39 protein-coding genes, 1 tRNA gene and 2 pseudogenes (1 of these 42 running past the window's edge) are annotated in these 57,671 nt (G+C 51.5%); 15 read left to right on the plus strand and 27 right to left on the minus strand.

Going from position 1 to position 57,671, the window contains the following annotated elements; genetic code table 11:
* Positions 1-474: 474 nt before the first annotated feature.
* The 8 genes from CHL74_RS00005 to CHL74_RS00040 all read right to left on the minus strand — a co-directional run bounded on the left by CHL74_RS00005 (position 475) and on the right by CHL74_RS00040 (position 16,175).
* Positions 475-972, minus strand: a complete 498-nt coding sequence (locus CHL74_RS00005) for a pyruvate ferredoxin oxidoreductase (protein WP_094879075.1) — start codon at positions 970-972, stop codon at positions 475-477.
* A complete protein-coding gene (locus CHL74_RS00010; RefSeq protein WP_094879076.1) occupies positions 962-1,477 on the minus strand; it encodes an RNA polymerase sigma factor in 516 nt (171 codons plus the stop codon). The genes CHL74_RS00005 and CHL74_RS00010 overlap by 11 nt, the downstream gene beginning before the upstream one ends.
* Before the next feature lie 369 nt (positions 1,478-1,846).
* Complete coding sequence (locus CHL74_RS00015) at positions 1,847-5,062, minus strand: calycin-like domain-containing protein (RefSeq protein ID WP_094879077.1); 3,216 nt, start codon at positions 5,060-5,062, stop codon at positions 1,847-1,849.
* Positions 5,063-6,687: 1,625 nt separating this feature from the next.
* Complete coding sequence (gene pckA / locus CHL74_RS00020) at positions 6,688-8,289, minus strand: phosphoenolpyruvate carboxykinase (ATP) (RefSeq protein WP_094879078.1); 1,602 nt, start codon at positions 8,287-8,289, stop codon at positions 6,688-6,690.
* Positions 8,290-8,702: 413 nt separating this feature from the next.
* On the minus strand, positions 8,703-10,769 hold the full coding sequence (metG, locus tag CHL74_RS00025) for a methionine--tRNA ligase (RefSeq protein ID WP_094879079.1): 2,067 nt from the start codon (positions 10,767-10,769) through the stop codon (positions 8,703-8,705).
* A 201-nt stretch (positions 10,770-10,970) separates the two neighbouring features.
* On the minus strand, positions 10,971-13,970 hold the full coding sequence (secDF, locus tag CHL74_RS00030; RefSeq protein ID WP_094879080.1) for a protein translocase subunit SecDF: 3,000 nt from the start codon (positions 13,968-13,970) through the stop codon (positions 10,971-10,973).
* 172 nt (positions 13,971-14,142) lie between these two features.
* A complete protein-coding gene (locus CHL74_RS00035) occupies positions 14,143-15,225 on the minus strand; it encodes an endonuclease/exonuclease/phosphatase family protein (protein WP_094879081.1) in 1,083 nt (360 codons plus the stop codon).
* Positions 15,222-16,175, minus strand: a complete 954-nt coding sequence (locus CHL74_RS00040; protein WP_094879082.1) for a rhomboid family intramembrane serine protease — start codon at positions 16,173-16,175, stop codon at positions 15,222-15,224. The genes CHL74_RS00035 and CHL74_RS00040 overlap by 4 nt, the downstream gene beginning before the upstream one ends.
* Before the next feature lie 250 nt (positions 16,176-16,425).
* Between CHL74_RS00040 and CHL74_RS00045 the strand changes: the two genes are divergently transcribed.
* The gene (locus CHL74_RS00045; protein WP_094879083.1) at positions 16,426-16,698 is read left to right on the plus strand and encodes an HU family DNA-binding protein; all 273 of its coding nucleotides are present in this window, start codon (positions 16,426-16,428) and stop codon (positions 16,696-16,698) included.
* 76 nt (positions 16,699-16,774) lie between these two features.
* On the opposite strand, the gene CHL74_RS00050 is transcribed toward CHL74_RS00045, so the two are convergent.
* The 12 genes from CHL74_RS00050 to rbfA all read right to left on the minus strand — a co-directional run bounded on the left by CHL74_RS00050 (position 16,775) and on the right by rbfA (position 29,670).
* Positions 16,775-16,845 (minus strand) — tRNA-Gln (locus tag CHL74_RS00050).
* A gap of 72 nt (positions 16,846-16,917) precedes the next feature.
* Positions 16,918-18,219, minus strand: coding sequence for a tyrosine--tRNA ligase (tyrS, locus tag CHL74_RS00055; RefSeq protein WP_094879084.1), 1,302 nt, complete (start codon positions 18,217-18,219; stop codon positions 16,918-16,920).
* 135 nt (positions 18,220-18,354) lie between these two features.
* Positions 18,355-18,585 carry a membrane protein insertion efficiency factor YidD gene (gene yidD, locus CHL74_RS00060; protein ID WP_094879085.1) on the minus strand — a complete coding sequence of 77 codons (231 nt, stop codon included), beginning with the start codon at positions 18,583-18,585 and terminating at the stop codon, positions 18,355-18,357.
* Positions 18,582-19,022, minus strand: a complete 441-nt coding sequence (gene rnpA, locus CHL74_RS00065) for a ribonuclease P protein component (protein ID WP_094879086.1) — start codon at positions 19,020-19,022, stop codon at positions 18,582-18,584. Before rnpA ends, yidD begins: the two co-directional genes overlap by 4 nt.
* A 38-nt stretch (positions 19,023-19,060) precedes the next feature.
* Positions 19,061-19,807, minus strand: a complete 747-nt coding sequence (locus CHL74_RS00070) for a uroporphyrinogen-III synthase (protein ID WP_094879087.1) — start codon at positions 19,805-19,807, stop codon at positions 19,061-19,063.
* Between the two features lie 82 nt (positions 19,808-19,889).
* Positions 19,890-20,933 (minus strand): DUF4271 domain-containing protein, encoded by a 1,044-nt coding sequence (locus CHL74_RS00075; protein WP_094879219.1) that lies wholly within the window; start codon positions 20,931-20,933, stop codon positions 19,890-19,892.
* Between the two features lie 25 nt (positions 20,934-20,958).
* A complete protein-coding gene (gene metK, locus CHL74_RS00080) occupies positions 20,959-22,224 on the minus strand; it encodes a methionine adenosyltransferase (protein ID WP_094879088.1) in 1,266 nt (421 codons plus the stop codon).
* A 392-nt stretch (positions 22,225-22,616) separates the two neighbouring features.
* Positions 22,617-25,763 carry an alpha-amylase family glycosyl hydrolase gene (locus CHL74_RS00085; protein WP_094879089.1) on the minus strand — a complete coding sequence of 1,049 codons (3,147 nt, stop codon included), beginning with the start codon at positions 25,761-25,763 and terminating at the stop codon, positions 22,617-22,619.
* Between the two features lie 203 nt (positions 25,764-25,966).
* Entirely contained in the window at positions 25,967-26,833 is an 867-nt protein-coding gene (locus tag CHL74_RS00090; protein ID WP_094879090.1) for a hypothetical protein, read from the minus strand.
* Positions 26,834-26,839: 6 nt separating this feature from the next.
* On the minus strand, positions 26,840-28,048 hold the full coding sequence (locus CHL74_RS00095) for a fibronectin type III domain-containing protein (RefSeq protein WP_141241177.1): 1,209 nt from the start codon (positions 28,046-28,048) through the stop codon (positions 26,840-26,842).
* A gap of 32 nt (positions 28,049-28,080) precedes the next feature.
* Positions 28,081-29,319 (minus strand): FtsX-like permease family protein, encoded by a 1,239-nt coding sequence (locus CHL74_RS00100; RefSeq protein ID WP_094879092.1) that lies wholly within the window; start codon positions 29,317-29,319, stop codon positions 28,081-28,083.
* A 15-nt stretch (positions 29,320-29,334) separates the two neighbouring features.
* Positions 29,335-29,670, minus strand: coding sequence for a 30S ribosome-binding factor RbfA (gene rbfA / locus CHL74_RS00105; protein ID WP_094879093.1), 336 nt, complete (start codon positions 29,668-29,670; stop codon positions 29,335-29,337).
* Positions 29,671-29,976: 306 nt separating this feature from the next.
* Here rbfA and CHL74_RS00110 point away from each other — a divergent pair, with 306 nt between their 5' ends.
* The 8 genes from CHL74_RS00110 to CHL74_RS00145 all read left to right on the plus strand — a co-directional run bounded on the left by CHL74_RS00110 (position 29,977) and on the right by CHL74_RS00145 (position 38,834).
* Positions 29,977-30,588 carry a calycin-like domain-containing protein gene (locus tag CHL74_RS00110; RefSeq protein WP_141241178.1) on the plus strand — a complete coding sequence of 204 codons (612 nt, stop codon included), beginning with the start codon at positions 29,977-29,979 and terminating at the stop codon, positions 30,586-30,588.
* A gap of 1,609 nt (positions 30,589-32,197) precedes the next feature.
* Positions 32,198-32,794, plus strand: a complete 597-nt coding sequence (locus tag CHL74_RS00115; protein ID WP_094879095.1) for a LemA family protein — start codon at positions 32,198-32,200, stop codon at positions 32,792-32,794.
* A 24-nt stretch (positions 32,795-32,818) separates the two neighbouring features.
* The gene (locus CHL74_RS00120; protein ID WP_094879096.1) at positions 32,819-33,748 is read left to right on the plus strand and encodes a TPM domain-containing protein; all 930 of its coding nucleotides are present in this window, start codon (positions 32,819-32,821) and stop codon (positions 33,746-33,748) included.
* 44 nt (positions 33,749-33,792) lie between these two features.
* Positions 33,793-34,206 (plus strand): type II 3-dehydroquinate dehydratase, encoded by a 414-nt coding sequence (aroQ, locus tag CHL74_RS00125; protein WP_094879097.1) that lies wholly within the window; start codon positions 33,793-33,795, stop codon positions 34,204-34,206.
* A 10-nt stretch (positions 34,207-34,216) separates the two neighbouring features.
* Positions 34,217-34,849: an O-methyltransferase gene (locus CHL74_RS00130; protein ID WP_094879098.1), complete on the plus strand. Its 633-nt coding sequence runs from the start codon at positions 34,217-34,219 to the stop codon at positions 34,847-34,849.
* Positions 34,850-34,996: 147 nt separating this feature from the next.
* Entirely contained in the window at positions 34,997-35,599 is a 603-nt protein-coding gene (locus tag CHL74_RS00135; RefSeq protein WP_094879099.1) for a DUF4254 domain-containing protein, read from the plus strand.
* Between the two features lie 6 nt (positions 35,600-35,605).
* A complete protein-coding gene (locus CHL74_RS00140) occupies positions 35,606-36,655 on the plus strand; it encodes a glycosyltransferase family 9 protein (RefSeq protein ID WP_094879100.1) in 1,050 nt (349 codons plus the stop codon).
* Between the two features lie 337 nt (positions 36,656-36,992).
* Positions 36,993-38,834 (plus strand): calycin-like domain-containing protein, encoded by a 1,842-nt coding sequence (locus CHL74_RS00145; protein ID WP_094879101.1) that lies wholly within the window; start codon positions 36,993-36,995, stop codon positions 38,832-38,834.
* A 235-nt stretch (positions 38,835-39,069) separates the two neighbouring features.
* Here CHL74_RS00145 and CHL74_RS00150 read toward each other — a convergent pair whose 3' ends face one another.
* Entirely contained in the window at positions 39,070-40,731 is a 1,662-nt protein-coding gene (locus CHL74_RS00150) for a nucleoside kinase (protein WP_094879102.1), read from the minus strand.
* A gap of 89 nt (positions 40,732-40,820) precedes the next feature.
* Between CHL74_RS00150 and CHL74_RS00155 the strand changes: the two are divergent.
* The 5 genes and pseudogenes from CHL74_RS00155 to CHL74_RS00175 all read left to right on the plus strand — a co-directional run bounded on the left by CHL74_RS00155 (position 40,821) and on the right by CHL74_RS00175 (position 51,173).
* Positions 40,821-42,515: pseudogene (locus CHL74_RS00155) on the plus strand (Na/Pi cotransporter family protein).
* A 293-nt stretch (positions 42,516-42,808) separates the two neighbouring features.
* Positions 42,809-43,960, plus strand: a complete 1,152-nt coding sequence (locus CHL74_RS00160) for a hypothetical protein (protein ID WP_141241179.1) — start codon at positions 42,809-42,811, stop codon at positions 43,958-43,960.
* Between the two features lie 30 nt (positions 43,961-43,990).
* The gene (locus CHL74_RS00165; RefSeq protein ID WP_094879104.1) at positions 43,991-47,647 is read left to right on the plus strand and encodes a glycoside hydrolase family 2 TIM barrel-domain containing protein; all 3,657 of its coding nucleotides are present in this window, start codon (positions 43,991-43,993) and stop codon (positions 47,645-47,647) included.
* Positions 47,648-47,908: 261 nt separating this feature from the next.
* A complete protein-coding gene (locus CHL74_RS00170; RefSeq protein WP_094879105.1) occupies positions 47,909-49,726 on the plus strand; it encodes a hypothetical protein in 1,818 nt (605 codons plus the stop codon).
* Positions 49,727-49,748: 22 nt separating this feature from the next.
* The gene (locus CHL74_RS00175) at positions 49,749-51,173 is read left to right on the plus strand and encodes a DUF5723 family protein (RefSeq protein WP_094879106.1); all 1,425 of its coding nucleotides are present in this window, start codon (positions 49,749-49,751) and stop codon (positions 51,171-51,173) included.
* Between the two features lie 479 nt (positions 51,174-51,652).
* Here CHL74_RS00175 and CHL74_RS00180 read toward each other — a convergent pair whose 3' ends face one another.
* On the minus strand, positions 51,653-52,570 hold the full coding sequence (locus CHL74_RS00180) for an endonuclease/exonuclease/phosphatase family protein (protein WP_094879107.1): 918 nt from the start codon (positions 52,568-52,570) through the stop codon (positions 51,653-51,655).
* 128 nt (positions 52,571-52,698) lie between these two features.
* Between CHL74_RS00180 and upp the strand changes: the two genes are divergently transcribed.
* Positions 52,699-53,355 carry a uracil phosphoribosyltransferase gene (upp, locus tag CHL74_RS00185; RefSeq protein WP_094879108.1) on the plus strand — a complete coding sequence of 219 codons (657 nt, stop codon included), beginning with the start codon at positions 52,699-52,701 and terminating at the stop codon, positions 53,353-53,355.
* A 486-nt stretch (positions 53,356-53,841) separates the two neighbouring features.
* Here upp and CHL74_RS00190 read toward each other — a convergent pair whose 3' ends face one another.
* The 5 genes and pseudogenes from CHL74_RS00190 to murI form a co-directional block, all read right to left on the minus strand.
* On the minus strand, positions 53,842-54,837 hold the full coding sequence (locus tag CHL74_RS00190) for a hypothetical protein (RefSeq protein ID WP_141241180.1): 996 nt from the start codon (positions 54,835-54,837) through the stop codon (positions 53,842-53,844).
* A 33-nt stretch (positions 54,838-54,870) separates the two neighbouring features.
* Positions 54,871-55,335, minus strand: a complete 465-nt coding sequence (locus CHL74_RS00195) for a T9SS type A sorting domain-containing protein (RefSeq protein ID WP_094879110.1) — start codon at positions 55,333-55,335, stop codon at positions 54,871-54,873.
* Positions 55,336-55,348: 13 nt separating this feature from the next.
* Complete coding sequence (gene lgt / locus CHL74_RS00200) at positions 55,349-56,209, minus strand: prolipoprotein diacylglyceryl transferase (protein WP_094879111.1); 861 nt, start codon at positions 56,207-56,209, stop codon at positions 55,349-55,351.
* A 55-nt stretch (positions 56,210-56,264) separates the two neighbouring features.
* A pseudogene (gene ychF / locus CHL74_RS00205) lies at positions 56,265-57,370 on the minus strand (redox-regulated ATPase YchF).
* A gap of 113 nt (positions 57,371-57,483) precedes the next feature.
* Positions 57,484-57,671, minus strand: the final stretch of a protein-coding gene (gene murI, locus CHL74_RS00210) for a glutamate racemase (protein ID WP_094879112.1). It continues 652 nt past the right edge of the window; only the last 188 of its 840 coding nucleotides appear in the window; the start codon falls outside the window, past its right edge — the gene reads right to left on this strand; it ends in the stop codon at positions 57,484-57,486.

Here is a 57,671-nt window from a genome sequence, read left to right on the forward strand (position 1 = left end):
CGATATCGAAATTGTCTAGTATTTCTTTGGGAAGAACTAGACGGGCTAATTGTTCAAGCATGTTCATAATGCAAAGATACAAAATACTATGAAATAAAAAACACCCCCAGTACTTTTCCGCTGACCCGGTTTCTGATGGTAACGTGTCCCCTCGGGACACGGCGCTGATTGACGATCAGCAATGGGAGGCTGCGTGGCTACGGCGAGACGCCATAGCCTCCTAAGTTAGCGTGAAACGAAAACTGGCCGTCGGGCTAACTTTTAGCTCTGACGACCAGCGATTCTTAGTATGTTATGAAAAATTTGAGAGAACCTGAAACTTCACAGTCTCAAGTTTGGGTTTATGAACTTGCGTCTTCCCCGACATCCTTTGTCCGGGACGTCGGTTCCTATCGGAGGGAAGCCGTCATGTCCAAATGTTGTTTTAACTAAACATGATTTTTATTGAGAAAGCATAGAAATTTTTGTCTTGTCTTACTTCATCAGCACGGCACCGTTCTCGATGAGGGGCTGCTGTACGGCGTCCACCGAGCTGCTCTTCTTGAGCGTGTCGATGCGGGCGGAGTCGTTCAGCGCCACTGAGCCTGCCGGACGCGATGTGCCGGTAGATACTGCCGGTGTCTGTTCGGACGTGCTCTGGAACGAGTATTGTGCCGCCTGGCTGAGTGTCAGGATTATGGCCACCATTGCAGCAGCCTTGAAGAATGGCGCAAAGCGTTCCTTCATGGTCACTCGGCGTGCCTTCACAGTCTCTGGCTCGTCGATAAGCGCCATCATGCGCTCGTCAAAGTCGTCACCAAGCGTGTTGGTGTGCTTCTCCGTCTGCTCGTAGATGAAGAGGCTGCGATACTTCTGAAGCTCTTCCGGGATGCACAGCTGGCTGAAGAACGAGCGGAGTATCTGCTCTTCTTCGAGAGTGGTCTCGCCTTGCCAGTAGCGGTCCAGGAGCTGACTGATGTATTTATAATCCATAATTGTCGTATTGCTGAAATTGTTGTTTAATTGTCTGCCGCGCTCTGAAGATGTTTATCTTCACCTGCTCCTCCGTTATGGAGAGGATGGCGGCAATCTCCTTGTAGGTCTTGCCTTCGATGTCGCGCAGCTGCATGCATGAGCGTTGCTTCTCGGGCAAGTTGTCGATGAGGGAGCGCACAATCTCCACTTTCTCGCGCTGCACTGTGCGCTCGTAGGGATTGGAGGCGGAGTCTGCCTTTTCGCCGCTTGTGCCGGCGTCGAGTGACGCGTTGTTGTTGGCATGCAGCCTGAGGCGGTCAAGAGCAATGTTACGGCAGATGGTGAGGCTGAACGCCTCTACAGACTCGATGGTGTCCCACGAGTCGCGCCGGTTCCATACTTTGATGAGCGTATCCTGCACGATGTCCTCTGCTTCTTCACGGCTCAGCGTGATGCGGAGGGCAAGTCTGAAAAGGGTGTCCTTCATCGGCAGGATGTCGCTACGAAAACTTATCTTTTTCATCTGTGCTCTGATAGGATGACGTTTGGAAGAATGATTTGTTACAACATAAGGCAATGTTTTAACATGCCTTAACGATTAACGGGGGCGTTGGGATATGCAAATATAAAGAAAAATATTGATATATGGAGGATAAATTGCAGTTTAGCGGTGAGATTATAAATGAGCTTGCAGTGCAAACATAGGAGGCTATGGCGTCTCGCCATAGTCACGCACCCACGAACACGAGCAAATGAAGTAATAGCTGATAGGTGTTCTGCTATGGGAGGCTGCGGGGCTACGGCGAGACGCCATAGCCTCCTAAGTTACAAAAAAAATCCCGGCTCCTTGATTAGGAACCGGGATTTTTTTATTTATCGTTTATCGCTTAGCTTACTTCACCACCTTGATGGTCTTGCCGTTAGCGAGGCGTACGATGTTGATGCCCTTCTGGAGAGTGTTAACCTTTGCACCACCTACAGTGTAGATAGATACGTTGCCGTTCTCCATCTCGGTCTGGATGCCGCTGATAGCGTCGGCTACTACACCGTAACGACCGCAATAGAAGATGCTCTCTGCGTCAGCATTCTCGTCGTCCACATCATTAGCGAATGAGTACTGGAATACGATGTTCTTGCTGTAGTCGTCCTTCTTATCGATGTTGATGTTGAGATAGAGAGTCTGACCGTTCAATGAACTTGCCTCGTCCTCTACCTTGCATACCATATTCTCACCGAATACCATAACGCCCATGCCATACTCGCTCATATCAACCTCTGAGATTGTGCCACGGAATGTGAGGTCGCAAGTCTCGTTCTCTGAAACCGGGAATGCCTTGAAGGTTACGGTCACGTCACCAGTAGAGTACTTGGTGAAGACAACGTCCTTATCCTTATAAAGCACCTCGTTCTGCAATGTTGCGTCGTGATCAACAGTAAGGTTAGCTGTGTAAGTCTTAGTGCCTACAACTTCCTCAGGCTTCTCAATCTCTACGCCGTACTGACCAACGTAGTAGATGCCATCTTCAGAACCGAACTCGTATGTGAACTCCATCTTGTCGGCTGAGTATGATGAGATGTTGATGAAGAGAGAAATCTCCTTGCCATAGAATGCGCTGGTCTCATCCTCAATAGGAGTCATTGCCAAGTCCTCACCGAAGGTTACGGTGCCCATACCATACTCGCTCATGTCAGTCTCTGAGATTGTACCACGGAATGTAAGGTCGCGTGTCTCTGTCTCAGAAATCGGATATTCCTTGAATGTTACTGAAGACTCGCCGTTAGCATACTTGGTGAATACCACCTGCTTGTCTGCATAACCGGTCACATCACCTGTCTGAGCATCGTGTCCGACAGTAAGGTTGTCAGTGTAAGTCTTTGTAGCAACCACCTCGTTCGGATCAACCGGCTCTGCCTCAACTGGGAGGATGTGGATGTAGTTATAGACTGCATAACCCATTGTGTAGCCCTGGATGGCACCGATCTGTACTGAGCTTACTGCCCAGAGAGAAGCGAATGCTGTAGCGGGATCGTCAAACTGCTCTGTTGAGCCATTCTTGTAGTTGCACTTCTCGCCGTTTACTACGAGACCATTCTTCTTAGAGATCTCAACGGTCACGGTTCCCTCGATGTTAGGAATGTCGTAGCGACCGATGTTGCCGGAAGCGTCGATGTAGTTATACTGCAGAGTTTTGGTAGCTGCGGTGTAATACAAGTGGAAGTTTGTAGCACCCCATGCTGTGATGTTGTTACCTACAGAAAGAACCACCTCGTTTTCGCTTGTGCAGTTTGTGAGGTCCATCTCAGCCTTGAGATACTGGTTGTCCCAGTTGATGTCCTTCACCTCCTGCCAGCCGAAGCCGTTGGCATTGAAGCCGTGCTCTACGACGTCGATTGTGCCTTCCGGATCTGGATTCGGCTCTACGTACTGCTCGCCGAATACGAGAGTGGCGTCAACGCCAGTCAGAGCTGTAACGACAGTCATGTTGAGCTTTTCGCCAGAGAGTGTGGCTGTGAAGCTCTTGAGTGTAGCGGGGCTGCCCTCAGAGATGCCGAGCATTGAGGCAAGGTCCTGGTTGATGTTGGTCCATGTGCCCTCAGTAGCTGTAGTGGTGTATGTAACGTTGCCGTCAGCGTCAGTTGTGGCTGTTACGTTAGGAATGTTAAGGTCGCCGATGCGGTTAGAAGAAACGGTGAGGTTCTTGTAAACCACATTGTATGTGCCGTCCTCAACTGTTGTGAACTCTACGGTGTTCTCGTCAAAGTTGGTGTTTGTACCAGCGAATGAAGAGTAAGCCACATCCTTGTATGTCTTTGTCTCAGGTACGAAAGGAGGAACAACCTCTACAAGCTTGACGCTCTTGTAGAGTGCGTTGCTGAACTGACTGTTCTCGCCTGAACCGAACTTCACCTCTGTAAGATCGAAGAGACCCTCGAGCTTGTCGGCAGCGATGACGCTTACGCCGTCAACGGTCAGACCGTCTGCCTTAGAAACCTCAACTGTGATGTTGGTCTTGTCAGTTATGTTGACGGTTGTATTGTTGTTGCCGTTAGAGCACTGATAGAATGCCTTGTAAGTGCCCTTGTCTGCATAGATATGGATGTTCTTCTCCCATACTGTAGCCTCAGGACCGAAGCCGAAGATTTCCTCAGTATTTGAAGAGTTGCAGTTGGTGGCGTCAATGACAGCCTGGAACTTCTGTGTCTCCCAGTCAATAGGTGTAGAGACCACGAAACCAGTGCCGTCAGCCTGATAGTTCTCCATCGGGATAGAAGGACCGTCAACTGGCTGTGTACCTACGATGTAAGTAACGCCTTCAGACTCAACACTCATATAAATCTTCTCTGTGCCATCAGCATCAGTATAGATTACAGCATAAACCTTATAAACTGTTCCCTGAACGTCAACGTCGCCAGAGTAAGTGGTGCGACCCTTAGCGTCAGTGCCCTTTGTAAGGCCGTTTGCCTCAATAACGCTCGAACCGAACGAGAAGTCGATGTTGTTTGAACCGTCAGACATCTCCTTTACAGTAACCTCTGCACTGTATGGCAAGTCATAGACACCTTCGCCCATCTTCATACCGAGCTTGTCAGTGAAAGACTTTGAGGAAACTACGGTAGGACCTTCGGGTTCGCCACCGCCGGTTTCGAAGTCGTCAGTGCCGAATTCTGCAGAAATTGTAGCAGAGCTCCAGCCTGTACTGATTGTAGCAGCAAACTTGGCATAAGCCTTTTCTGCATTGAACTTGACTGTCAACTCGCCTTCAGAAGCTGACTTAATGAACGAATAATCCGAATTCGGATTAGAATGAGTAGCTGCAGCGGTCAAACCACTTCCTGTGAATGTAGTTACACCATTCTCTGTAGTACAAGCCAGATTGCTGAATGTGTACGTACCATAATTGTCGCGGTACGGACCGTCAACGTTTATTACGTCAACAAACGACACATTGTACGTGCCGTCACCATTATCGACGATGGACACAACTGCGTTGTCAGACTCTGTAGGCTCATTAGAACCGTACGTCACGGTTCGATGTCCCGTATAGTCTGTTGCGAACGCTGTAAGCGTCATCACCAACAATGAAAGAAGGGATAGAATCTTTTTCATAATCCATTTCTTTTAGTTAATAAATTGTATAATAGAAAATCAAATGTTCTTTTTGTTATATAACGTCGTTAGTAATGTAATGCGTATTATTGTGAATATATATGTCTTGGTTTTTATTTTAAATTGTCAACAGGCATGCTTCTATTAAGGAGCTTTTGTTTGTCCTACGTGGACTTCGGCTACCAATCTGCTTATCTTTGTTTTGTGGTCTACCGATTGCAAAGATAGTGTAAAATATTATTATGGCAAAGTCTTGTCGTTGTTTTTTAATAATAAAAGTGAAAAAATGCTTTACGAGCTGCAGATTCCTCGGAGCGGGGACTGACACATCCCGTATGATGTTGAGGATAATTCGGACGGCTTGCCGAAGACGATATTTGCATTTCTAACGCTCAATACTATGAGCCCGGCGCACGAAGAAATCTTTGGTGCGAAATTCTTGAGTTTTGAGCGTGCAACGACAACATGCTAACATTCTGTAGATTACGTTACTCAGAAGAAAAGTGTGCAATGAATGACAGAGCTAAAAAGCCTCATAAGGTTGCAATAGCGCCACTTTTACACTCCAATAGTGCCACTTTTATCATACAATAGCGCCACTTTTGCACTCTAATAGTGCCACTATTGGACTGTAAAAGTGGCACTATTGTTAAGTATGGGTGCTGTTTGCACAGCGTAACACCATAAAAACAGCAATCCAGGACTCTATAATCAATTTTTATTTTGTAACAGCTTTTTACTCTTTGTACGATATTTGCATGGCATAGCCACGCACCCACGGACAACCAGCAGATTGAGTATGAGCTGCAGGTCCCGCTTCGCGGAACCAAGAGAGGGTGAGATGATGCTTATCCCACAGCTGCGCTCCTTCGGAGCTTGCAGTGGGTTTCTGACAGATACGTGTCCCCTCGGGACACGGCAGGACAAAGTTACGTATTACACGGCGCTGATTGATAATCTGCTATGGGAGGCTGCGTAAATTGCAGTTTAGCAGTTAGTCTGCTATAGTAGGCAGGGCTTTGACAAAAACCTTTATCCACAATCCGCTTATGGACGCAAATCCTATCGGATTTAAATAAAAGGCTTTACGTTAGGTCTTACGAGAACCAGTTCTCGACAACCTAATGTAAAGCCTTTTATTTGTGCACAGCACGCACCCATAAGCGGAAATAACAAAGAAAAACACAAGGTTATATAAAACAACAATATAATACACATATGATGTGTAATTCTTTAGTTTAGACACAATTTCTACTGTGTAACCTTGTGTTTTTTATGTTTTTCCTTTTGTTGGCACAGTGATGCCGAAGCATCACTCATGATATCGTTTGGAGGATGGGTGTCGAGAGCAACGCTCTCGTAAAGCCCATTCGCCAAACGATATCATGAACCCGTAGGGTGTGACAACAAAAGGCATGTGGAGAAAGGTTTTTGTCAAAGCCCTGCCTACTACAGCAGACTGTCTCGCAGATAAATTCCTGTTTATCGGTGAGATATATTACAAAAAAAAATGGTCCGGCTCTTGCACGTTTAATGCATGAGTCGGACCATAAAAAGATTTTTGCCTATGTCTTGTCATTCTGCGGCTACGCTGTGGTTAAGCGCAGCACACGGAATGTTGGGATTTAGAGCTGAGGACCAGCAGCAACGAGAGCCTTACCAGCCTCGTTGTTGGTGTACTTAGCGAAGTTCTTGATGAAGCGAGCAGCAAGATCCTTAGCCTTCTCCTCCCACTGAGCAGCCTCAGCGTAAGTGTCACGCGGATCGAGAATCTCTGTAGCTACACCAGGAAGCTCTGTCGGCACCTTGAAGTCGAACATCGGGATCTGCTTTGTAGGAGCCTTGTCGATGTCGCCGCTGAGGATAGCGTCGATGATACCACGTGTATCGCGGATAGAGATACGCTTGCCAGTACCGTTCCAACCTGTGTTAACGAGGTAAGCCTTAGCGTTGTTCTTCTCCATCTTCTTAACGAGCTCCTGAGCATACTTTGTCGGGTGCAGCTCGAGGAATGCCTGGCCGAAGCAAGCTGAGAATGTCGGAGTCGGCTCTGTGATGCCGCGCTCTGTACCAGCGAGCTTAGCTGTGAATCCTGAGAGGAAGTAGTACTGTGTCTGCTCCGGTGTCAGGATAGAAACGGGAGGCAGTACGCCGAATGCGTCAGCTGAGAGGAAGATAACCTGCTTAGCAGCTGGTGCAGAAGAACCCTCCTTGATGTTGTTGATGTGGAAGATCGGGTAAGAAACACGTGTGTTCTCTGTAACGCTCTTGTCAGCGAAGTCGATCTTGCCGTCAGCAGCAACTGTTACGTTCTCGAGGAGAGCGTCGCGGCGGATAGCGTTGTAGATATCGGGCTCTGACTCCTTGTCGAGGTTGATAACCTTAGCGTAGCAGCCACCCTCGAAGTTGAAGACGCCGTTGTCGTCCCATCCGTGCTCGTCGTCACCGATGAGGAGACGCTTCGGGTCGGTAGAAAGAGTGGTCTTACCTGTACCAGAGAGGCCGAAGAAGATGGCTGTGTTCTCGCCGTTCTTGTCGCAGTTAGCAGAGCAGTGCATAGAAGCGATGCCCTTGAGCGGGAGGAAGTAGTTCATCATAGAGAACATACCCTTCTTCATCTCACCACCGTACCATGTGTTGATGATAACCTGCTCCTTAGATGTTACGTTGAAGGCAACGCAAGTCTCTGAGTGGAGGCCGAGCTCCTGATAGTTCTCAACCTTAGCCTTTGATGCGTTGTAAACAACGAAGTCAGGCTCGAATGACTCGAGCTCCTCAGCTGTAGGACGGATGAACATGTTTGTTACGAAGTGAGCCTGCCATGCAACCTCAACGATGAAACGAACTGCCATACGTGTATCCTTGTTGGCTCCGCAGAAACCGTCTACTACGTAGAGGTTCTTGTTGCAAAGCTCCTTCTTGGCGATCTCCTTAACCGTTGCCCAAACCTCTTCAGACATCGGGTGGTTGTCGTTCTTATATTCCTCTGAAGTCCACCATACAGTGTTCTTAGAGTTCTCGTCCATTACGATGTACTTGTCCTTAGGAGAACGACCGGTGTAGATACCTGTCTTTACGTTGACAGCACCGAGCTCTGTCTGCTGACCTACCTCGAAACCTTCGAGACCTGCCTTTGTCTCCTCTTCAAACAACTTCTCGTAAGACGGATTGTGAGCGATTACTGTAGAACCAGTAATTCCGTACTGAGTCAAATCTAACTTTGCCATTTTTTTAAAAATATAATTTAGATGTGAATATAGATCAACTTCGGTTGGCCTGGCTCCACTATTGCCTGATCAGGGCCGTCGTTTCTGCGCAGGCGACTTTCGTCGTTCCTTTAATGTTGAAAAAAGACGGGGCTCGTGGGCGTCACTATCGGCCGTAAGCACGCTTCATCTTTTTTCAACCGCAAAGTTAGGCATTTTCCTGTACAATGACAATATTTGCCACCCATAAAAATATATTATGCAATGTCTTTTTAATGTTAATTTTCTTAAAATACATTACACATCACGCCGTTTGCCACTCATAGTTAGCAATTAGGCACGGCGTACTGTCCATCCTGCAATTTATAAAGCATAAAAAAGCGGGGGTCTTTCTCAGGCCTCCGCTTTTATCATATAGATATGGTTATGTTCTTTTATCCTACCTGGCTACCCGGCTTAACCTCACCGAGTACAGAGGTGACGTTGAGCTTGCCGTCGAAGTTTACGGCAGAGAGAATCATTCCCTGGCTCTCGATGCCCATCATCTTGCGCGGAGCGAAGTTGGCCACGAAGAGCACGTCCTTGCCGATGAGCTGTTCCGGCTCGTAGTAGGCGGCGATGCCGCTGAGGATGGTGCGGTCCGTGCCCGAACCGTCGTCGATGGTGAACTGGAGGAGCTTCTTGCTCTTCTTCACCTTCTGGCAGTCCTTGATGTGGCCCACGCGGATGTCGAGCTTCTCGAATGTGTCGAAGTCCACGTTCTCCTTCACTGGAGCAGCCACGTAAGAGGCAGCCTCGTTGGCCTTCTTCGTGTCCTCAAGCTTCTGGAGCTGAGCGTTGATGGCATCGTCCTCAATCTTCTCGAAGAGGAGAGCCGGTGTGCCAAGCTGGTGTCCGGGCTTGAGCAGTTCGGTGCTGCCGAGCTGTGCCCAGTCTGTCTCCTTGATGTTAAGCATCTCACGGAGCTTGGCAGAGCTGAACGGGAGGAACGGCTCGAAGGCAATCTCGAGGTTGGCAACGAGCTGGAGCGAGATGTAGAGGATGGTCTTCACGCGCTCCATGTCGGTCTTGGCCACGTGCCAAGGCTCGCAGTCGGTAATGTATTTGTTGCCGATGCGGGCGAGGTTCATAGCCTCCTTCTGTGCGTCGCGGAACTTGAAGGTGTCGAGCAGCGCCTCCACCTTCTGCTTAACGTCCTTAAACTCCTCGATGGCAGCGCGGTCTACATCCTGCAGCTCGCCACACTCGGGCACGATGCCGTTGAAGTATTTCTTTGTGAGCTGGAGGGCACGGTTGACGAAGTTGCCGTAAACGGCTACAAGCTCGTTGTTGTTGCGGTCCTGGAAGTCCTTCCAAGTGAAGTTGTTGTCCTTTGTCTCGGGAGCGTTGGCTGTGAGCACGTAGCGCAGCACGTCCTGCTTGCCGGGGAAATCAACGAGATATTCGTGGAGCCATACAGCCCAGTTGCGTGACGTAGAAATCTTGTCGTTCTCGAGGTTGAGGAACTCGTTGGCTGGTACGTTGTCGGGGAGGATATAGTCGCCGTGAGCCTTGAGCATTGTGGGGAACACGATGCAGTGGAACACGATGTTGTCTTTGCCGATGAAGTGAACGAGGCGTGACGAGGGATCCTGCCACCACTTCTGCCACGTTCCCCACTTCTCGGGCTGCGCGTCGCACAGCTCCTTGGTGTTGGAGATGTAGCCGATGGGAGCGTCAAACCACACGTAGAGCACCTTGCCGTCTGCTCCCTCCACGGGAACGGGGATGCCCCAGTCGAGGTCGCGGGTCATGGCGCGGGGCTGGAGGTCCATGTCGAGCCAAGACTTGCACTGTCCGTATACGTTAGGACGCCACTCCTTGTGGTCCTCAAGAATCCACTTCTTGAGCCAGTCCTGCCACTTGTTGAGCGGCAAGTACCAGTTCTTCGTGGCCTTCTTAATGAGTCCGTGACCAGGATTGTTCTTGTTGGTGGGGTTGATAAGCTCCTCGGGTGAGAGTGTGGCACCACACTTCTCGCACTGGTCGCCGTAAGCGCCCTCTGCACCGCAGCGCGGACATGTGCCTACGATGTTGCGGTCGGTAAGAAACTCACCCGTAACCTCGTCGCAGAACTGCTCCTCTGTCTTCTCCACAAGCTCGCCCTTGTCGTAGAGCGTGCGGAAGAAATCGGAAGCAAACTTATGGTGAATCTTGGAAGTTGTGCGGCTGTAGACGTCGAACGAAATGCCGAAGTCCTCGAACGACTTCTTGATAAGATTGTGATAGCGGTCGACCACCTCCTGAACGGTGATGCCCTCCTTGCGGGCGCGGATTGTCACGGGCACACCATGCTCGTCGCTGCCGCCGATGAACATCACTTCCTTCTTCTTTAGGCGCAGATAGCGAACGTAGATGTCAGCGGGGACATACACTCCGGCGAGGTGTCCGATGTGAACGCCACCGTTGGCATAAGGCAAAGCAGCTGTCACGGTGGTACGTTTAAAATTCTTCTCTTCCATTATATTATTGTGTTTTTTTGATTTCTGACTGCAAAGTTATGAAAAATCAATACAATAGACGATATTGTTGATAATAAAAACATCCAAGCTTGCTTGTTTTTTATTATTAAGACGCTGAGTAACTTATCAACCAAAACGAAAAAGGCGCAGCTCCTTGTGGGAACTGCGCCTTATACATTATATATTCTTAGCGAATGGTCTTTACTTTACCTCTACTACTTCTGCCTCAGCTACCGGCTCGTTCTTGATCTTGCGACCGAGGATAACGTATGCCAGAGGAGCGGCAATGAAGATAGAAGACAATGTACCGAAGATTACGCCGAGCAACATTGCGAACGAGAAGCTGCGAGTGCTCTCACCGCCGAAGCAGAAGATACAGAGCAGCACGATGAGTGTTGAGAGCGACGTATTGATAGTACGTGCGAGGGTCTCGTTGAGCGACTTGTTGAAGAGATCCTGAAGATCCATCTTCTTGTGAAGTCCGAGGTTCTCACGGATACGGTCGAATACCACCACCTTATCGTTGATAGAGTAACCGATAACGGTAAGGATGGCGCCGATGAACGTCTGGTCTACCTCAAGCGAGAAGGGCACGATGTCCCAAAGCAGCGAGAAGAAGCCGATGACGATGGTGGCGTCGATGGCAAGGGCGATGGTAGAACCGAACGAGAATGCCACGTTGCGGAAACGGATCAGGATGTAGACGAAGATGGCTGCGAGGGCGAAGATCACAGAGATGATGGCACCGTGTGTGATGTCCTTTGCCACTGCCGGACCTACCTTCGTAGACGATACGATAGAACCGCCTGCGCGTACGTCAGGATTCTTGAATGCCTCAACGCTCTTCTGGGTTACGAGGTTAGCACCGTGCAGACCCTTATAGAGGATGTTCTCCACCTCGTTGTCGATGGCGGGGCTGTTCGACTCAATCTTGTAGTTGGTTGAGATACGGATGGTCTTGCCGTCAGTACCGAGGGCGAGGGCGTTCACTGTAGCCCCCTTAAAGAGCGGTGTGAGGGCTGCCTTTACTTCCTCAGGCTCTACCTGCTTCTCGAGCACCACTACGTAGTTGCGACCACCGGTGAAGTCGATACCCTTGCTCAGACCGCGAACGAAGAAGCTGCCGATCATTACTAGGACGATAACGCCGAATATTGAAAACGACTTCTTTGACGACGACATGAAGCCATAGTTCTTGTTGGCCATGAAGTTGCGCGAAATCTTGGTAGAGAAGGTCTGCTTTGTCCACTTATCGTGTGCCATACGGTTCTCGTAAACGAGACGTGTGAGGAACACGGCTGTGAAGAATGAGCAGCAGATACCGATGATAAGCGTCGTGGCGAAGCCGCGGATAGGACCTGTACCGAAGACGTAGAGAATCACACCGGTGATGATAGATGTGAGGTTCGAGTCGAAGATGGCTGAGAAGGCGTTGCTGTAACCCAGTGAGAGAGCCTGACGTGTGCCGAGACCCTTCTTGAGTTCCTCCTTGGTGCGCTCGTAGATAAGCACGTTGGCGTCCACCGCCATACCGAGGGCAAGCACAATACCGGCGATACCAGGCATTGTAAGGGCAGCCTGGAAGGACGCCATGATACCCATGGTGAAGAAGAGGTTGAGCAAGAGTGCGCCGTTAGCAACCATACCCGGGATGAAGTCGTACATCACTACCATGTAGATCATCAGGATGATGAAGGCAACGATGAACGAGATGAAGCCCTGCTGGATTGACTGAGCACCGAGTGTCGGACCTACAACCTCCTCCTGCACGATGTGTGCTGGGGCAGGCATACGACCTGACTTAAGTGTGTTGGCCAAGTCCTTGGTGTCCTCAATGGTGAAGTTACCAGAGATTGAAGACTGACCGCCAGAGATCTCACCGTTTACGCGGGGAGCTGAATATACTGTTCCGTCGAGTACGATGGCGATGGCCTTGCCTACGTTAGCCTTTGTAAGGGCTGCCCAGCGGCGGGCACCGTCAGAGTTCATTGTCATCGAAACCTCAGGCGTACCGGTAAGGTTGTTGAACTGGTCCTTAGCGTCTGTCACTACGTCGCCCTCGATGGGAGCGCGGCCGTTGGTGGTTGTCACCTTGATGGCGTGAAGCTCGTAGATGTTCTTAGCCTGGATGCCGTCAGCAGGCTTTGCGCTCCAGAGGAGACGGCAGTCAGAAGGAAGAATCTGCTTAGCGAGTGCAGAATAGATGATCTTGTTAACCTCGGCAGTGTCGCGTGCAGAAGCGTAGCCTACGAGGCTGAGCGCACCGTTGCCTGTGGGCTGGAAGATAGAGAGAAGCGGATGCTCCTTCTTTGCCTGCTCCATCTGGCTGGCGCTTTCCTTCTCGGCAGCACCTGCCTTCTTCTTCATCTGGAACTTGGCAGTGGCCTTCTTTGCTGCGGGAGCAGCTGCTGTGTCTACAGCTGTGGTGTCTGCAGCCTCGTTCTTGCCAGAGCGTACGTTAGCCTCGCGCTGGTCGATCTGCTGGAGGAAAGGAATAATCTCGTCAGAGTTGTATGTCTCCCAGAACTCGAGGTTGGCGCTTCCCTGGAGGAGCTTGCGCACACGCTCAGGCTCGTTGATACCCGGCATCTCCACCATGATACGTCCCTGCTGGCCCTCCAGCTTCTGGATGTTGGGCTGTACTACGCCGAACTTGTCGATACGTGTGCGGACTACGAGGAAAGAGTTGTCGATGGCTGCCTGCACCTCAGCGCGGAGAACCTTCTCCACGTCCTTGTCTGAAGAGTTAGGCGACACCTTGCCCTGGAGCTGCTGTGTGGCGAAGATTTCAGAGAGGTGATGGCCCGGTGCATTCTTTTTGTATGCGTTGATGAAGAGAGTGATGAAGTCGCTCTGGCTTACCTCATGCTCGGCGCGTGCTTCCTTCATTGACTTTGTGAAAGCTACGTCGGTCTTGTGGTCGGCGAGGTTCTCCACTACGTCGGGAACACTCACTTCGAGGATGACGTTCATACCGCCCTTGAGGTCAAGACCGAGACCGATCTGTGTCTCAAGGCATTTCTGATAGGAGTACAGCCCGAGGAACTTCACGGAGTCCTTGTAGTCCTGCTGTGCGATGGGATCCTTTATCTTCGCAGCCTGACCGTCATAATACTTAGTGGCGGCAGAGAACGAGAGATAAAAGATACTTGCAAGCGTCAGAAGGACGGCTGTTACAATTACAATACCTTTGTTCTGCATTTTTGTTAGTTTTTATTTATTATTTATTTTTTCCTAAAGTACAGTTAGCGTGCAAAGTTACTTATTTTCTCTCGTTTTGCGAAATTTATAACTCTATTTCTTTTATTTAGTAATGTTTAGATTGTCGTTTGCTGGTTAAATCGCTATGGTTTAACGGTTTTTACGCTCACTGTTATTCCTTTTTACGCTCCAAAGAGCATATTATCGGATAGTGGTCGGACGCCTTTATGCCATTGTCGACTCGACAGGCGTATGGTTCCCAGTGCGATGAGCACATGATGTTGTCAATGCGCACGTAGAAGGCGTTGTAATGATAGGAGATGCCGGGACCGTTGGCGCTGGCAACGTAGCAGTCTGTCAGTACTGAAGCGAGACGATGGCGCACGTAGGATATGGGCGAATCGTTAAAGTCGCCCGTAAGGATGATGCTCTTACCTTTATGTCGCTCCACGTATGCGGCTACGGAGTCGGCTTGCGGGGCACGTATGGCAGATGCTTCAGCCAGTTTGCGCCAGATGTTTCGCGATTCGCTCTCGGCTTCCTTGCGTTCGATGTCACCCTTTAGCATAGCCTTGAAGCGACGACGGTCGTCCTTGGACAGTCCGGTAGACTCAAAGTGATTGACCACGACGATGGTGGTGTCGCCACCGGGGGTGAGCAGGTGGTAGGCAGCCGAATTGTTGGCACGCGACTCATAGTGGATGGTGTCGGTGCGGATGATGGGGAATCGGGAGAAGATGGCTATAGGGTCGCCGCCCTTCGGGTCGGTAATGCGATGGTGAGAATAGAGTTTGCCAAGGCGTTCCAAGATACGATCTTTCTTCCATCCGTCAGAGCAGAACTCCTGCATGCAGAGGATGTCAGGGCGCTGTGCCTCCACGTAGTCGAGTATAGGGCACGGTTCGTCGGGTGATGTCCATGTCGAGAAATTGAAGACATTGTATGACATCACCTTAAGACTGCCTTTCGGCGCTTCCTCGGGCATGTTGAGCGGCGTGTATGTACGGACCGGCACGAATGCCAAGATAAGTCCGGCGACGGGAATTATCGCCATCCTCTTCCTTACGATAAGCCAAAAGAAGAGGAAACCGACATTAATGGCGAGGAAGACGGGGAAGAAAAGACCGATGTTGGCAAGGAGCGGATGACTGACGGGATTGATGCGGTCACTGAAGCCTATAAGGAGCATGCAGACTATGGTGGCGATGTTCGCTCCCGCAATCAACCTTACTGTGAAGTCCTGTAGGTTTTTCATTGGCGCTTGCTATAATCAAAGAGTTTCTGCTTTTCCTCACGTGTAAGGCTATCGTAGCCAGAACGACGGATTTTGTCGAGGATGGCGTCTATCTCTGCCTGCTCACGCTGGCGGCGCTGATTATATTCCCAGTCGGTCTCGCGATGTGAAGAGCCACCGTATGTAGAGCCGCCGAACGACTGACCGCCTCCGTTTCCGGCGTTGCTGCCATGCTTTCGACGTTCCCATGAAGAGCGAAGCGAATCGAAGAAGCTCTGTCCTCCCCTACTGTTGTAGCCAACGCCGGGATGACGACGCCAGTAGCGGATGAGGAAGAAGCCGATGACCATACCGCCAAGGTGTGCGAGGTGAGCCACGCCATCGCCCGGTGTGGACAATGCCATGAACATCTCAACGGCTGCATAGCCTACAACAAACCACTTGGCCTTAATGGGCACGGGCAGCGGGAAGATAAACATACGCTCCTCGGGATAAAGCATTCCGAAAGCGAGAAGGATGCCATAGATGGCACCCGAAGCGCCCACTGTGGTCCACAGATTCAGGTAACGCGCATTGGCTGCGGCCACCTCATAGACCTGAGAGAAGCGGAAGTCGGGCAACTGGTCGGCTGCAAGCATATAGAACTGGGCGAACTGCGCCAGCTCCTGAAAGAGTCCGGCTCCGACACCGCAAGCTATGTAATAGAAGAGGAACTTACGCGGTCCCCATGTGCGCTCCACGATGCAACCGAACATCCACAAGGCGAACATATTGAAGAATATGTGGCTCCATCCTCCATGTGCGAACATGTAGGTGAAGAGCTGGTAAAAGTGGAAGTCAGGGGCAAGCATGAAGTGCAAGCCAAGGAGGTCGTTAAGGTCGATGCCAAGCCCGCGGAAAGCGTAGGTGGCAAGGAAGACAACGACATTTATTACGAGTAGGTTTCGTGTGATTGTTGGAATGTTGTTCATATCTTACATTGTGGTTGTTATATCATACGTAAATGCGGGGCGGGGGTGCTTTACGGATGGACAAAATTAATAAAAATCCCCGTAATATGGGTTAAAAAGACCTTTCAGCTACTTTTTTTTGAGTTATTTATGCACTTTTTCCGCTTTTTTGTTTGGATTGTGAAAGGAATAGCCTAAATTTGTCGTTGGAATACTGAAAGTTACGCCATTTTGGTAAAAAACAAACACACAATTTAAAATAATTCGAATTATGAACAAGACAGAACTTATCGAGAAGATAGCAGCAGGAGCTGAGTTGGACAAGGCAAAGGCAAAGAAGGCTTTGGAGGCAACTCTCGATGCTATCAAGAACGCACTTGTAGAGGGCGATAGCGTGCAGCTCATCGGCTTCGGCACATTCAGCGTAAACGAGCGCCCAGCCCGCGAGGGTATCAACCTCCACACTAAGGAGAAGATCACCATCGCAGCTAAGAAGGTGGCTAAGTTCAAGGCTGGTGCAGCTTTGGCAGACGCCCTCAACTAATAGGGCTCGACCTTATAAAGACAAATAGTCTGAAAGCAAAAAAGGAGACGTTCCCGAGGGAATGTCTCCTTTTTTGTTGTCCTAGGCGGATTCGAACCACCACAAACAGAACCAAAACCTGTTGTGCTACCATTACACCATAGGACAATTATGGCTGCAAAGGTAATGATTTTTTGCTTTGCAGCCAAATTTTTGCGTATTATTTCGCTGTAACGAGTATTACTTTACAGTGATGAGATAATAGTTCTTCTTACCGCGCTGTACGAGAAGATACTTGCCGTCGATGAGATCTTCCTCGCCTACTGGACGGTCGAAAGCTGCAAGCTTCTCCTTGTTGAGCGATACGCCACCACCCTGAACGAGCTTACGCATTTCGCCCTTAGAAGCGAAAATCTTAACGTCGTCACGTGTGAAGAGGTCAACAGCGGGCTGACCGAGTTGGTCCTTTGCAAGTGTGAAGTGAGGAACGCCCTCGAAGATGGAAAGCAATGTTGCCTCATCGAATTTCTGAAGGGTTTCCTTTGTTCCCTTACCGAAGAGGATGCTTGATGCCTCCTGCGCCAAAGCGAGATCGTCAGCTGAGTGTACCATTGTGGTAACCTCCTCAGCGAGTCGCTTCTGAAGAACACGACGACCCGGATCCTCTGTGTGCTCTGCAATGAGAGTGTCGATGGTCTCCTTGTCGAGGTCGGTGAATATCTTGATGTACTTCTCTGCCTCTGCGTCGCTGACGTTCAGCCAGAACTGATAGAAAGCATAAGGAGTGGTGCGCTGCGGGTCGAGCCATACGTTGCCGCTCTCTGTCTTGCCGAACTTCTTGCCGTCTGACTTTGTGATAAGCGGGCATGTAAGGCAGTAAGCCTCTGTCTCGTTGCCGAGTGTGCGGCGGATAAGCTCAGTACCGGTGGTCATGTTGCCCCACTGGTCGTTACCGCCGAGCTGCAGGCGTACGCCGTGATGCTGATAGAGATAAAGGAAGTCGTAACCCTGGAGCAACTGGTAGGTGAACTCGGTGAATGAGAGTCCGTCACGTGCCTCGCCGTTAAGACGCTTCTGCACGCTGTCCTTTGCCATCATGTAGTTTACGGTGATGTGCTTGCCCACCTCGCGAGCGAAGTCGAGGAAGGTGAAGTCCTTCATCCAGTCGTAGTTGTTAACGAGTTCTGCCTTGTTGGGTTCTGCGCCGTCGAAGTCAAGGAACTTAGACACTTGCTTCTTGATGGCCTCCTGGTTGTGGTAGAGAGTAGCTGAGTCGAGGAGATTACGCTCCTGGCTCTTTCCTGACGGGTCGCCAATCATACCTGTGGCACCGCCTACGAGAAGATAGGGCTTGTGTCCGCAGCGCTGCAGGTGACGCAGCATCATGATACCACAAAGATGGCCGATATGCAGAGAATCGGCAGTGGGGTCGGTGCCCAAATACGCAGACACCATGTGGGTATTGAGGTACTCCTCAGTACCGGGCATAATCTGCGCGAGCATGCCGCGCCAGCGCAGTTCTTCAACAAAGTTTTTTGCCATTGTGTTTTATTTAAGTTTAAGCTTAAGCCTTTCTTGGCCTCTTTGGACCTTTCTGAGCAATTGGGAAATCAAGACCGAGGGTAATTCCTAACTCCTAATTCCTAACTCCTAATTCTCTCGAGCATTGCTCGAGAGCTACGGCACCGGGTCGTAGCCGGAGCCTCCCCAGGGGTTGCATCTCAGGATGCGCCATATTGCCAGCGCCATTCCCTTGAAGAATCCGTGCTTTGCGAGGGCTTGCCTTGCATACTCGGAGCATGTCGGTGTGAAGCGGCATGAGGGCGGCGTATAGGGCGTTATGAATAGCTGATAGAAGCGTATGGGCTGTATCACGAGCCATGCGAGGAATCGCGAGACCTTTTTCATTCTGCAGGGGTATTTTTATGATTGCTCGCAATACGTTCCGCTATACGAGTAAGGAGATTTCGCACCTTATCTGCCACTACATCAGTGGACACAAGCTGATCCGACGTCCATATAAAGCAGAGCGACATCTTGCGACGGCTGTCCGCCACCTCGTCCGCTGCAAGCGCTTCAAGGAGGATATGCTTGTTAAGGCGATATGCCTCCCTTACCTGACGCTTCACGTGGTTACGCTTTACGGCGCGCTTGAAGTATCGCTTTGGCACGCTTACCATCATCTGTGCCACCGTGCTCTCATCCTCCCCCATCGGCTCAGCCAAGTAGACCACGCGGAGCGGATATGCAGACATGGCTTTAGCTCCGCCACCCTTGAAAAGGCGGTCAATCTGCTTCTTGCTCTTGATGCGTTCGTCCAGTGAAAGGGAGAATGTTTTGTTCATTTTCTTATCGGTAGGCTTGTTATATATAAGTATTATGCTTACTTTATATTCTCAAGATATCCTCTGAGGGCGCTCGTCATTGAAGGATGTTCCTTTGTGGGTGCCTCGAGGTCGAGTCTGAATCCTTCGTCAGCCACTGCCTTAGCGGTAGTAGGACCAAAGGTTGCGATGCGTACTTCGCCCTGCTTGAAGTCGGGGAAGTTCTTTGTGAACGCCTTGATGCCGGTGGGGCTGAAGAACACGAGCATGTCGCAGTCGAAATTCTTTGCCTCCTCTTCAGTAAAGTCGTTGCTGACGGTGCGGTACATCACGCATTCCTTGTGATTGAGCTTCTTGGCGTCGAGCTGCTTCTGCACGTCGTCGTTGTGAACCGAGCTCAGGGGCACGAGGAACTTCTCTGTCTTGTGCTTCACCATAGTGGGGATGAGCGAGTCAATCTTTCCTGTGTTGCCGAAGAACACCTTGCGCTTTCTGTACTGCACGTACTTCTGGATGTAGAGAGCGATTGTCTCTGTAACGCAGAAATACTTCATGTCCTCAGGAATAGTAATGCGCATCTCCTTTGCCAACTTGAAGTAGTTGTCGATGGCGTGGCGTGAAGTGAACACTACTGCGGTATAGTCAAGCAGTCCGATCTTCTGCTGACGGAATTCTTTAGGGCTGAGTCCTTCCACCTTGATGAAGGGGCGGAATACCAGCTCGACTCCGAAGTCTTTTGCAATGTCGTAGTACGGCGATTTCTCGCTTGACGGTTCTGGCTGGGATATCAGAATCTTCTTTATCATTTGTATTATTTTGAATAGCTTATTCTATTGTTGAACGTTCTTTTGTGTCTATACATTTATATGCGACAATACGCAGGATTCCTTAGGCGCTGACCTTCAAGAATCCTGTCAAAATGTCGAGCGATCCCATGAGCGCTACGAGCGGGATGGCTTCAAGCGTGCAAAAGTACAAAAAAATCTGCAAAGAATTGCCGCTGTGTCTGAAAAAGATGAGATACGACTTATACAATGCGAGTATTTTGAACACCACTAACACCGCCATTGTACAAATGAGGGTGGTCTGCACGGGCATCTCGAAGTATGCCTGAAGCATTACTATCGGGAATACACACACTCCTTCCATGGCAAGCAGGAAGAGGAACGACTTGAGCCATTCCTCGTTGCGCCGTCGGTCGAAGAACACCCATCCTGCCATTGAGAAAGCGGCTGTCTTGACGAGGACGTACACCAGCATCACCGCCACATATACGCCTATCACCTGTATCTGGTCGATAAGGAAAGTCCTCACTCCCTGCGTCTGCACGTAGAAGAAATAGACAAGGGAGAAGAGCAGACAGCTCTGCAGCACGAGGAAGAACTGGAAGCGGAACTCGCTGGAGGTCTCCGTCACGGCTGTCATGTTCTGGCTTACTGGCGGGCGGAAGAAGTTCTTCGCCTGCCTTACTATGAAGCGTTTGGTCTTGGCGAAGGCAAGCATGGCAAGGATGAAGCATCCGAGCAGCAGGGCGGTAATGATGTTGTCACGCGCTATGCTGTAGGGCACGGGGTCGCCAGCCACGCCGAGTCGTCCGCCGAAGAGGTCTGGATTGAAGAACGGCTTGCCGGTGAAGTACGACTCACGGTAATACTTCGGCATGTTCACGTCGCGCCAGGAGCGTCCTTTCGGCTGTCCCGGCAGGTGCAGCGTGTCGGGTTGCTCGCTCCACGTTATCTCCGACGGCTTGATATTTGCCTGTATGGCAGAGTCCTGCTGTTCTGGCGTGGCGTCCTTGGGCAGCCATCTCAGCACCTCAGCCGGCGTGGGCTGACGGTGCTGCTGTCCCTCGCGCCTCTGCATTGCCGAAATGGGCATGCCGTCCTCACCGAGGGTTATCTCCTCGGTATGTATAGAGTCGGAAGCGAGAATATTCATCTTTTTCTTTATTTAATTCTTAGTTGTTGATACCGAACTTCTTCTTGATATCGTTCACGCGGTCGAGCTTCTCCCATGTGAAGAGCTCCACGTCCATGGTCTTTGTCTCATGGTAACGCGATGAGAATGTCTTCTTCACAATCTCGTTCTTGCGTCCCATGTGACCGTAAGCGGCTGTCTCAAGGTACATAGGCTGACGGAGCTTCAGCGTCTGCTCGATGGCCTTCGGACGAAGATCGAAGAGCTCTGATATCTTCTGAGCTATCTCTGCGTCGCTGACGCCAACGCGTGAGCGTCCGTATGTATTAACATAGATGTTAACAGGCTTTGCCACACCGATGGCGTAGCTTATCTGGACGAGCATCTCGTCTGCCACACCTGCTGCCACCATGTTCTTGGCGATGTAGCGGGCTGCGTAAGCTGCGGAGCGGTCCACCTTGGAAGGATCCTTGCCTGAGAAGGCTCCGCCTCCGTGTGCTCCCTTGCCGCCGTATGTGTCGACGATGATCTTGCGTCCGGTCAGACCTGTGTCGCCGTGAGGACCACCGATTACGAACTTGCCTGTAGGATTGACGAAGTACTTGATGTCGTCACCAAAGAGTGCGAGCACCTTGTCGCTGTGTATCTGTGCCTTGACGCGCGGCATGAGGATGTTGATGACATCGTCCTTGATTTTCTGAAGCATGCGGGCATCATCGTCGTCAAACTCGTCGTGCTGTGTAGACACTACGATGGTGTCGATACGCTGCGGGATGCCTTCCTCAGAATATTCCACTGTCACCTGACTCTTCGAGTCGGGACGGAGATAAGTCATTTCCTTGCCTTCCTTGCGGATGTCAGCGAGTGTGCGCATGATGAGCTGGGCGAGGTCGAGCGTTACGGGCATGTAGTTCTCGGTCTCGTTGGTGGCGTAACCGAACATCATTCCCTGGTCGCCGGCACCCTGGTCTTCCTCCTTCTCCTGAGTAACGCCGCGGTCGATATCCTCCGACTGCTCGTGAATGGCAGTAAGGACGCCGCATGAGTTGCCGTCAAACTGATACTCTGACTTCGTGTAGCCAATCTTGTTGATGGTCTTACGGGCGATGGTCTGCAGGTCGATGTAGACGTTGCTGCGCACCTCTCCCATGACAACCACCTGACCGGTAGTTACGAACGACTCGATGGCACAATGTGCCTTTTCGTCGTAAGCGAGGAACTGATCGACAAGTGCGTCGGAGATTTGGTCAGCCACCTTATCGGGATGGCCTTCAGAAACTGATTCAGATGAAAAAAGATAATTCATTTTTTCCAATTTTTAAAAGTTAAAAAAATAGTGGAAAAACACCAATTACCGCTATCTAATTGTTATCCTTTAATGGGGTGAGCCACACGCCGCAAGGTTATCGCGAATGACGCGTTGCTGAATTAGAATTTGCAGTTTTAGCATTTTTTTGTGTGGTTGCAAGCAGCCAAATTCTTCCACATTATGTATACTGTCTAAATTTTCGGGTGCAAAGGTACTGAGAATTTTCGATTTGGCGAAGGAAAAGCCATATAAATAATGTTATAGGGCTATAGAAACCAAGAAGAGGAGGTGAAGTCCAAAGTATAGCAGCACGCCCTGTAATGGCAAAAGCATTGATAATTATCGCTTTTGCCTTTACAGGGCGCATTGTTTTTTATCTGTCCCTCATTTTAACGTACTACAAACTTTTTTCCGTTGGCAATATAGATGCCCGGACGTAGAGTGTAGGTTGAAGATTTGAGGTCGGACATTACAGCAACACATTCGCCATTGAGTGTGTATACCTTAACCATTGTCTTGGCTGCAGCGTTGATGCCGTTGATAGCTGTTGGAACTCTGATTGAACCATTAACGCCATTGAAGTCGTAGCACTTGCCGTTCTGATAGATAAGGTCGGCTGTCTGCTCACCACTGCCATTGTTGAAGATGATGTGTGTAGGCATCTCGGTCTTGTCGCCCTTATACTCCCACATCCAAATGGTCATGCCGTTGTATGTCTTTGAAGTCTTGACACAATCCTCGCCTGGCCAGGTGCCGCCAGTATAGTTGTCATTACCCAAGTTGCAGTTCCATACCCATGTCTTAACTGTTGTCCATGATGTAGGAGCTGCAAAGTATACATAGTACTTGCAAGTCGGTTCTGGGTTAGGTGTCGGGTCTGGTTCTGGATCAGGATTCGGATTCGGGTTAGGCTCAGGAGCAGCAATATCGCTAAGCACCTTGTATCCAGAGCCACCATCGTAAGAGAAGAATGTTGTAGCTGTGATGTTTGTAATGTCAGCAGTCTGTGCACTGCCACCATTGTTGAGAATCATGTTGAACGACTCTACGCCATCTACCACGAACATGTAATATTCTACACCCTCAACAGTGGCCGTTGCTGTCATCTTGTTTCCTGGCCAAGCGCCATTGAGAGTTTTTGCATTCTCACCGCCAGCTGTCCAAACATAGAGGTTAGGAGCTTTGTCTGCCTTAACATAAACGATGATAGAAGCGTTGGGGTCTACCTTCTTGTATGTTGCCGAACCAGTGTACTCTGTACCCTCGTCGTTGGTTGCACCCCATTTAACTGTCTTGGTGTCGCCAAACTTCATGTCTGAACCGATAGTGAATGTAGCACCCTCGCTTGAGATTTCCACCTTGTCCTCACCGTCAATCTGATACCAACCGCTTGTTGCGCCGTCGTTAAGAGAAGCCGTAACGGTAACGGTCTCTGTGCGGAAGCTGCCGCCATTAGGATCGAACACAACGGCTCCGTCCTGCTCGGCATCCTCGCTGCCATAATATATAGTTGTGCCAGCCTCTTCCTGACCGTCGTAAGCCTGACCGTCCTTGCTCTTTGCTGAAGAAGTGTAGATGAAAGGACCATCCTCGCCTACAATGCCACCCTTCCAGTCTTTTACCAGCACGCGCACCTGACCCTGTGTTGCAGGAGCGTCAACGGTGATGGTAGAACCAGAATATGTCTTACCGGTTACGATGTCGGTGTATGTGCCTGCGGGGCAACCTGTGAATGTGGCGCCGCCGTTGAGGGCAACGAGAGCATAGCTGTTCTCAGAAGCACGCTTGAAAGCGATACCTGTCGTTGACGTGCAACCCTCGTCGGTCCACTGACCCTTACGCAGGGCGGGAACAGCCTGACGAATCTTGTTCAGACGGATGAGGTGCTGAGCGAGGTCGTGGTTGAGAGTGGCGTTAACGTTGCCTGAAGCGGTGTACTGACCGAAGTCGGTAGCCTCAACGTCGCCTGTGATGTAGCCGCCGAAATAGGCACGGCCTGTGTTAGAGAGCGGACCGTTAGGACCGTCGTCAATAACCAGACCGCGACGGAAGCCAACCTCTGAACCATAATAGATACAAGGAATGCCACGGAATGTGAACATAAGCGAGAGGTTCTCTGCCCACTGTGCATCGCTGCCACCGAAGCGCACGCGGTCGTTAGGCTGAGGTCCGTAGTCGTGGCTGTCTACATAAACCACGTTATAAGTTGCGTCGTTATATTTAGCATCGCCATCCTTTGCAAGGCGGAATGCAGAACCTGCGTTTGAGAAGTTGTAGTGGAGGGGGAAGTCAATCACGTTGAAACCGCTGCTCTGTGTGTAGTCGGGCTTATGCCATGCGCCATTAAGCATGAAAGTGTTGTTGCTTGTGGGCGAATCGGCTACGTCCTTAAGGCAGAGATTCATGTTGCCAAGAGGAGCTGCACCTTCGGGCACCACCTGCTTGTCCCACCATGTGGCATCGCTGTTCCATGAATTCATGATGTCCTGGTCTGACTTCCATGTATAGAAGTAAGGAGAGAGACAGTCCTGACCACGATACTGTACGCTGCCGAAGCGTGCGCACACCTCGCCATACATAAAGAAAGGTGCCTGGTTCAGACGCTTGCTCTTATACTGCTCGCCAAGAGCTTTGAACTGAGGAATGAAAACCTTGTTGAATGTAAGACGTGAGATATGGCCAGATGTGTCGATACGGAAACCGTCAACACCCATCTTGATGAACTCGCCATAGCACTTTACGAGATACTCTGCCACGGCGTCGTTCTCGGTGTTAAGGTCTACGCAGTCGCCTGCAATCTGTCCCCACCAACGGTTAGGCTCGTCCCAGTTCCACTGTGTGGCCACATGGTGCCAGTAGTTGTGTGAGTCGTGGTTGGTTCCATCGGTGTTCTTCATCAGGGCCAGACGGCGCTGGTACTGTTTTCCACCAGGAATTGTGAGATAATCAGAACCAAGAACACTGGTGTTCGGAATCATACAAGCGTCGATTTCAGCCTGGTTGCGAAGCTTGGTGTTGCGCTCAAACTCCTTGCATAGATTCTCCTCGCCGAAGTTACCAGTGTGGTTGAGCACGATGTCGAGCACAATCTTGATGCCCTTGGCATGTGCCTTGTCTATGAGTTCCTGGAACATCACGTCACCGCTCTTCGAGCCGTCACCGCTCTGGTAGCGGCAATCAACGTGTGTGAAGTCCATGGCATGGTAGCCATGATAATCGTAACCCGATGCGTTCTGCACTACTGGAGTAATCCAGATAGCTGTGAAGCCAAGTGCCTTGATATAGTCGAGCTTATCGATAACGCCCTGGAAGTCGCCTCGCCAACATGGGTCGCCTGTATCAATCTGGCATTGTTTGTTATCCCAACACAATACATTATTCTGCGGATCTCCATCGTAGAAACGGGTGGTAATCATAAAGTAAATACTTTCGTCGCGAAAGTCCGTTCGCTGACTGTTGAAATCGTTCGCCATAACTGGCATGGCGATGAGCATAATCAGTAGAAATGCCCACATCTTAAGTTTGTAGTTAATCATAAAATAGGTTTTGGAAAAACGGTTATTAGTTATCTTTTCTGTTGCAAAAGTACAGATGCAAAGTAATAACTAACAACTTAATAAATGAAAAACAACAAAAGAGTTTGGGCAATCGTTTGCACAAAAACGTAAAAAAAGGCGTGTCAAAACTCAATCAGCCCGCGCTGATTAAGTTTTTGACACGCCCTCTCCTAATGTTTGCTTTATTTCGTCAGCTTCAGCGTCTTTGTTCCGACCTTCACGATGTAGACACCGTGGGCGGGAGCATTGAATGACACGCTGTTGGCGGCTGACTTTACTGTCGCTACACATGCGCCGGATGCTGTATGGAGCGAAACCTGCTCGCCAGCCACTCCAACAACAACGATATTGTCGCCTTCCACGCTTGCCTTTACAGCGCTGTCGGCTGTAACGTCCTTGATGGCTGTGGGTGCGGCATACACCTCATCGGGGTCGCTCAGGCGGCTGTAGAAGGTGTACTGGCGTGTTGCGAGATAAACGTCACGCTGCGAAACAGCCTGGGCACGCTGATAGTAGTTGTTTGCCTGATAACCCTCGGGAAGTGTCACGTCCACCTTCGGCTGCACCAATCCCGGATTGAAAATCACGGGACGTGAGAGGCTTTCGCCCTTCTCGTAACGCTGTGTCAGCTTGAGGTTGTCAACGAAGAGGAAGCCGGGACCGTCTGTAGCGTAAATCACTATCTTCGAGTTCTCCGTTCCCTTCGTAAAGTCCGCCGTGAACGTGTTCCATGCCTCGCTCAGAACGCAGTGCTTTGTCTCAGCCTCTACGTATCCGCCGAGCGTGAAGTCGTAGTTGCAGAGAGCCACAATGGCGTTCACCTGATAAGCAGGATAGTTGTTCTCCTTGTCAAGATTGTCCTCAGCGTATGTTCCCCAGAGGTCCACTGAGACGTGCATGCGACCCTCGTCCTTCGAGAGGTCGAACTCCGGCGTTTCCAGCTTAGCGTACTTCTTGATGTCATAAGTGACAAAGTCCACGTCATGCACGTTCTTCACTACGTCATAGAAGTAGTTCCATCCGTCGAGAGCCACATAGCCAGCCTGCAACGGTGCCTAGCATGTAGCCGTGAATCCGGTCTGGTTGACATTGGAGAGATAGCCGAGTTCCTGTTCGTTAGGATATGTAGGTTGCTGGTCTGCTGTCCAACCGAAGCTGCCGCCGCCCCAGTCTGTCACGTTGTCGAAGTTTTCGTCGATGACAGTTACGTCGCCGTCCTCGGTCACGGGTTTCTCCTCATATACATAATAGTTATAGTAAAGAGCGTTTGGCACCTTGTTCCATGTTGCCGTGAACTTTCCGTCCTCTACGCTCTCCACGGGGTCGAGCACAGGCGTTACGAGGTCGTAAAGCTCTGCGTTGTTGGTAGGCAGAGACAGACGGTCGCCGGCGACGGCTGTGACGTTATAGCGATAGATGTTGCCTGGGAGCAGTCCGCGCACCGTGCAAGTGGTGTCGGTGGTCTCCATATTCTCCACAAGGATGTCGCCAATATTGCCGTCGGTGTCTGAGTTGTATACGTTAACGAGATACTTGTCAGCTCCCTCCACCTTGTTCCATGCCGGCTTGAAGCTATTGCCTGTGTAAGCACGATGCGGGAGGAGATGCGGTGTCTCTACATACTGGTTCACCTGCTGCACACGCACATCGTCAATAAGCACCTTGCGGTTGTTCTCGTCGTTGATGTTGACGAGCATCTTGCTTGTACCATTATATATAATGTATTCAAACTCCTGCCATTCGGTCGTCACACCCTTCACCTGCTTGATGAGGAGGTAAGAGCCGTTGGTGGGGTTCTGCGAGAAGTCGATGACATGCAGTCCGAGTCCAGGATAGTTGCCCACGTTCTCGAGCAGACGCGCGCGGAAGCGGATGAATGTCAGTCCGCCATGTCCAGAAGCGTCAATGATGGGCGTATTGATGTGCGATACGTAGTCTTCATCGGTGGAATAAAGGCATACGGCTCCTCCTGCGGGATAGGCGAAGCTGGCGCCCCATCGTGGCTGAGAAGTGTACTTGGCGTCAACATTCTCGAAGTAAGGAATCTTCGAGTCTGAGTAAGTGGTGTTGATGTTGGCATTGAAGTCGGGGGCAGTCTCAGAACCCGCGCTGAACTTCGAGAAGTCCTCATTCACAATGTCAACCACCGTACCGTACTGGGTAAGGTCTGTGGCAGCGCGCATCTGTGTCTGCTGCGCCTGCGCCGTGCCGCTTACAGCAAGCGATGCGGCAACAAGAGCCGCCATAGTTAGCGATTTAAGCATGATTGTTTATGTTTTGTTTGTAGTTTGCCCTCTTATTCTTTCTCCGTCAGCTTTCTCACGGCGCCTCTTACCGGAATCCATGCGGCGCCCCAGCCTACTGCCACTACCGTGACGAGTATCCAGAAGACGTCCCAGTAATGCACGCTTACGGGATAGGCGTTCACCACGAAGGAGCCGCTGCTGTCGCCAAGATGCACGAAGCCGAACTCTTGCTGCAGCCAGCAGAGAAGCAGACCCAGCAGAATGCCTACCACGGCACCTATCGTTGAGATTATTCTTCCCTCGCAAAGGAAGATGCGGGTTATCTGGCTCTTTGTGGCTCCGAGATATGACAGCGTCACGGCGTCGTCCTTCTTCTCGATGATAAGCATTGAGAGGGAGGAGATGATATTGAAGCATGCCACCATAAGGATGAACGTCAGGAAGACGTAGGCGAGCACCTTCTCTATCTGCATGATGCGGAACGTGTCGGCATGCTGCTCGAAGCGGTCGAGCACGCGGAAGCGGTCGCCTGCTATTTCCTTCATCTGCGCCTTCACGTCAGCGATGTCGCTACCCGGCTTCAGTCTGAACTGCAGCGAGGTGAGCATGCCCTGCTGATCGAAGAGGGTGCGGGCGAAGTGGATGGAGGTGATTATTACGGAGGCGTCATACTTCATCTGGTTGACGGCAAAGACCACACCCGGCGACACCAACGAGTCAGCCACGAAGCCTTCCGTAGGGTCGTCCAGATTGACAAGCTGTCCCTTGCGGACGGGTGCATAAATCTTAAGGAATCCCTCCCAACGCGCACCCAGACCCATGTCCTGCGCTATGCGTATGCCGGGAATGCCATAATAAAGATTGGCGACGCGCAGCGTAAACTCGCCGTCACCGTAAAGAATGTCGTTAATGGATGTCAGACGGTCGAAGTTGTCGTCCACACCCTTCACCGTCACCATCATCTGACGGTCACCATACACCGCCATCGCCTGGTCTTCCACCACCTCCGTTGCCACCTCCACGGCTGACAGCTGCTTCATCTTCGTGAGCAGCGGGTCGTCGGCAGCCACAGCCTTACCCTTCGTCGGCACCACCTCTATCTGCGGGTCGAAGCTGGTGAAGAGCGAGGCTACGAGGTCATGAAATCCGTTGAAGACGCTCAGCACCACGACAAGGGCCATGGTTGCCACGGTCACTCCCACCACGGAAATGGCGGAGATGACGTTAATGGCGTTGGTGGATTTCTTCGAGAATACGTAGCGTCGCGCTATGTAGAATGGAAAGTTCATCGTCGGTTGCTCTGTTTATTTCTTGAGCAACTCGTCGATGCGCTCAATATAGTCGAGCGAGTCGTCCACGAAGAAGCGGAGTTCGGGGATGATACGCAGCTGGTTGCGTACGCGTGTGCCAAGCTCGTAGCGGATGGTCTTCTCGTTGGCTGTGATGTTGCGGAGAATCTCGTCAGCCTTCTCAGACGGGAATACGCTGAGGTAAGCGGTGAGAATGCTGAGGTCGGGCGACACGCGGCAACGCGTTACGCTGACCATGACGCCGTGCATGGCGCGAGTCTGCGACTGGAAGATAAGGCTCAGCTCCTTCTGGAGCAAGCGTGCTATACGGTTCTGTCTTGTTTCCTGCATAATTGTTGTTTGTATGAAAAATATAAATGATTGATATTAATAATATTGAATCAGCTTACAAAGTTACTGCTATTTTAATAATGTGACAAGCTATTGCGCCGCTTTTTGATGGTAACATTACCAAAAAGTTGAAAATCCGCCGCAGAACACCGTTGGCTTCATTTTGTTAGCGATACGTTGAAAATTATGAACAAAAGCATTAATCTTTTTGCACATAACGAAAAAATGCTTTAAATTTGCAGCCATCACACACAAATAGTGCAAAAACAATTATTAACCACATTTACAAAGAAAGGAAACAAGAGTATGAAGAAACTTTTATCTCTATTCACAATGTTACTTACTGCCGTAGCTGTAATGGCCACCGACTACACCGACAAGCTCAGCGTCACCAACAACGTCAGCGGAAATGTTCCTGAAGACTACGCCATCACCAAGACGTTAGACGCACAGACCATCAGCGTGGAGGAGGGAACGGACGGCGTATATACCTTCACTCTCGACCTTCGCTCTGATCCGGACGTGTCTGAGATTCTGGTATTCGCGGCTCCCGTGACGGAGAACGCCGACGGCACCATCTCGTTCGCTTGCGAGAAGGTGGCTTCGCCGCTCACCCAGGAGGGATGGACTTCATACAGCGCATACATCACAGCTCACGGCAAGATTTATGACGGCAAGCTTTACGCATACATCTTCGCCGACTGGGGCGGCTTCGCTGCCGACTATCCCGACTCTGGCTATGACTACACCTTCGTCTTCGGCACCGACCCAGACGGCGAGACTGCCATCAGCACGGTAAAGACCAACTCGGAAGTGACTGCCGTATATAACGCCAACGGCATGAAGGTAAAAGGCTTGCAGCGCGGCCTCAACATCGTGCGCACAGCCGACGGAAAGACCGTGAAAGTTTTGAATTAGGATTTTTGAGTTTTTGCTTAGGCAAGCGGCAAAGCCGAGCGGTGAATTATTCTCGGCTTCGCCTGCGATTTTGAATTATTCAGTTTACAGCAGACGAGGCAAACTTAGGAGGCTATGGCGTCTCGCCGTAGCCACGCACCCACGAACGACCAGCAGATTGAGTATGAGCTGCGGGTTCCGCGGAGCGGGACCTATATCATGAAACCCACTGCAAGCTGCGAAGCAGCGCAGCTGTGGGTACGTGCGATACTTCCAACCCATACAGTTCCCCGAAGGGGGACTGACGCTTCCCGTATGATGTTGAGGAGGATAGTCGGTCCCGCTTCGCGGAACCAAGAGAGGGTGAGGAGATGCTTATCCCACAGCGGCGCTCCTTCGGAGCTTGCAGTGGGTTTCTGATGGATACGTGTCCCTTCTGGACACGGCGGAACCAAGTTACATATTATATGGCGCTGATTGGCGTTCTGCTATGGGAGGCTGCGGGGCTACGGCGAGACGCCATAGCCTCCTAAGTTTGCCTCGTCTGCTTGTGAATTACAATGAGCTGCGGGTTCCGCGGAGCGGGACCTATATCATGAAACCCACTGCAAGCTGCGAAGCAGCGCAGCTGTGGGTACGTGCGATACTTCCACCCCATATAGTTCCCCGAAGGGGGACTGGCGCTTCCCGTATGATGTTGAGGAGGATAGTCGGTCCCGCTTCGCGGAACCAAGAGAGGGTGAGGAGATGCTTATCCCACAGCGGCGCTCCTTCGGAGCTTGCAGTGGGTTTCTGATGGATACGTGTCCCTTCTGGACACGGCGCAGTACAACAAAGTTACGTATTACACGGCTCTGATTGATGACCTGCTATGGGAGGCTGCGTGGCTACGGCGAGACGCCATAGCCTCCTAAGTTTGCCTTTCCCCCTCAAGTTGTATAGTTCACACATCCTCTATTTAACCTTGTGTTTTCTCTGTTTTTTCCGCTTGTGATTTTCGAGAGAGGCTCGAAAATCACAAGCGGACTGTGGATGAAGGTTTTTGTCAAAGCCCTGCCTATCATATCGGACAGCATACCGTCCGACACAATATTTGCATTCCTAACGCTCAATACTCCTCGTTCAGCGCACTAAGAAATCTTTGGTGCGAAATTCTTGAGTTTTGAGCGTGCAGCGATAGCACGCTGACGCACAACCAATTACACGGTTAAGAGAAGAAATGTGCAATGAATAAGGGAACAAAACAAGCGCAATAGTGCCACTTTTACACTCCAATAGTGCCACTATTATCATGCAATAGCGCCACTTTTACACTCTAATAGTGCCACTATTGCACCACAAAAGTGGCTCTTTTATAAATTATGGGGCCTACAGCGAAGCAAAAAACCCACAAAAACAGCCTTTTGATTCTCTATAATTGATTTTTATTTTGTAACAACTTTTTACCACTTGTACGATATTTGCATAGCGGACGCCGTCCGAATTAGGAGTTACTACTTTTCATGAAAATCATAAAGATAGGTAAATAATCGGCTGCAATGTCTTGTCTTTTCACAATAATTCGTATATTTGCCAAAAGAAAGCCCACGAAGGGCTATATCTAAAACCAAACAAAGAAAAGACATTCATTATGGAAAAGAAATCATTCAGCAAGAGCACGATGATATTCATCGGCGTCATTGTCGTTATCGTCCTTTGGGCAATCAGCGGATATAACTCGCTCGTAAACATGGACGAGGGCGTCACCAACAAATGGTCGAACGTGGAGACTCAGTATCAGCGCCGCGCTGACCTCATCCCTAACCTCGTCAACACCGTCAAGGGATATGCCAAGCACGAGTCGCAGACTCTTGAGGCTGTGATGCAGGCACGTTCGCAAGCCACTCAGGTGAAGATTGACCCGTCTAACTGCACACCGGAGCAGCTGGCTGCTTACCAGAAGGCTCAGGGCGACGTCACTTCAGCACTCGGAAAGCTTCTCGCCATCACCGAGAACTATCCTGACCTCAAAGCCAACCAGAACTTCCTGGAGCTGCAGTCGCAGCTGGAGGGCACCGAGAACCGCATAACCGTGGCACGCAAGGACTTCAACGACGCTGCCAACGTATACAACGCGTCCATCCGTCGCTTCCCGAAGAACATCCTCGCCGGAATCTTCGGCTTCGAGAAGCACGCCTACTTCGAGGCTGAAGCAGGTGCAGAAAAGGCACCGAAGGTGGAATTCTAAGAACAATAAAACATACGTAAATTGATGATAAGACGTCTCCAGACCATACTTATTGCCTGCCTCATCGCCGTCACGGCATGGGCGGCAGGCGACAGCGTCAAGGAGTATAAATCCGTAGACGACGTTCCCAACGTGCGCCTTACTGACGTGCGTCGGTACGTCTCCGACCCTACCAGCATCCTATCCCCTGCCGCCACAGACACGATAAACGCCATCCTCGGACGGCTCGAGAAATCCACGGGCATCGAGACGGCGGTGGTTATGCTACCGTCCATCGGCGAGAACGACATCTTCGACTTCTCCACATCCCTGTTCCGAAAGTGGGGCATCGGAAAGAAGAAGAGCGACAACGGACTGCTCATCCTCTTCGTGATGGACCAGCATAAGGTGCGCTTCGCCACGGGATACGGCATAGAGGGCACCATGACCGACGCCATGTCGAAGCGCATACAGATGCAGTATATGGTGCCGGCGTTCAAGCGCTCGGACTGGAACAAGGGTATGGTGGACGGCGTACGCGCCACGGCTAAGGTGCTCGACGGGTCGATGGAGCCGGAAGCGGCTGACAGCGACACCGACACCAGCGACATTCTCTTCAGCATAGGCATCATCGTCGGCGTCATTCTGCTCGCCATGTTCGTAAGCAGCATCAAGCAGCGCTGCCCCAAATGCCGCAAGCGTTCGGCAATGAAGCAGATGGGCGTGGAGGTTCTGCGCGTCTCCACGGGTAAAGGAAGGCGCAAGCGCATCAGACGAACCACATACGTCTGCCAGTACTGCGGACACATAATGACGAAGGACGAGGACATCGACGACAACAGCGGAAGCGCTGCTGCAGGAGGAGCCATACTCGGATCAATGCTCGGAAGCGGCGGCGGAGGAGGTGGCGGAAGCTTCGGAGGCTCGTTCGGAGGAGGAAGTACCGGTGGAGGCGGATCCACATCCGACTGGTAAGACGCCCACCCCAAAGGACATTCTAAAAAATCAGAGAGCAAAAGATGACAATACATATTATTAACGGGCCCAACCTCAACCTGCTCGGAACCCGTGAACCGGGGATATACGGCAGCAGCACCTTCGAGGACTATCTCCTGAAGCTGCGCCAACGCTATCCCTCCATCAACATCCAGTATTACCAGAGCAATGTGGAAGGACTGCTCATCGACCGCCTGCAGCAAGTGGGCTTCAGCGCCGACGGCATCATCCTCAATGCAGGAGCATACACACACACCAGCATAGCATTGCAGGACTGCATCCGTTCGCTGACAGCGCCCGTCATTGAGGTGCACATCAGCAACGTACACAAGCGTGAGGAGTTCAGACACCACTCCATGATTTCGTGCGTCTGCAAGGGCGTGATATGCGGTTTCGGACTCGACTCGTACCGCCTCGCCATCGAGGCTCTTATCTAAAACACACATCATGACACCAGAACTCGAGAAATACGTACTCTCACACACACAGCCGGAAGGCGACTATCTGTACCGACTATATCGCGCCACCAACATCCACACCATACACGGACGCATGGCGTCAGGACACCTGCAGGGACAACTCCTCAAGATGCTCGTCAGTATGGTCCGACCGAAGAACATCCTCGAAGTGGGAACCTTCTCCGGATATAGCGCCATCTGCATGGCTATGGGACTGGAGGAAGGCGGCAAGCTGTGGACCTTCGAGATAAACGACGAGATGGAAGACTTCACGCGTCCCTGGATAGAGGGTTCGGAAGTGGCGGACAAGATAAACTTCATCATCGGCGACGCCAACGAGCTGGCGCCCAAGTTGGGCGTAATGTTCGACATGGCTTTCGTCGACGGCGACAAGCGCACGTACGTGGAGACATACGAGAACATCCTGCCGCTCATGAACAAGGGAGCCTTCATCCTTGCCGACAACACGCTATGGGACGGACATGTCACCGACCCCGCCTACGACCACGACCATCAGACCGTAGGCATACGTCGCTTCAACGACCACATCGCCGAGGACAAGCGCGTGGAGCAGGTAATACTGCCGCTCCGTGACGGCCTTACCATCATAAGAAAACTCTGATATCTGCGCACACAAGCACACAATAAGACGAAAGGCACAAAAAAACAACGCTTTTCCTTGGCTATTCCAAGGTTTTGTTCTACATTTGTAAAATCTAAAAACCCGAACAACACCCTTAAATCAAATATTAAAATAAAAACAACGAATATGACTTTCTCAGAACTTTGCAACAACATCTTCAATCAAGCCATCCGTGACTATCATATCAAGGACAACATCGAGACACCTATCAATAATCCTTACGAGCGTGAGGAGATAGAGAACCGTCTCTACCTGAAATGCTGGATTGACACCGTACAGTGGCACTTTGAGGATATCATCCGCGATCCGCACATCGATCCTGTGGAGGCTCTCTCGCTGAAGCGCCGCATCGACCGCTCCAACCAGGACCGCACGGACCTCGTAGAGCAGATCGACTCATACTTCCGCCTGAAATACAGCGACGTACAGATTCTGCCCGACGCACGCCTCAACACAGAGAGCCCGGCATGGGCCGTTGACCGCCTCTCCATCCTCGCACTCAAGATTTATCACATGCGCGAGCAGGCTGAGCGCACCGACGCCACGCCAGAGCACCGCGAGAAGTGCGGAGCCAAGCTGCAGGTGCTCCTCGAGCAGCAGAAAGACCTCTCGCTCGCCATCGACCAGCTCCTTGACGACATCCAGGCTGGACGCAAGTATATGAAGGTGTATCGCCAGATGAAGATGTATAACGACCCGTCAACGAATCCCGTACTCTACAAGAAATAATAAGAAATGAAAACTGAGCATCTCCTGATAATGCGCTTCTCGGCGCTCGGCGACGTGGCAATGCTCGTGCCCGTCGTCAGCTCCCTGGCAAGACAATATCCAGACCTGCGCATAACGGTTCTGAGCCGACCCTTCGCCAGGACGTTCTTCGAAGAGATGGCTCCCAACGTGGGATTCATGGAGGCAGACCTCAAGGGGGAATATCACGGCGTAAAGGGACTCAACGCTCTCTACCGCCGTCTCATTGCGAAGAACTTCACTGCCATTGCCGACATGCACAACATCCTGCGGTCTTCATATCTGCGCATGCGATTCAATCTCGCCAACTACCGCGTGGAACATCTCAACAAGCACCGCTCGGAACGACGTCAGCTGACAGCACCGCAGAACAAGAAGACGATGCGCCAGCTGCCCACGTCCTTCGAGGGTTATGCTGACGTGCTCAGCCGACTCGGCTATCCCGTGAAACTGGAGTTTACGTCCATCTTCCCGCCCGAGGGAGGCAATCTGCGTCCGCTCTCCGATGTCATCGGGGAGAAGAAGAACTTCCAGCAATGGATTGGCATAGCGCCGTTCGCCGCCCATGAGGGCAAGATTCTGCCCACGGAGAAGACGGAAGAACTAATCAAGGAGATATCGCGCCGCCATCCCTCTTGCCGCATATTCCTCTTCGGAGGCGGCGAAAAAGAGCATGCCGTCCTCAACGCATGGTGCGAACGCTATAACAACTGCACCAACGCTTCGCAGGCTCTTCACTCGCTGAAGGAAGAGATGGTGGTGATGTCGCACCTCGACGTCATGGTGTCGATGGACAGCGGCAACATGCACCTCGCTGCCATATCGGGCACACGCGTCATCAGCGTCTGGGGCGAGACGCATCCTTACGCCGGCTTCCTCGGATGGAACCAGCGACCGGAAGACTGCATACAGGCTGACCTTCCCTGCCGCCCCTGCTCCATCTACGGCAACAAGCCTTGCCAACGCGGCGACTACGCCTGCCTAACGTCCATCGATCCTATCACCATCGCTGACAAGGTGGACTGGATATTGAATTAAAAATGAGGAAAATCAAAACTAATAAAAAGAGAAGAAAAGACTAAACTTAGGAGGCTATGGCGAGACGCCATAGCCTCCTAAGTTTGTTACGTTTGCATGTAATTCCGTAGGCAGGAACTGAAAGTCAGCGGCGCGAAGCGGAAAGCTAATGCCCACAGCTCCTATTATATGTCCACGAGTCCTTATAGTTTTTATAAAAAAATAAGCAGAAATTCTTTTTTTATCTTAATGATATTTTATATCTTTGCATCAATATAAGCAAAGTATACACTAAATAAGCAGAAATATACTAAATCACACAAGTAATCATTAACCAAACAAAAAGAAAGGATTCATTATGAAGAAAATTTTATCTCTTTTATCTTTCTTAATGCTTGCTGTCGTTGCAATGGCAGCAGACCTCACCACGGGTGTCACATTCAAGGGCACATGGGGTGACAAGTTGGGCGACTATCCCACCGCAGAGGGTGAGATAACAGTCACCAAGGTGGACGAAGGTCTTAAGTTCGAGGTGAAGAGCAATGGCTTTAACGGCTATGCTTTCCCTGCCTACACAGTGGTTTACAAGAGTGATGTGGCAGAAGACGGTAGCTTCAACACTGGCGACTACTACTTTGGCGAAATCACCGGAGACGCTACAATGGACGGTCTTCCAGTACAGAGCCTCTACTGGCAGCAGATCAAGGGTACTGTTACCAACGAGTCAATCGACCTCTACATCCGCTATATGGGTGTGAACATGACAGAGTTGGAGCACATCACCTTCAAGGGTGAGGCAGTTGCTTCTCCTGATCCAGAGCCCGATCCAGAGCCTACAGTAGTAAGCACAAAGGACTTCACTGATACATTCACAATGTCTTACATTGAAAACGGAGAACTCCAGTCTTCATCATTCAAGGACTTCCCCGCTTCTTTCGTTGAGATGTCTGACGGCACATTCAACGTAGAATTCCCCGAGGTTAACCACAAGTTCACCGGTCTCCTCCAGAAGTATGATCCCGCTACAGAGAGAACATACTATGAGGGCACATACACAGAGAACGACGGCATGCAGGTTTACAACTTCGACGTTACTGCTTACCTCTATACTAAGGACGACGTAGAACACATCTATTTCATCGCAAAGAGCGACAACGCTGACCAGCTTACCTACGCATACGGTTCTGACCCGTACGCAGAGCCCGTAGTAGAGGACGTAGTGCTCAAGGAGAACTATCAGGCTGACGGAACAGGCTTCTCATTCACCACTCCGATTGACTGGGAGACTCAGAAGTTCCAGGCTGTACTTGACGTTACTGGCTGCAGCACATCAGCAGTAGAGGACATCTTCGGCCTTGGCCCGGATGTATCAAGCTTCGCTAACAACATCCACGTATATTCAGAGCAGAACTCTACATTCAAGGCTTACTACCAGTGCTCTAACGGTAACAACAACACTACTGTTAGCATCGCTGACAAGCAGAACGTTACTATCGAGGTTTCTAAGGCTGAGGGTCTGACCGTCGATGGCAATGTTATCATCCCTGCTGAGAAGCTTGAGGGCTTCTTCGACCTTACTGAGGTAATGTTCGGCTCACTCGAGAACAGCCAGTTCACCAACGCTCTCTATAAGAGCATCAAGCTCATCAACCTCAACAAGAAGGAAGAGCCGGTATTCGTAACTTACACAGCTCCTGCTATGTATACATACGCAAGCATGGACGAGGAGACTCCGGGCGCAAAGCGTTTCGTAGAGGCTCAGGAAATCCAGCTCTCTGACAACGGCGACGGCACATACACTGTCATCATCAAGAACCTCAGCGACAGCGAAGGCGATCCTGCAGGTGACATCCAGTTCACTGCTACAGCTACAGAGGCTGAGGACGGCACAATCTCTCTCACAGCTGACACACAGGCTGAGATCGGTGGCTTCTATGAGGGTTGCGGCAAAGTTGCTGTTAAGTTCAACGGTACTCTCAACGGTGAGGACCTCACAGCTACATACGACATCGACATCCCGAGTGGTGCAGCTCACGCAGAGTTCGGCAATGGCGTTACAAACGGCATCAACACCGTTAACAACACCACCAACAACATCACAAGCATCTACACTGTAGGTGGTGCAAAGGTTAACTCTCTCCAGAAGGGCGTCAACATCGTTCGCCTCGCTAACGGCAAGACTGTTAAGGTGATCAAGTAAGAAATAAACGATAATTACAAAAAAAATCCCGGCTCCAAAAAGGAGTCGGGATTTTTTTGTGTAACTTAGGAGGCTATGGCGTCTCGCCGTAGCCTCCTATGTTTGTCCCATTTCCTAAAAAACATGTCTTCATGTCTTCTTGTCTAAAAAATCATGTCTTCCTGTCTAAAAATCATGTCTACATGTCTTCTTGTCTGATAATCATGTCTCCATGTCTAAGGGATGTCTGCTTGTCTTAATATGTAAACGAGCTGCCTCCCAAGAACTCTCTCAGCAGCGACGTCGGTGGCAGAACACTGTGGTCGATGGCTTTGAAGTAGCTAAGGAACTTTCTCAGACGGTAAGCCTCAGCATACTCCTCGCAGTTCTCCGGCACACGCTCCAAGAGCGGTTCTGCTTGCGTCTTGATGGCAGCCAACTCGTATATCATAGCCGTATTGAACATGGCGTCAGCATTCTCCTGATACGGGAAAATCCACTTGTTCTCACCGTTTCTTACCGACTGCCAACGACTGATGGTGTCGCGGGCAGAGCAGCCACGCTGCTTGTCGTCGCGGATGATGCGGCGCAGCAGACGGTTGTCGGTGGTTGGGATGTAGTTGTGTTCGTCCAGAAGGATGGTGGTCAGCGCAGAAGCGTAGACACGATACTTCAGAGCGTCAGGTATCTGCGCCGTCAGCTCAGGGTTGAGAGCGTGGATGCCCTCCACCACGAGGATGTCGCCCTCACGCATCTTCATCTTCTGACCGCTCGGTTTGCTCTTGCCCGTGATGAAGTCGTAACGCGGCAACTCCACCTCCTCGCCACGGAACAGCTGCGCAAGCTGACGGTTGAGAAGCTCAAGGTTGAGAGCGTGCAGCGACTCATAGTCGTACGCACCATTGGCGTCCAGCGGTGTCAGTTCGCGGTCCACGAAGTAGTCGTCCAGCGAGATGGGCACGGGACGAATGCCGTTGCATACCAGCTGTATGCTCAGACGCTTGCACGTCGTGGTCTTTCCCGACGACGAAGGTCCGGCGATGAGCACCATCTTAACCTCAGGACGTGAGGCTATCTCCTCCGCGATGTGCGCAATTTTCTTCTCCTGCAACGCCTCCGACACGTTTATAATCTCCGTGGCGTGTCCGCTTGCCACCGCCTCGTTAAACTCGCCCACCGTCGACATGTCGAGCAGACGCTGCCAGCGGTGATGCTCCTGGAATATCTCGAACATCTTGTCCTGACGTATAAGGTCGCCGAGGCGTGAGGGGTCGGAGAGCGAGGGGATGCGCAGCAGCAAGCCATCGTAATACTTCTCCAGTCCGAAGAGCGTCAGCTGCGCCGTGTTGGTGAGCATCGTGCCGTAGAAGTAGTCCACGAAGCCACCGATATCATAATAATATGTATAGAGCTTGCCCGTAGTGCGGAGCAGCAGAGCCTTCGAGTGATATCCCATACTCTCGAACAGCGTTATAGCCTCCTCCGTAGGAACCTCATGGCGTCGGATGGGCATGGCGCGAGAAATGATGCTCTGCATCTCCGTTCGGATGGCGTCAGCGTCCTCCTTGGTGACGGGACGACCGATGCGCAGGTCGCAGTAATATCCGTTAGACACGGGGATGTCTATTATCACCGAGCTTTGGGGGAAAAGCTTGTGTACAGCCTTGCACAGCACGAAGAAGAGCGAGCGGGTGTAAGCACGCGAACCGGAGGGAGTGGTGAGGTCAAGGAACTCTACATCCTTCGAGTTATACACGCGATAGTGCATACCCTCCACCTTGTTGTTCACTTTGGCACTGATGGGCGGATATGTCATATTGAGATTTAAATGATTAAAAATGTCAGAAAGTGTACTTCCCGTTTCCACTTTTAAAGATTTTTTATTATTTTTGCAACGGATTTGTATTAACTGTTTCATTTTCATATAATGTTTATAGGTTAACTTTCCAAAGATACTCCGTTTTCTCGACACAATGCGCCTACAGACACATAAATAAAATTAAAAATATGTCGATTTGGATTTTTTTTAAAATTATTGGTTCACTTGCCCTCCTCATCTATGGTATGAAGGTGATGAGTGAGGCACTCCAGAAGATGGCAGGCTCGCAGCTGCGCCATATCCTGGGAGCCATGACTACCAACCGCTTCACCGGTCTGTTGACCGGTATGTTCGTAACTACATCTGTGCAATCGTCCACAGCCACGACGGTGATGACCGTATCGTTTGTCAACGCCGGACTGCTCACACTGGCACAGGCCATCTCCGTAATCATGGGAGCCAACATCGGCACTACATTCACGGCATGGATTATGACACTGGGCTTCAATTTCAACATGGCGAACATCGTGTTCCCCGTTTTCTTCATTGCCCTGCTGCTCATCTATCGTAAGAAACAACGCTACGTAGGCGACTTCCTCTTCGGCGTCGCATTCATGTTCTTTGCCATTTCCACACTCGGCGCTACGGGAAAGGAAATGGACCTCAGTCATAACCAGACGGTTATCGACTTCTTCTCGTCTTTCGACAAGGACAGCTACCTGACCGTCTTCTCGTTCCTCATCATCGGTACGATTCTGACTTTCTGCATGCAGTCGTCAGCGGCTCTCATGGCCATCACCATGGTGCTCTGCTCTTCAGGCGTGCTCCCCATCTATATGGGTATAGCCCTCGTGCTCGGTGAGAACATCGGCACCACCATCACCTCCAACATCGCTGCCATGGGAGCCAATACGCAGGCTCGACGTGCCGCTCTCGCCCACCTCTCGTTTAACGTTTTCGGCGTTATCTGGGTGTTGTGCTGATTCTATCCCTTCATTGACATGGTTTGCGGCTTCGTGGGTGTCGACCCGCACGCTGACCACATCGACGTATCGCGCCTCTCCGTGGTTCTCGCTGCCTTCCACACCACCTTCAACGTCTGCAACACCGCCGTGCTTATCTGGCTCATCCCGCAGATGGAGCGTCTGGTATGCTACATCATCAAGCCGAAAGCCACAAAGAACGAGGACGACTTCCGTCTGCGCTACATCGGCAACACGTCTATCATGAAGACTCCGGAGCTTTCCGTACTGGAGGCACAGAAGGAGATCAAGTCGTTCGCAGAGCGCATCCACCGTATGTTCGGCATGGTAAGAGAGTTGCTCGGCGTGAAGGACGAAACGGCTTTCACGAAGCTATTCACACGTATAGAAAAGTATGAGAGCATCTCGGACAACATGGAGATTGAGATTGCCAATTACCTCGACAACGTATCGGACGCCCACCTCTCTGACGAAACTAAGGCGAAGATTCGTGCTATGCTCCGCGAGATATCAGAACTGGAATCAATCGGCGACTCTTGCTATAACATCGCACGCACCATGAGCCGCAAGTTTAAGGGCAAGGAGGACTTCACAGATAAGCAGTATGAGCACCTCCATCAGATGTTCGAGCTTACTGACGACTCGCTCACCCAGATGGACATCATGCTGACCGGACGCAAGGACTCGCTCGATGTCAACCGTTCGTTTAACGTGGAGAACGAGATAAACAACTATCGCAACCAGCTCCGCTCACAGAACATCAACGACGTAAACGACCATAAGTACACCTACGCCATGGGCACAATGTATATGGACATCGTGTCAGAATGCGAAAAGCTCGGCGATTACGTGGTGAACGTTGTGGAAGCCCGCATGGGAACAAGACAGCGCGAAGCGTAATATTTAATTATTAATTGGTAATTATTAATTATTATTTATAGGCTAATACGGATTAGGCTGATTTATTTTGATTCATTAAACAGGAATCAGAAAAATCAACCTAATCCGTATCTGCTTTTTGTAATTTGCAAAAAAAAGCGTTATCTTTGCAGATAATTCTACTAAAAACCATCTTGACAAACTCAGCAACATCATACCCATAAGGCTATTAGTGTATACACCTATATCAATAAACCTATTAAGAAAACATACATATATCTATACTCGTATAACTACATCTATTATATAACGATATGAACAAAACCTTACTTACTGTCCTTGCGCTTTCATGCACCATGACAGCCAATGTCGCGGCGCAGGAATACAAGGGCTCGGCACCCGTATCGGGAGCCACGTACAACCTTTACAATGTGGGCACGAAGCAGTTTCTCGGCATTGAGAACGGACGCCTCGTACTCGGAGGAGAAAAGGTGGACGTTACGCTGGAAGCCGTCAACGACACCAACACACCCGGTTTCTTCCGTCTTACATCACCTGACGGAACATGGCATGCCGACCTCTACGGCACACCTTCTCTCGAAACGGACAAGTTCAGCCAGTGGCGCATCGAGCCAGTCAACGGCAAGAAGGACGTTTACGCCATAGCAAGCCGCAACACGGAGGCAAGCGCATCGCTCTATCTTTATCAGAACGAAGCGCTCGGACGTATCGCTGCCGTACCACAGCAGCCATCAGCACAGTTTGAGGCAGCTCAATGGAAGCTCGTATACACAGGAGAAGACACTCCCCCACTCTACGGCTTCGACGAGAACAGCAAGACATACGAGAATCCGCGCGACGGATATGCCGTAGTCAGCATCACCCGCACCTTCCAGCCCGGTCAGTGGGCCACCTTCTGCTCGCCCGTCGATCTTACCGAAACACAGCTCAAGCAGCTCTTCGGCGACGACGTGCAGGTGGCAGAGCTCAAGGCTCAGAACGCCAACGAACTGCAGTTCGTCACATCGCACAGCCTCAAGGCTGGCGTGCCCTGCATCATAAAGGTGATGAAGCCGACAGAGAACAATGAATATCTGCTTGAGGACAACTTCACCTTCGCTTCTCAGGCAGAGACGGTTCCCGTCAACGGCGGCACATTCTACGGCACACTTTCCGTCACCAAACCTAACTTCGGCTACGCCCTCAACCCCAACACTTCAGCCGTAGAGCCGATAGATAATGGCTATGTAGTGGACGCCATGAGTGCATACTATGTATCTTACCTTGACGTCGTCATCGACTGCTGGAGCCTTGACGGAACCACCGGCATCGGCACCATCACCACAACAACTCCAGAAGGCGACATCTACACCATCGGCGGACAGAAGGTAGGCAGCGGCGAGAAGGCAGCGAAGCGTCTCCAGCACGGTGTCTACGTGGTTGGCGGAAAGAAGCATGCCAAGTAACTAATCTAACAAATCCATAATCATACACTTATGATACACATATTCAGACAGCGATTCGCCACCGTCATAGCGCTCATCTGCCTTCTCTCCGGCATGACGCTATCAATGTCGGCACGCACGTCGCTACTAAAAGACTATACTCCCAACGGCGAGTCGTTCACACGAAGCACCGCCATTAACTTCCAGAAGCAGACGTTCAAGGCGGTGCTCAACCTCAGCACTTGCCAGTCGTCCACACAGCACGAGAACGTGCTCTCCATCGGCGAGGACCTGCAAGGCGCCAACGGATGGGGCGGCGTTTACGTCATACATCTCTTCTATACCAAGAGTTCGTCATCGCTCCAGATCAACTGCTTCAACACTTCGCAGACTCACCGCGAGGATATCTCAGGCATCTCCGGCGAAACCACCATCGAGCTGAAGAGCGACGGTCTGTACGTCAACGGCACAAAGCGCTGCGACGCGACCACCATCAGCGGCGTTCTCAACCTCTCCAACATCCTCTACGGCAGCACGCAGGGCTACACTCGCTCATGGGCTACATACAAGGAGGTGTCGCTTGAGGACGTTGAAGGCGGATCCGGCGGTGGCGGCGGAGGCGGCGGAACTGCCACCGAACGTAAGTTTGACGCGTCATGGATAAGCAATCAGAACAAGTATGCTGACTATAAAGAGGACGGTCACGCCACTTTCATCCCCTACGCCAGCGTAGCGGACATGAAGGCGGACGCCAACTACGCCAAGCCTTGGCTTACTCCGGAGAAGGCGCAGACACAGCTGCTCAACGGCACATGGAAGTTCAAGTACGTCCCCGGCACCACTTCAGGTCCCGGCGCATCCGACTTCTTCGACGCTGACCTCGACGACTCTGCATGGGACGACATCCGCGTGCCGCTGTCATGGGAGATGGCTGGCTACGGCAAGCCCGTCTACACCAACGTGGGCTATCCCTTCAGCAACAATCCTCCTAACGCCAATCAGGGTATTTCTTACTACGGTGTGGAGGACAATAACGCCACGGGCTTCTATCGCCGATCGTTCAACATTCCCCAGTCGTGGGACGGCAAGCGCCTCTTCGTCCACTTCGACGGCATATACAGCGCTGCCGTGGTATGGGTGAACGGCAAATATGTAGGATATTCGCAAGGCTCGAACAACGACGCGGAGTTCGATATCACCGAGTTTGCGAAGATTGGCGACAACCAGCTTTCGGTTCGCGTATATCGCTGGTGCGACGGTTCGTACCTCGAAGGTCAGGACATGTGGCACCTCTCAGGCATCCATCGCGACGTCTATCTCGTAGCCACTCCGAAGGTGTTCGTCTCAGACCATTACATCACTTCTTCGCTCAGCAACGACGCCACAAGCGGACAGCTCAACGTGAAGCTTACCGTGGACAACCGTGACGCTGTGCAGACTGAGAAGCAGCTCAACGTGGAGCTTCTTGACGCTGACGGCAAGACCGTAGCCACCGGCTCGGCTTCTTACCAGGGCAGCGCCAACGAATCGCTCGACGTGAAGCTCTCTAACCTTTCCGCTCTCCATCCCTGGAGCGCAGAAGATCCTTATCTCTACACCGTCGTGGTGCGTCAGGCTGATGCCGATGGCGCAGACGAGATGGTGTTCTCCACAAAGTACGGCTTCCGCAAGATCACAAAGTCGGGCAACCTTATATATATCAACGGCAAGCGCGTGTTCTTCAAGGGTGTCAACACGCAGGACACACATCCCGAATACGGACGTGCCATCGACACCGAGACAATGCTCCGCGACATTACTTTGATGAAGCAGGCTAACGTCAACACGGTCCGCACATCTCACTATCCGCGCCAGCCTAAGATGTACGCCATGTTTGACGCCTTCGGCATCTACACGATGGACGAGGCTGACGTGGAGTGCCACTACAATCAGAACCTTTCTTCCAACTACTCTTGGAACGGTGCCATCCTCGACCGCGAGGTTCGCATGGTGATGCGCGACCGCAACCATCCGAGCGTCATCTTCTGGTCGATGGGCAACGAGTGCGGTTCGGCAAGCAACTTCTCAACAGCTTACTCTGAGATGAAGAGCCTCGACGACCGTCTTATCCATTATGAGGGCAACATGTCGTACTCTGATCTCGGTTCGAGCATGTATCCCACCGTATCTAACGTATCGGGCAGCAGCAACGGTTACAGCGGCAAGCCTTACTTCATCTGCGAGTATGCACACGCAATGGGTCAGGCTGTCGGCAACCTTAAGGAATACTGGGACATCATCGAGAAGAGCTCAGGCATCACCGGCGGATGTATCTGGGACTGGGTTGACCAGTCTTTATACGACCCCGAGCGTCTGCTTAAGGGCGAGAAGAAGGATGTCAACGGAATGAACTACTGGGTTTCGGGCTACGACTATAACTCGCCGTCGGGCGTAGGTCAGGGCTTCCAGGGCAACTTCCTCAACAACGGCATCATCACTCCGGACCGTGCTTGGACCGGAAAGCTTACTGAGGTGAAGCATGTCTATCAGAACATAAGCTTCTCAAGCTACGACGGAAAGATCGTAACCATAAAGAACAAGAACTCCTTCGCGTCGCTCGACGCTTATCGCCTCGTTTATCGCGTGCTGCGTGACGGACGCCTCGTGGAGGAAGGAACGGCTCAGATGCCTAACATAGCAGCCGGATTGTCAGCCGATGTCACTCTCCCCATCAAGGCAGAGACCGACAACGACGCCGAATGGCTCGTCAACGTGCAGCTGCAGCTCAAGGAGCAGACACTGTGGGCAGAGGAAGGTTACGCCGTGGCAGAAGACCAGTTTGAGCTGGTTAAACGCCCGTCACTCGCCAGCCACAACGCTGAGGGCGGACAGCTAAGCGTAAGCGGACAGACCGTAAGCGGAACAACGGCTGACGGCAAGGCGTTCGCAATGAGCTTCGCCAACGGCAAGATGACATCGTGGACATTCGACGGCGAGAACATCATCGCTCAAGGTCCCGACTTCAACAGCTACCGCAAGGTGGACAACGACCGCAACTTCTCGCCCGACTTCACCAACTCCACCAGCGTTTCCGTAACCGGAGCCTTGGCTAAAAGCGGCAACAACGCCACAATGTCAGTAAGCGGCTACGCATATTCATGCTCATACACCATCGACTATACGTTCTATGCGGACGCCACCATTGACATGAAGGTGACCTTCTCGCCCAGCGGCAACCTCGCACGTATGGGCCTGGGAATGCAGTTTGCAGAGGGAATGGAGGACGTGGAGTATTACGGACGCGGCCCGTGGTCGAACTATTCTGACCGCAAAACCGGCTCGTTCCTCGGACGTTACCAAACCACCGTGGACGACATGGTGGACGAGATGATTCATCCGCAGACTTACGGCGACCATCAGGACCTGCGCGACCTCACGCTCCGCAACCTCACCAACGGACTCAGCCTCAACGTGCAGACGGAGGGACAGGTGAGCTTCTCGCTCGGTCATTATGACGAAACACGCTGGTGTACGTACGGCGACTCAATGTGGAACTCACAGCTCCACTGGTACGACCTCTCTCGTGACCCGCAGATTTACGCCCACTTCGACTATTTCCAGCGCGGACTCGGCAACAACTCATGCGGCGGCGACAGCTGTCTGAGCGAGTACACCTGCCCGTCATGGGGATCATATTCTTACACCCTGCGTTTCACACCTACAAAGTAAAGAAGTTTTATAACTTCTAATATACCTTTCAAGCCGTGGACAAGAACTGAAAGACAGCGACGCTGACTTTCGGTTCATGCCCACGGCTTTTGTTTTCGCTTAAGGGAAAAGCATAAAATTGTACTTAAATATTATACTATTTTTATTGTGTATTCAGACAAAATGCACTAAATTTGCAATGCGAAATATAAGATAAGATTAAGATACGCCTATTATTTGATTCATACACATATTGCTTAATATAAAATCTATAATGAACTTATGAACAAAGGTATCAACAAATCCAGAATTGTTGCCTGTATGCTTGCAGCCGGCTTCTTAGCCGTTGGCTCGGGCTGTACGGACAGCGACTTCGACTTGTCGAACATTGATCAGACCATCGGAATCGGTGGCGACGGCCTGCAGCTTCCCACCAACAGCACGGAGAACATCGTGCTTGACGACCTCCTGGATCTGAACAACAGTGACTTCATCTCCATAGCAGAGAACGGTGACTATATGTTCTCCAAGCAGAGCGACGACGTAAAGCCATCGCATCCGAGCATTGACGAGGTGCTGGTGAAAGAGGCTAAGGTTAACAACAACTTCAAGATTGAGATTCCCGAAAGCTCTCTGATGCAGACCAGGCGCAAGTCGGCTGGACACACCAAGCTAAGCAAGACAGCAAGCGTGGAGGGTGAGGCTTCCGAATTCCAGTATCGTGGCAACGTGCCCTACGAAATCCGTGAGCTTATCTCTGCAAAGACAGCGTCTGACATCAACATCCACGTGAACGTGACAGCAGAACTGAAGAAGGTCATCCCCACCTTCAAGACCATGACCGTAACCATCCCGTCATACCTTAAACTCAACATCGGCAAGTGCTCGCCTTCGCAGCCCGAATACGATGCAGAGATGGGCATCATCACATTCCGCAACATCTCCAGCTCAGCCAATATCAATATCAAGGCCACTGTTGGCAGCATCGACTTCACCACCAAGCCGACAAAGCAGAACAGCGTAGTACTCACACCGGGCGTAGGCGAAGCTGACGGAAGCATCGACCTTAACGGCGTGGCGCTCCTCGGCATCACTTTTGATGAGGTGAACAAGGAGGGAAACTCGCTGCAGAACCTCTATATGTCTGCCAAGATGACCATGGGAGCCATCAGAGTTACGGAGACTACGGGTAAGTTCAACCCGAACCTTGACCTTGAAGACCTCGGCAACGTGAACATCAACGACGTGCCCGACTTCCTTACCGACAAGGACGTGACCATCAATCTCTATAACCCCGTCATCGAACTGACCGCCACAAGCGACATCGACGTGGCTGGCGTCGCCAAAGCCACCCTCATAGCTGAGGACGAACGCGGCAACGAGATGGCCAAGGTGGTAATTGACGGACTCAACGTCAAGCCAAATGCCGTAACACGCGTATGCATCTGCAAGCACAAGGAAGGCATTGACGAGACTAAGTATGACCAGGTGAAGGTGGTAAGCAACCTCTCTGACATCGTAAAGAAGATTCCGCACCGCATCAACTGCGAGGCTGAGGTGCATGCTGACAGCAAGCGTGTGAGCACCGTGAAGCTCGGCAAGGAATACACCATCGACGCTGACGTATATATGTCAGCACCGCTTGCCTTCGACGAAGGCGCACAGATTGTCTACACCGACTCCATAGACGGATGGAACGAGGACATCGACAAGTTCAGCTTTGCTGAGGGCGCATACATCGAGATGACAACGGAGGTGGAGAACAAGATGCCGGCTTACCTTAACGTAAGCGCATTCGCCATCGACGTCAACGGCAAGGAGATTCCGCAACATCGCATCCGCGTGGACGTATCCAACTCCGTGAAGGCTTCTGAGGACGGCGAGAAAGCCGTGGTGACACCCGTGACCATCAAGCTGAGCGAGAACGAGAAGGGCGCTCTGAAGACCGTGGACGGCATCGTCTTCCGCGTAACGGCTGCAGCTGGCGAGAAGGACGCACAGACCATCGTCGGCAAGACCATCAACGCTTACAAGCACACGCTCACCGCACGAAACATCAAGGTGAGACTCGTAGGTAAGATTATCGCAGACTTCAACTAATAACGACAATTCCACAGATTAAATGAAAAGAATAGGAAAATACATACTTGCCGCCTCACTTGCTGCCGTGGGCTGCAACGCAATGGCGCAGGGACTCAATTCGGGCTACTTCGTAGAGGAATATAAGTTCCGCCATAACATGAACCCTGCCTTCGGCAATGAGCAGAACTACGTTTCGCTGCCGGCTCTCGGCAACATAAACGTACGTACGCAGGGCAACTTCGGACTGGGCGACGTGCTCTTCGACAATCCCCGTTACGGCGTGGACAGCGACAAGAAGAAGACCACGTTTATGAACCCCTACATCTCCACATCGGACGCTCTGTCGGGTTTCGCTTCAGGCACCAACCGCATCAACGCTGACGTAGACATCACGCTGCTGTCGGCTGGATTTAAGGCATTCGGCGGTTACAACACCATCTCTATCGACTCGCGTACCAACGTAGGAACCTCTCTGCCCTACTCTCTCTTCGAGTTTGCCAAGAACACAGGCAACAAGACCTACAAGATGGACGACATCAACGTGCATGCACAGTCGTTCGTGCAGCTGGCTTTCGGACATTCGCGCAAGATTGACGACAAGCTGCGCGTGGGCGGCAAGCTGAAGGTGCTGCTCGGTGTGGCTCGCGGCGACGTGCAGATCACCAACCTACGTGCTGACCTTACCGGCGAAAACAAGTGGACAATGTCAGGAAAAGCCGAGGCTAACATCTCTATGAAGGGATTCGCTTACCAGCAGGAGGAGAAGGAATATAAGCAGGAAGGCAAGGGCACATACCGCTACGTCAACGACATCGACATCGACGGACCGGGCATCGGAGGCTTCGGTCTGGCTCTCGACCTCGGTGGCGTCTACAAGATCAACGATGACTGGCAGGTGAGCGCCTCACTTCTCGACCTCGGTTTCATCAGCTGGAGCAACAATATGACGGCTGTGAACAAGCAGGAGAGCTTCGAGTTCGGCGGTTTCCACGACATCTCTTACAATAAGTATGACGACAACGGCAACCTCAAGGACAACTCGTTCAAGGGTCAGGGCGACAAGTATTCGGACCAGATAGCCGACTTCGCCAACCTTACTGACCAGGGCGACAAGGGCGGACGTACCACCGGCATCGGTGCCACGCTGAACCTCGGCGCAGAATACGTGTTCCCGCTCTATCGTCAGCTGAAGTTCGGTGCGCTCAGCACCACACGCTTCAACGGCAAATACACATGGACCGAGGGCCGTGTGAGTGCCAACGTGGCTCCGCTTGACTGGCTCGACGGTGGCATGAGCTTCGCCGTTAACAGCTTCACAGCCAGCTGCGGATGGGTGATCAACGCTCACCCCAAGGGCTTCAACGTCTTCATCGGCATGGACCACATCTTGGGCAAGGTGAGCAAGGAGTTTATCCCGCTCAGCTCCAACGCCAGCGTTAACGTAGGTTTCAACGTAGCGTTCTAACATAACATAGGGAGAAAAGGCTCCAACAGTTAGCCTTTTCTCCCTATTTTTTTAGTTTTGATAAAATAATATAATTGCGTTTGTTATCCAAAACCGCCACTTTAATAACCTCACATCGAACGAAGTGAATGCTCACACCGAACGAAGTGAATGCTCACAACGGACGAAGTAAATGCTCACAACGAACGAAGTAAATGCTCGTATCGGACGAAGTGAGACAACATTGACAATTGAATGATGTCACTAAAGTAGCGGTTTTGTAAGAGAATAGGGCTTGTTTGACTTTTTTAGACGTCCCGCCGTAGCCACGCACCCACGAACGACCAGCAGATTGAGTATGAGCTGCGGGTTCCGCGGAGCGGGACCTATATAATGAAACCCACAGCTGCGCTGCTTCGCAGCTTGCAGTGGGTTTCAGATGGATGCGTGTCCCCTCGGGACACGGCGCTGATTGGTGTGTAATACGTAATTCTAAATTCCTAATTCTTATACTTAATCTTCACCAGCACGGGATAATGGTCGCTGGGGGTGCGGAGCGTGCTCTTTCGGAACGATGTCTCGCCGGGAGCCTGCGTGCTCTTCAGCTCGGGCTGCTCGGCAGCCGTCTCTGTCCAATACATGTTGGTGAGGAGAGCGTAGCGGTCCACCTCGAAGTTGGGCGAGAGGAACACGTGGTCAATGCGGGAAGTGGTGGTGTATTCGGGATGGAAATCGTTGAACGAACCGTTCTCGCAGAAGCGGTGACGAGCCTTAAGGTACGAGTCCTCGAGAATGCCCGACGACGTGAAGATGCCGTAAATCTCGTCCGTCTGGTCCACGTTGAAGTCGCCCGTCAGCACCGAAGGCGCACCCTTGGCTATCTCCTTAATCTTCTTCACCACCAGCTTGGCAGCCTCGCGGCGAGCCACAATGCCGATGTGGTCCATGTGGAGATTGAAGTAATAGAAGCGGAAGCCCGTCTCTTTCTGGCGGAACTCGCCCCACGAGCAGATGCGCACGCAGGCAGCGTCCCAGCCGAGCACCGGCTTGTCAGGAGTCTCGTTAAGCCAGAAGTTGCCCTTCTGGAGCAGCTCCAGGCGGTCCTTCTTGTAGAAGATGGCAGAATACTCACCGTCCTCCTTACCGTCGTCGCGTCCAACGCCCACGTAGCCGTAGCCGTCAAGACCCTTCAGCAGGTCGTGGAGCTGACCCACAAGCACCTCCTGCGTACCGAAGATGTCGGGATCCTCAAAGTTGATCTGGTCACAGATAACCTGGCAGCGCTTTGTCCACACATTACCCTTGCTGTCGTCAGAAGAGTTATGGTTGCGGATGTTGTACGTACCTACGAATAAGTTTTGTGCGCTGAGCGCCATGCAGAAGCAGAAGGCGAGCGCAAAGGTAAAGTAGCGTTTCATAGTTGATTGGTTTTTATATTGTTCTTTCATACAAAGTTATGCAAAAATTTTGGCACATAGACGTATTATGTGTAATTTTGCATAATTTGAAACAAAATACTTACCAAATAAACTTATTATTTTATTATATGGAAATCATAGACTTCAGCAAGCGTAATTCTATCATCAACAAGTATATGGCAGAAATGCGCGACAAGAACTATCAGAACAACCGTCTCCTCTTCCGCAACAATATCATGCGCGTGGGCGAGCTTATCGCTTACGAGCTCAGCAAGACTCTCGACTATGAGGAGCGCGACGTGCAGACTCCGCTGGGCACGGCAAAGGTGAACGTACCCACAGACAAGGTGGTACTCGGCACCATCTTCCGCGCAGGTCTGCCCTTCCACCAGGGTTTCCTCAACATCTTCGACCACGCCGGCAACGCTTTCGTTTCGGCATATCGCGAGTATGAGGACGCTGCTCACACTAAGGTGGGCATCCACGTGGAATATCTCGCCACTCCCGACCTCGACAACGCCACTCTCCTCATCGTCGACCCGATGCTTGCCACCGGCGGATCAATGGAGATGGGCTACAAGGCGCTCCTCACCAAGGGCACCCCGAAGCGCGTTCACGTGGTCTGCGTGATTGCTTCGCCTGAGGGCATCGAGCACGTCCGCCGCACCTTCCCCGAGGACACCACCATCTGGTGCGCCGCCGTAGACCCAGGTCTGAACGAGCATAAGTATATCGTGCCGGGATTCGGTGACGCCGGCGACCTCTGCTACGGAGGAAAAATATAATGAGCTGCGGGTTCCGCGGAGCGGGACCTATATCATGAAACCCACTGCAAGCTGCGAAGCAGCGCAGCTGTGGGTACGTGCGATACTTCCACCCCATATAGTTCCCCGAAGGGGGACTGACGCTTCCCCGATGAAGTTGAGGATGATGGTCGGTCCCGCTTCGCGGAACCAAGAGTGGGTGAGGGGATGCTTATCCCACAGCTGCGCTCCTTCGGAGCTTGCAGTGGGTTTCTGATGGATACGTGTCCCATCGGGACACGGCGTGGTACAAAGTTACGTATTACACGGCGATGATTGATAACCTACTATGGTAGGCTGCGTGGCTACGGCGGGACGCCATAGCCTCCTATGTTTGCACTGCAAGCTCAATATATAAAACTGCTTATACAAATAAAGGAGGCTATGACGTTTACCGCCGTAGCCTCCTTTATTTATCAATTCAAAATGCGCCTTGGCGCACAATTCAAAAATCAAAACTCAAAACTCCTAATTCTGACGGCGTATGCCGTCCGCCTTTGCATATCTGCGCACCGTCTTGCCGAAGAGCTTTGCGGGAGCCTTTACCATTGTGACGTCACTCAGACTGCCGTCCTTATTGACCGTTATCTGCGAGATGTCTGAGCAGATGGCAGCGTCGTCGTCAAGATAGGCAGCCACGATGTAATATTCGGTGCCATCCTTCGGATTGGTGTAAGTGATCTTGGTGTCACCCTTGAACGCATTGTTCTCGAAGAAGAGCGGCATCTCGTTGTTTACGAGATAGTCGTAGAGAGCGGAGCTGATGCCGGTCTGCATATAGTCGCGAGTGCCCTGCGGCTCACCCGTCATCTCGTCACGCATCTTCAATGTGGGGAAGAATCCGAGAGTGTAGTTCTTCGTCTTGTCGTCCGGCGTTGCCGTAACGTTGATACCTTCAGCGGTCTTTTCCGCAGTCAGCGTCACGGTGTTGGCAATGCGGTCCACGTTCTTTGTGCGGAACGCAATCTTCGTGACCGGAGTGGAGGAATTGGCTTGCTCGTCCATGCCGTGCATCCATACCACGTACTCACGACCCGGGAGAAGATTTGCCTGATAATCGTCGGAGTTGCCCGTGTAAGTAAAGCTGCTGACCATCTCAGACAAAGACATGCCGTACGACTTAGCCATCTCCTCCATCCACGTCTTGTCGTCGGCTACGAGAGCCTCGTCAGTGGGATATTCGGCATCGAAAACCTCCTTCTCAAGGTAAGACACGTAGTAATGCATGTTGGGATCGCTGCATGTCATAATCATCTTGACGTAAGTGGAATGGATATCGAGGTCGAGATTGAGCGGATTGCGCACAGCCTTCTCGAAGGTGAGGCTGTCAACTCCGGCAAGACTCACCGTCTTGGTGGTCTTGTCGGACATGTGGAACACAACATTGCGGTCCTGCTGCGCATAGGTTGCGATGGAGCATAGCGAAAACGCGCAGAGAGCCATGTTGCGTAGAATAGTTTTCATAATAAGTAGCGTAAAGGGATTATGCGGATGGGATTACTTGACAAACTTGAATGTCTTTCCGTCCACAGTGAGGACATACACGCCCTTTGCGAGTGAAGATACGTCGATGGTGCTGCCGTTGTCCACCTTCTGCATGCCTACCAAAGCACCTGAAACAGATGCGAGACGGGCTGTAGAGGTCTTGGCGAGTCCGTTTACGCGTACTGCATTGCCGTCAAACTGGAACGATACGCCAGCTGCGGGGTCATTCTTTGTGCTCTCGATGGCAGTGAAGTCGCCTGCGAAGCTGATCTTTCTAACTTCGTCAAGAGAGAAGCTCTGGCTTGCGCCGAGCTTGTCGAATACGTTCAGCATTCCCTCTTCAGAGAATGTTATCTTGCTCACATTGTCGAGTGAAAACGTAGCGTTCTTACCAGTCAGGTCGAGCGTCATCTTCGTCTGTGCCCCTGCTGCCATGCAGGCTACGAGGGCGAGTGATGTGATAATCTGTCTTTTCATATACGTAAAGGTATTAATGTTTATTTACTGAATTATTAAATTTCTTCATCCATCCGCCTCCCCTCATGCACATTATGCCGATGACGATGAACGGAATGCTGAGAATCTGCCCCATGTTGATGGGCAGAGCAGCCTCGAATGCCTCCTGTATCTCCTTCGTATACTCGATGAAGAAGCGTGCCGTGAAGATGTAGGCGAGGCAGAGTCCGAAGAAGAATCCGGTGCCTACGCGCTGCGGCTGCTTGCGATAGATAACCCATCCGATGATGAGGAGCACGGCGTAAGCGATGGCTTCATAGAGCTGTCCAGGATGGCGCGGCATCGAGTCGACGCGCTCGAAGATGAACGCCCAGGGCACATCGGTGGGCTTTCCGATTATCTCGGAGTTCATAAGGTTGCCCAGTCGGATGAAGCAAGCCGTGGCAGGGGTGGCAATAGCTATGTTGTCGAGCACCTGCCAGATGTTCATACGTGTCTTGCGAACGTACAGCCAGAGGGCAAGCATCAGACCGATGGTTCCGCCGTGCGACGCCAGTCCGCGGAAGCCGGTGAAGCTCCACGACCCGTCAGAGGCGATGTGGATGGGTAGGAACATCTCGATGAAGTGCGTAGGGCTGGTCAGGAAGTAGTCGGGCTGATAGAAGAGACAGTGGCCGAGTCGTGCTCCTGCGAGGATTCCCACGAAGCAATAGATGAAGAGCGGGTCGAAGAGTCCTTCCTTCACCTTCTCCTCCTTATAGAGCTTCTGCACGATGACGTAAGCAAGGCCAAGCCCCACGAGCCAGCACAACGAGTACCAGTGGAGCGCAAGGGGTCCGATTGTCACGGCTGTGTCGCTCGGATCCCATACGATGTAGTTAAGAAGTGAGTTCATTGTCCTTCTTTTATCTGTTTATGTCTTCCTTTTATATTGAAAACGCCTTACGGAGTTAGACGTTGAAGCGGAAGTGCATGATGTCGCCGTCCTGAACGACATAATCCTTACCCTCGATGGAGAGCTTGCCTGCCTCGCGGACGCAGCCTCAGATCCGTACTGGATGTAGTCGTCATACTTGATTACTTCGGCGCGGATGAATCCCTTCTCGAAGTCGGTGTGGATGACACCGGCGCACTGTGGAGCCTTCCATCCCTTGTGGTATGTCCATGCCTTCACCTCCATCTCACCGGCGGTGATGAATGTCTCGAGGTTGAGGAGCTGGTAAGCCTTCTTGATAAGGCGGTTTACGCCGCTCTCCTCCAGTCCGAGTTCCTCAAGGAACATCTGCTTGTCCTCGTAAGTCTCGAGCGAAGCGATGTCCTCCTCGGTCTTTGCAGCGATGACGAGCATCTCGGCTCCCTCGCTCTTGGCTATCTCAGCAATCTGCTGTGTGTATTCGTTGCCGTCCTTTGCAGAAGCCTCGTCCACGTTGCAGACGTAGAGCACGGGCTTAGAGGTGAGCAGGAAGAGGTCGTGAGCATAGCGAAGCTCCTCCTTTGTCTCGAACTCCACGGTGCGTGCGTTCTTGCCCTGCTCGAGCACTTCCTTGTAAGCCTCGAGCACAGACACTGCTATCTTGGCGTCCTTGTTGTTGCCGATGGAGGCAATCTTCGACTGCTTCTGGAGCTGAGCCTCTACGGTCTCGAGGTCCTTAAGCTGAAGCTCGGTGTCGATGACTTCCTTATCCTCTACGGGGTTTACGCTTGCGCCGCCCTCACGTACGATGTTTTCGTCGTCGAAGCAGCGGAGCACGTGGATGATGGCGTCAGTCTCACGGATGTTTCCGAGGAACTTATTGCCGAGACCCTCGCCCTTGGATGCACCCTTAACGAGTCCGGCGATGTCTACTATCTCGCAGGTGGCGGGAACGATGCGTCCCGGATGAACTATCTCGGCGAGTCGTGTGAGTCGCTCGTCGGGCACTGTGATAACGCCGACGTTAGGCTCGATTGTACAGAAAGGGAAGTTGGCTGCCTGTGCCTTTGCATTGGAGAGGCAGTTGAAGAGTGTGGACTTTCCCACGTTAGGGAGTCCTACGATACCGCATTTTAATGACATGTCGTTATTTTTGTTGTTTTTTTCTTTTTCCTAATTTATTGTGTCTTTTGTATAGTCTCAATGCAAAGTTACTGAAAGTATTGCATATAAGGGACATATAATGGCGTTATTTTTCAGTCGGTGAGGTCTACGTGGCTCACTGTTATATCCTCATGGAGAAATATTCGTGCTGTCTCGCTGAATCGTTCCTCGCTTTCGGTGGTGAGATATCGGCATTTGCCGCCCTTCGTGATGTTTTGTTCCATCTCGGGGTGGCGCTGCAGATAGTCGGCGAGCGAGTCTGCCACGTAGCTGCCCTGCG

The organism is Prevotella sp. 885, from assembly GCF_002265625.1.
In the GTDB taxonomy this organism is placed as follows: Bacteria; Bacteroidota; Bacteroidia; order Bacteroidales; family Bacteroidaceae; genus Prevotella.

What these genes read in the sequence shown, in the direction of transcription:
- CHL74_RS00005 (WP_094879075.1), bottom strand. Translation starts at nt 972, where the DNA reads ATGGATTATAAATACATCAGTCAGCTCCTGGACCGCTACTGGCAAGGC.
- CHL74_RS00010 (WP_094879076.1), bottom strand. Translation starts at nt 1,477, where the DNA reads ATGAAAAAGATAAGTTTTCGTAGCGACATCCTGCCGATGAAGGACACC.
- CHL74_RS00015 (WP_094879077.1), bottom strand. Translation starts at nt 5,062, where the DNA reads ATGAAAAAGATTCTATCCCTTCTTTCATTGTTGGTGATGACGCTTACA.
- pckA (WP_094879078.1), bottom strand. Translation starts at nt 8,289, where the DNA reads ATGGCAAAGTTAGATTTGACTCAGTACGGAATTACTGGTTCTACAGTA.
- metG (WP_094879079.1), bottom strand. Translation starts at nt 10,769, where the DNA reads ATGGAAGAGAAGAATTTTAAACGTACCACCGTGACAGCTGCTTTGCCT.
- secDF (WP_094879080.1), bottom strand. Translation starts at nt 13,970, where the DNA reads ATGCAGAACAAAGGTATTGTAATTGTAACAGCCGTCCTTCTGACGCTT.
- CHL74_RS00035 (WP_094879081.1), bottom strand. Translation starts at nt 15,225, where the DNA reads ATGAAAAACCTACAGGACTTCACAGTAAGGTTGATTGCGGGAGCGAAC.
- CHL74_RS00040 (WP_094879082.1), bottom strand. Translation starts at nt 16,175, where the DNA reads ATGAACAACATTCCAACAATCACACGAAACCTACTCGTAATAAATGTC.
- CHL74_RS00045 (WP_094879083.1), top strand. Translation starts at nt 16,426, where the DNA reads ATGAACAAGACAGAACTTATCGAGAAGATAGCAGCAGGAGCTGAGTTG.
- tyrS (WP_094879084.1), bottom strand. Translation starts at nt 18,219, where the DNA reads ATGGCAAAAAACTTTGTTGAAGAACTGCGCTGGCGCGGCATGCTCGCG.
- yidD (WP_094879085.1), bottom strand. Translation starts at nt 18,585, where the DNA reads ATGAAAAAGGTCTCGCGATTCCTCGCATGGCTCGTGATACAGCCCATA.
- rnpA (WP_094879086.1), bottom strand. Translation starts at nt 19,022, where the DNA reads ATGAACAAAACATTCTCCCTTTCACTGGACGAACGCATCAAGAGCAAG.
- CHL74_RS00070 (WP_094879087.1), bottom strand. Translation starts at nt 19,807, where the DNA reads ATGATAAAGAAGATTCTGATATCCCAGCCAGAACCGTCAAGCGAGAAA.
- metK (WP_094879088.1), bottom strand. Translation starts at nt 22,224, where the DNA reads ATGAATTATCTTTTTTCATCTGAATCAGTTTCTGAAGGCCATCCCGAT.
- CHL74_RS00085 (WP_094879089.1), bottom strand. Translation starts at nt 25,763, where the DNA reads ATGATTAACTACAAACTTAAGATGTGGGCATTTCTACTGATTATGCTC.
- CHL74_RS00095 (WP_141241177.1), bottom strand. Translation starts at nt 28,048, where the DNA reads ATGCTTAAATCGCTAACTATGGCGGCTCTTGTTGCCGCATCGCTTGCT.
- CHL74_RS00100 (WP_094879092.1), bottom strand. Translation starts at nt 29,319, where the DNA reads ATGAACTTTCCATTCTACATAGCGCGACGCTACGTATTCTCGAAGAAA.
- rbfA (WP_094879093.1), bottom strand. Translation starts at nt 29,670, where the DNA reads ATGCAGGAAACAAGACAGAACCGTATAGCACGCTTGCTCCAGAAGGAG.
- CHL74_RS00110 (WP_141241178.1), top strand. Translation starts at nt 29,977, where the DNA reads ATGAAGAAACTTTTATCTCTATTCACAATGTTACTTACTGCCGTAGCT.
- CHL74_RS00115 (WP_094879095.1), top strand. Translation starts at nt 32,198, where the DNA reads ATGGAAAAGAAATCATTCAGCAAGAGCACGATGATATTCATCGGCGTC.
- CHL74_RS00120 (WP_094879096.1), top strand. Translation starts at nt 32,819, where the DNA reads ATGATAAGACGTCTCCAGACCATACTTATTGCCTGCCTCATCGCCGTC.
- aroQ (WP_094879097.1), top strand. Translation starts at nt 33,793, where the DNA reads ATGACAATACATATTATTAACGGGCCCAACCTCAACCTGCTCGGAACC.
- CHL74_RS00130 (WP_094879098.1), top strand. Translation starts at nt 34,217, where the DNA reads ATGACACCAGAACTCGAGAAATACGTACTCTCACACACACAGCCGGAA.
- CHL74_RS00135 (WP_094879099.1), top strand. Translation starts at nt 34,997, where the DNA reads ATGACTTTCTCAGAACTTTGCAACAACATCTTCAATCAAGCCATCCGT.
- CHL74_RS00140 (WP_094879100.1), top strand. Translation starts at nt 35,606, where the DNA reads ATGAAAACTGAGCATCTCCTGATAATGCGCTTCTCGGCGCTCGGCGAC.
- CHL74_RS00145 (WP_094879101.1), top strand. Translation starts at nt 36,993, where the DNA reads ATGAAGAAAATTTTATCTCTTTTATCTTTCTTAATGCTTGCTGTCGTT.
- CHL74_RS00150 (WP_094879102.1), bottom strand. Translation starts at nt 40,731, where the DNA reads ATGAAACAGTTAATACAAATCCGTTGCAAAAATAATAAAAAATCTTTA.
- CHL74_RS00160 (WP_141241179.1), top strand. Translation starts at nt 42,809, where the DNA reads ATGAACAAAACCTTACTTACTGTCCTTGCGCTTTCATGCACCATGACA.
- CHL74_RS00165 (WP_094879104.1), top strand. Translation starts at nt 43,991, where the DNA reads ATGATACACATATTCAGACAGCGATTCGCCACCGTCATAGCGCTCATC.
- CHL74_RS00170 (WP_094879105.1), top strand. Translation starts at nt 47,909, where the DNA reads ATGAACAAAGGTATCAACAAATCCAGAATTGTTGCCTGTATGCTTGCA.
- CHL74_RS00175 (WP_094879106.1), top strand. Translation starts at nt 49,749, where the DNA reads ATGAAAAGAATAGGAAAATACATACTTGCCGCCTCACTTGCTGCCGTG.
- CHL74_RS00180 (WP_094879107.1), bottom strand. Translation starts at nt 52,570, where the DNA reads ATGAAACGCTACTTTACCTTTGCGCTCGCCTTCTGCTTCTGCATGGCG.
- upp (WP_094879108.1), top strand. Translation starts at nt 52,699, where the DNA reads ATGGAAATCATAGACTTCAGCAAGCGTAATTCTATCATCAACAAGTAT.
- CHL74_RS00190 (WP_141241180.1), bottom strand. Translation starts at nt 54,837, where the DNA reads ATGAAAACTATTCTACGCAACATGGCTCTCTGCGCGTTTTCGCTATGC.
- CHL74_RS00195 (WP_094879110.1), bottom strand. Translation starts at nt 55,335, where the DNA reads ATGAAAAGACAGATTATCACATCACTCGCCCTCGTAGCCTGCATGGCA.
- lgt (WP_094879111.1), bottom strand. Translation starts at nt 56,209, where the DNA reads ATGAACTCACTTCTTAACTACATCGTATGGGATCCGAGCGACACAGCC.